Raw genomic sequence first — 57,671 nt, 5'->3', positions numbered from 1 at the left:
AGAAGACGCCGGGCACGAGCGAGAGACCCTGCTGCGCAGCCTGGACCTGCTCGGCGTGGAGTACCTGGATCTCTGGCTCGTCCATGCGCCGCTCGACGCCGACGGGTCCCTGGCCATATGGGAGCGGTTCGCCGAGGCCCGGGAGGAGGGTCTTGTCCGGGCCATCGGCGTGAGCAACTTTCTGCCGGACCAGGTGGACGACCTCGTCGCGCGCTCCGGCATCGTTCCCGCGGTGAACCAGATCGCCTTCGGACCACGCCTCTTCGCCCCGGCCCTCGCCGCACACCACGCCGGTCTCGGGATCGTGACGCAGGGCCACAGCCCGTTCAGTGAGAACGACCTGGAGCACCCCGTTCTGCGAGCCACGGCCGAACGTCACGGTCGCAGCGTTCACCAGATCCTGCTGCGCTGGCACCTCGAACACGGCATTCCCGTAGTGGCCAAGTCGGCCTCACCCGCACATCTCACAGCGAACCTGGCGGCGACCGACTTCTCTCTCGCCCCCGACGCGGTCGCGGCGATCGACCGTATCGGCTCCGCGACGTGGGGAAGGACCGCCCCGTGAAAGTCCAGATGGAATCCGTACACCGCTCCTACCGTGTGCGGCGGCCACCGGCCGAGGGCGGACGCCTCGCCCGGCTCGTGCGCAGAGTCAGCAGCGAGGTGCCGGCACTGCACGGGATCGACCTCCGGATCGACGCCGGCGAGACGGTCGGCTACATCGGGCTCAACGGGGCAGGCAAGTCCACCACCATGAAGCTCATCGCCGGAATCCTCACACCGACCGCCGGCCGGGTCACGGTCGACGGCCGGGATCCGCACCGCGACCGACGGCGCCTCGCCACCGAACTCGGCTATCTCGCGGCGCAGCGCGCCAGCCTCTGGTGGGACCTTCCGGTCAAGGACTCCTACGAACTGATCGGGCGGGTCTACGACATCGAGCCCGCTGTCTTCCGCCGCCGGCAGGACCACCTCGTCTCACGCCTCGACATCGGACGACACCTCGACACCCCCGTACGTGAACTCTCGCTCGGCAACCGCACCCGCGCGGAGCTCGTGGGCACCCTGCTGCACGCACCGCGCCTGCTCCTGCTCGACGAACCGACCATCGGTCTCGACATCTTCGCCCGGGAGGCCATCTGCGACGTCCTGCGCGACACCCGGCAGGAACTCGCGCCGACCATCGTCATGGCCAGTCACGACCTGCGCGACGTGGAGGCCATCTGCGACCGGATCGTCCTGATCGACAACGGTCGGCTGATACACGACGGCAAGATCGACGAACTGCGCGCGCTCGGCGCGGGCCGGCGCAGGCTCGTGATCCAGCACGCGCCGGGCCATCAGTTGCCCACCGTTCCCGGTCTGACACGGACCGAGGCCCGGACCCTGACGGCCACCACCTACGAGTTCACACACGGAGATCTGCCGGGGGAACTGCTCGGGACACTCTTTTCCGACCCGCAGATCGACGACGTGCAGATCGAGGCTCCGAGCCTGGAAGACCTCATCAAGGACCTCTATCGGAGAGACGCTTGAGGCCGACCCTGCGCCGAGTTCGGCAAACCCACCTGGCCATCGTCACCATGCAGATCAAGCTCGCCTTCCACTACCGGACCAGAGCATTCGCACAGGGCGTCGGCGCACTCCTCCTGATCGGCCTCCAGGCGGCCCTGTGGACCGCCGTCTACGCCAACGGCAACACTTCCGCCCGGGCTGGCTGGCTGACTCTCCAGCAGACCTTGGTGTACGCGGCAGCCGGAACCATCTGGGTGCTCTGTCTTCCGGGCCTCACGCTGGCGCGCCAACTGGAGAGGAAAATCAGGGACGGACGCATCGTCACCGAACTGCTGCTGCCGACCGGGTTCCTGCCCCAGTGGTTCTCCACCGCTCTCGGACGATCGCTCGGCATCACCGTTCTCGTCGGAATGCCCGCTGTTCTCGCCGGCGGAGTGCTGCTGTACCCCTTCTCCCTCGACCTCGCCTACGCCGGACGGCTGGCGCTGACCACCGCCGTGGCCTTCGTCGTCCTCTTCAATTTCAGCTACCTGATCGGTTTGTCCGCGTTCTTCATCCGCCGCGTCGACGGCCTGAACGAAGTACAGGAGGCACTCCTGCTCCTGATCGGCGGCTCGATGATGCCCATCTCCCTCTACCCGGAGGCGCTGCGCGACGCCGTGCTATGGGCGCCGTTCGTGCACGGCTTCTACACCCCACTCGGCACACTCGTACGCGACCCCTTCGTGGACGGCCGTCTCCTGGTCGCCGGGGTCGTCTGGGCCGCCCTACTGACCCTGGCGAGTGTGCTCGCCACACGCACCGCGCTGCGGAAGCTGGTGATCGCCGGTGGCTAATCCCCTGAGGGAGATGAGGAAGTCCGCGGGAATCGCGCTACTCGCCACCCGGATGAATTTCCGCAGCCATCTGGTACACCCCGGTGAAGTCCTGCTCGCGAACTTCGGAGCACTGGTCCAGGCCGTCTCCGGCACTGCGGTGTTCATGCTCGCCCTCTCCGCGTCGGGAGGCATCCACGGCTGGACCCTCAGCCAGTGGGCGGTCCTGACCGGATTCACGGTGATGGCCCGCGCTCTGTGGAACACCGTTTTCTACGGCACGCTCGACATCCCAGACATGGTGCGCAGCGGCGAACTCGATCACTATCTGGTGCGTCCGGTCAGCCCGCTGGTACTGATCCTGTTCTCGAAGGTCGACACGGACGTATGGATCGAAATCGTCATCGGCGCCGGCATGCTGGGTACTGCCCTGCACGTCAGTGGAACAGACGTCTCCGGGCCGGTCCTGGTCTTCATTCCGCTTGCTCTGATGAGCGCGGCCCTCGTCTTCGCAGCCATGCACCTGGCCGTGACGGCGCTGTCCTTCTGGCTGCGGCAGGACGCGATGCTGAGCATGCTCATCTGGCGCCTGGACAGCTTCGCTCAGCTGCCGATGAGTTTTTATCCGAAGTGGCTGATGACGCTGTTCTCGAGCGTCATCCCGTTCGCTTTCGTCGGCTACTACCCCTGCCTCTACATCCTCGGCAAGACCGACTCACCCTTCGTCTGGGGACTTCCCCTGGCAGGGCCCCTGGTGTTCCTCCTGGCAGTTTTCCTGTGGCGCCAGGGAGTCAACCGCTACGCCAGCACCGGTTCTTGAGGAGCCTCGCAGTGAACAGACTCACCGCCTTCGAACGCGACGGATATCTCATCGAGGACATCTTCTCCGAGGAAGAAGTGGCGGAGATGAAGAAGATGCTCTCCGGCCTCATCGACCCCCCGGTCGCCGAGCATCCCCGCCTGCACATCCACGCCGCCTTCGACAAACCACTATCGCGCCTCGACCCCTACAACCCGTACGCGGTCTGGAAAATCGTGAACACTCCGCTCGCCGGAGACAACTGGTACGCGCTGATCCACGACGAGCGGATCCTCGACGTCGTCGGTGAGCTGCTGGGCCCCGACATCAACTTTCACATGGGTTTCGCCCGTCTGCGCCCTACCGGACTGAAGGCCGAAGAGGGCTGGCACCGCGACCTTGACACCGACCAGCACACCCGCCCCGAGCTGGTCACAGCACTGATCTACCTCGACGACATGGACGCCAAGTCCGGGGCGACGCTCGTCTGGCCGGGCAGCCACCTCCACCGCGAGCACGATCCCGGGGAGCACGAGGTCGTACCGGTCCAGGCGCGTCCCGGGACAGTTCTCTTCCTGCACTCCCTCACCGCTCATCGCGCCAGCACCAATATGACGGGGCGCCACCGCTCCATCCTCATCCACGAGTACAAGAGCGCGGGAACGACTGAGCTCACTCCCAACGACGCCGCCTTCGGCGATCTTCCGCTGCGCAGAGGAGGACGCACCCTGTCCACCTTCTGACGGCTTTCCGATCCTCGCAGTGCACCACCATCCCGGCGATCGCCCTGCGCTACGGATCGGCCCGTCCGTCCGGTGCCCCGGGCCCCGTCGGCGTCTACCGCCCGTGGGCGACGGCGGCTTCGCCGTAGGCGCCCCTCCTCGCCGGAATCCTCGCCGCCGCATACGGCCTCACCACCGCCATCTGGGCCGTAGCCGCCCTCACGGCTGCCTCCGGGCTGATCGTCACCGTCCGCATATACGAAACCCACCCACGTCCCGCTCCGTCAGGCGATTGATCCCGGTGGTCCGGTTCACGCCCATCGCCGATCAACATCACGGACGTCCACCGCGGTCCCAGCACGGCAACCAGACCACGCATGCTTCCCAAGCGCGCTTCACCGCTGCGCAGTCCCGCCGCTCTCCCAGGAGAGTGCCGACTTATGCAGCAGTGCCTCGCCCTCCGAACCGGACATGGCCAGCGCCAGGAACCGCTCGATCCGCGCGAGGTCGAGTTCGACCGCGAGCGACACACAGATGACGACGTGATCGATGTTAGTGGCCAGCACCTGGCCCTCGGAACGCTTGGACGACGTCGAGCGCACAAAGGCGGTACGGCGGGGCAACAGCGTCCGCACATACCGCGGATCGCTGCCGTCGGGGTCGACGGCGACCCAGTCTCCCGTGCACACGACCTTCATCGGGTCACGGGGAACGACGAACTCGGTGTCGGCGCGGACGGTACCGACCGGGGTGACGAGGTCGCACTGGCCGCGATCGACCCGGACGACACGACCGGGCAGAAGACCCTGCTCGGCGTACGGAGAGAACTCCAACTCCCAGCCCTCGTCCCAGCCGTACACGGCGAGAGGGTGTGACGAAGACGAAGAAGTCGAACGAGAAGAGAGATTCAAGGGGAACCCTTCACAAGGGCGGCCCCGGCCCCGCGCAAGTGTGCGCTGTGAGAAAGGTCAGCCGGAGGCCACGGAGGTGGAGTGGATGATCTTCTGGTTACGGGCAACACCCGTCACAGAGACAGCCATCGGTCACACCTCCCGTTCCTCACTCAGCCGATAGCGACAGCCAACGGCCGCCGCGAGTAGCGGTCCTCACTCCAGAGGGGCACGCACTCGGGTGCCACCGAATTGCCTGCTCCCTTGCCCGGGTCCCGTCATGCACGGGCCGAAAGGTCCAAGGCAGTGATCGTGTGCCCGTTGCGGCTCGCGGGGGCGACCCACGAGCCGTACGGGCATCGGAACTCAGGGGCGGGTTCTGGCGCTGATTCATGGTCAGAGGGGCATGGGGCTGAGCTGGTCTTTTTCTGAGCAGAGGTCACCGGATGCGCAGAACCTCGAGCGCGTGGGCCTGCCACAGTGGTTGCTCGCGATCGACGGTGCCTACGCGAAGCTGTGGGCACACCAGTCGGGCGGCTTCCTCGACGACACCCCTGGGCGGGCCGAGGTGCTCTGAACGCCGGCTTCGGCGCGGACCGGGGCCGTCTCCTCACCCCTGAGGAGACGGCCTTCGCCCTGTCCCTGGCGCCGTTCCTACGTGAGGTCCAGCCTGGTGTGCACCAGCTGCGCGAAGTGGGTCAGGGTGCGGTCGCTGCTCATCAGCTCGGCGGCCGCCAGGCGGACGTCGAAGTGTTCACCGGCGCGCACCATGAACTCGGTGCTCAGCAGCGAGTCGAGGCCGAAGTCGGTCACGGGCCGCGCCGGGTCCAGCTCCTCGGGATCGCTGTGCAGAACGTCGGCGAGCAGCCGGGTCAGGGTCTGGGTGATCGCGGCCCGGGCGTCGTCGGGTGTCATGGCGGCCAGTTCGCGCCGCAGCTCCGCGCGGCCTTCCGGGCTGGGGGCGGAGTCGGCCGGCACAAGGCCGGTGAAACGAGCGGTGGCCAGGGCGGGCAGCAGTCGGCGGGCGCGGCTCCAGCGGTAGCGGCCGATGCCCGCCACGTCGGTGCCCGGCTGGAGGAGGCCGCCTGCGGTGGCGAGGGCCTCGGCAACGGTGAGGGGCTGGAAGCCCCGCTCGGCCATGGCATCGCCGATGGCGTGGCGGGCGACGTAGCCGGTCTCGCCGATCGGGCCGAAGGCGAGCACTGTGGCCGGGCGTCCCTGGGCGTGGCGGGCGCGCGCCTGCGCCTCCAGATAGGCGTTGCCGGCCGCGTAGGGGGCCTGGCCGACGTTGCCGACGGCGGTGGCGATCGAGGAGTAGGTGAGGAACAGGTCCAGGTCGTGGTCCGCGGTGAGGCGGTGCAGCTGGACCGCGCCGTCGGCCTTGGGGGCGAGGACGGCGGTGAACCGGTCGTCGGTGAGTTCCGCCAGGGGTGCGTCGTCGAGGTGCATCGCGGCGTGTACAACGCCGCGCAGCCGGTGCCCGGTGGCGTCGACCGCGTCGATGACCCGGCGCAGCGCCGCCTCGTCTGTGACGTCGGCGGCGTAGGCGGTGGCGCGCACGCCGCGCCGGGCCAGGTCCTCCAGGAGGGCCGGCGCCTCGGGAGTGGCCTGGCCGCGGCGGGAGACCAGCGCCAGGTGCCGGGCCCCGTGGTCGGCCAGCCACCGTGCGGTGGCGGCACCGAAGCCGCTCAGCCCGCCGGTCACCAGGTAGGTGCCGTCGGCGTCCAGTGCGCGGACGTGGGGTGCGGGCTGGACGGTGACGGGTTCGTCCAGCGGGTTCTCGTCAACCTCGCTTCGGCCGCGGGCATCGATCCGGTCGTGGGCGTCGGCTTCGCCGAGCGAGACGACGACCTTGCCGATGTGCCGGGAGTGCTGGAGAACCTTGAAGGCCTCCTCCACCCGGGCGGCCGGGTAGACGGTGTGCGGCAGCGGCCGGTACACGCCGCGCTCGATGAGAGACACGACATCGGCGAAAAGGCGGGGGCCGCGGCCCCGGTCCAGCACCACATGGTCGAGGTTGAAGCCGATGAACGTCAGGCTGCGGTCGAAGGGACGCAACGACAGCGGGTTGTTGAGGAAGATGTCGCGTTTGCCCAGTTCGATGAAGCGGCCGTTGGGGCGCAGCAGGTCCAGTCCGTGGGCGATCGCCTCGCCGCTGAGGGAGTTGACGACGACGTCGACGCCCCGGCCTTCGGTGAGTTCTCGGACCCGCGGTACGAAGTCCAGGCTGCGTGAGTCGAGTACATGCCAGGCGCCGAGACTGCGCAGCAGGTTCCGTTTGGTCTCGGTTCCGGCGGTGGCGATGACGCGGGCGCCCCGTGCGTGGGCACACTGCAGGGCGGCCAGGCCCACCGCGCCGGCGCCGCCGTGCACGAGCACCGTCTCGCCGGAAGCCACGCGCGCCTGGTCGACCAAGGCGTGGTGGACTGTCAGAAAGGCGACGGGGAAAGTCGCCGCCGCGGCGTAGCTCATGCCGTCGGGGATCCTGATCAGGCCGTTGTCGTGGGCGACACCGTGGGAGGCGAGGGCCGCGGGAATGAGGCCGCAGACCCGGTCACCGACCGTGAAGTCACGCACTCCGGGTCCGACGGCACGGACGATGCCGGCACCGTCCGTGCCCAGTCCGCGGCTGAGGGGGCTGTCCTCCACGGCTTCGGGCGGCAACAGGCCGTTGGCGCGCATGGGGTCGCGGTAGTTCAGCGCCACCGCGCGCATCTCGACGGCGACTTCACCGGGTCCGGGCTGCGGGAGAGGTGTCTCCCGCCAGACCAGGCGCCGGGCGGGGCCGGGGTCGCGGGCGTCGAGGATGAAGGGCACGCCGGTGGGGACGGCGGGTGGCTCGTCGGCCGGGTGCTCGACGTGCAGGGGGGTGAAGCGGCCGGCCGGTGTGAGGACGACCTCATCCTCGACGGCGCCCGCGTTCTCGTCCGGAGTACGGCCCGCGGTGAGCAGCTCGGCGGCCAGCCGGCGGGCGTCGGCGGCCGGGTCCGCTGTGCGGTCGAGGGAGATGCGCCGCAGTCCCAGGTCGGGCTGTTCGTTGGCCAGGGTGCGAGCGGCGCCCCAGACGGCCGCGTCCTCGGGGTGCATGGGGCGTTCCGGGGCGGGGAACAGGCCGGTGGGGCGTGTCACCAGCCACACCTGTGGGCCCCGGTCCTTAGGCAGAGTCCGGCAGGCGGCGGCGAGAGTGCGCAGGACGGTCGCGCGGTACGTGGTCCGGGCGACGAGCTGCTCCGGGTCGGGCTCGGCCAGGAGCAGGACGATGCGCGGCGCGGCCTCGGCGGTCAGTGCTGCCGTCCATGCCTCAGCGTCGGTGGCGGCGGGCAGGACCGTCGCCGGGCCCAGCAGTTCGGCCAGCTCCCGGGCGGTCGGGGTCTCGGCGTCGGTCTCCGTGGCGACGAGCCAGACCGCGTCCGGCGGTGGCGGGGGAAGGGCGGGCGTGTCCGCCGCATCCCCGGGCGCGGCGGCGACCAGAACCGAGTGGTCGTCGGACCCCGTCTGCCAAGGACTGGTGAAGCCGCACCGCTCCAGCAGTGGCGTCCACTCGTCGCGGGGCAACAGCCGTGTGGTCGGACGCAGGGCCCGGTCACTGCGTTTCCACAGAGACTCCAGGCCGCCCAGCAGCAGGGCGTCGAGCCGATCGTCGTGCCGCTCGGTGGCCAGCAGGTGGCCGCCCGGGGCGAGGAGCGATCGTACGTGTCCCAGCGCGGCGGCCAGGTCGGCCGTGGCGTGCAGGGCGTCGCCGGCGAGGACCAGATCGAAGCCGCCCGGCCAGAAGCCCTGGACGGCAGGGTCGGCGTCCAGGTCGAGGGTGCGGTAGTCGATGAAGTGGCAGGCGGCGAAGCGGTGCCGGGCGTAGGCGAAGGAGGCGTCGGAAGGGGCCGTGCAGGTGTAGTGGGTGCGGTCGGGCGGGAGCAACGGGAGCGCGGCGGCGGTCAGGACCGTGGTGGTCGCGCCCACTTCGAGGACGCGCAGCGGGCGGTCGCCGGGCCAGTCGCGGACGATCCGGTCGAGCAGCGCCTGCACCACCCGGTGGGTGAAGCGGTGAGCGGGCGCGGTCTCCTGCCACTGTTCGAGGAAGCTCTCGCCGACGGGCAGCAGGTCGCGCGGGTCGACGGTGCCGCGCAGCACCTCGGGCAGCTGCCGTAGCTGACTGTTCATCAGCACCGCTGCCGGGCCGAAGCGGGGATGGTCCTCCAGCAAGGTCCGCAGAGCCGTCTTTGGGCTTGCGGTGACGTCGAGCAGCCGCCAGACCTCCCCGTCGGCCTCGGCCAGTTGCTGCTCGGCCAGCAGGGGCAGCATCAGACGCACCAGCCTGCGGTGCCGCGGTACGAGGCCCCGACCGACCAGGTCGGGCATGGTGAAGGGCTCGCCCGGGTGGGGCAGCAGGCCGCGCAGGGCGGCGGCCCAGCAGTGCGCGCCGGCTCGTTCGGCGACGGCCGTGAACCGTGCGTGACCGCTGTAGTCCAGTTCGGAGCGGGCGGCGGTGATGCGCGCCCGGGCGGCGTCCGCCACCTCGGCCGGTGCGGGCAGCGGGGACGGCGGGGCAGGCATCGCGGGGTGCGGGGCCGCGCGCAGGACGGTGCGCTGGACGGTCAGCGGGGCGTGGTCGGTGAGGCGGACGCGCCGGGTGCGGCACTTCTCGATCTCGACGGTGACGGTGCCGTCGAGGTCCGCGTACGTGATGTCCCAGCAGATCTCGTTGGCGCTGCGACTGCGGCGCCGCAGGTGGACGACACCCTCCGACGCCGGGGTGCGCCACGCGCGTACCGTTCCGAAGGCCGAGGGCAGGTAGCCGGCGGCTTCTCGGGTCGACTGGTCGGCCAGGGCGACGGTGGCCTGCAAGGGGGCGTCCAGCAGCAGGGGGTGGACCGTGTGGGCGTCGGACGGGTGCTCGAGCCGATACCACGCGAGCAGTTCGCCCTCGCCAACGTCCAGGCTCCGCAAGACCTGGAACGCCGGACCGAGCTGCAACCCGAGGCGGTGGCATTGCTCGTAGAAGTCCGGGCCGGTGAGGGTGCGGGAGCAGCGGGCCTTGACCGCGGCGATGTCCAGCGGACCGGGGGCCGTGCTCAGCCGGGTGCGCACCTGGGCGCGGACGATCGGCTGGATCTCGGCCCCACGCGTGTCCCGTGTGCTGATGGTCAGTGTGCCGTCCGACGGGACCACGGCGGTCTGCAGCGCGGCTCCGGCCGGGTCCGGCCACTCCATCGAGAACGGGCGGGACAGGTCCAGGTGCCGCACCTCCACCGGGCGGCCCAGCGCCCGCTGCCCGGCCGTCAGGGCCATGTCCGCGTACGCGGCGGCGGGCATCAGGACGCTGCCGCCGATCCGGTGGTCGCCCAGCCAGGGCACGAGCTGTGGCTCGACGATGCCGTGCCACAGAGGGTGGGGTGCGGGCAGGCGTTCGCCGAGCAGGGGGTGGTCCAGCACTCCGGAACCGCTGGTGTGCACGACGAGATCCTGCGGGGTGCCGTGCCAGTGCCGGTCGCGCTGCCAGGGGTAGGCGGGCAGGTCCGCGACCCGGCCGGGGTGCGGGAAGTGCGCCTTCCAGTCCACCTCGGCACCGGCCGCGAGCAGGGCGGCGACAGCGGCCGTGGCCTCGCGCGGCCCGTCCCCGTCCCGGTGCAGCGTCGGCACGTACGCCAGGCCGGTGCGGCGCAGGTAGGGGCGCAGGACCGGGTGCGGGCCGATCTCCACGACGATGCCGATGCCCTCTTCCGCGAGGTGGCCCATGGCCTCGGCGAATCGGACCGGCTCGCGCACGTTGCGCCACCAGTACGCCGCGTCGAGTTCCCGTCCGGTCAGCGGGGTTGCGGTGACGGTGGAGACGAACGGCACCCGTGCCTCGACGGGGGCCAGAGCGGCGAGGGCGGCGCACAGGGGCTCCTCGATGGGGTCCATGGCGCGGCTGTGGAAGGCGTAGTCGAGATCCAGCTCGCGGAAGAAGACGTCGCGGGCGGTCAGTTCGGCACCGAGTGAGGCCAGCGCGGCGGGGTCGCCGGCCACCGTGACGTCCCGGTCGCTGTTGATGCCTGCGATCTCCAGCGCCCCGCCGAAGCGGGCCAGTTCCTCGCGGGCGGCGTCCTCGGCCAGGCCGACGGCGGCCATGCGTCCACGCCCCGCCGTGGCGGCCTGGGTGCGGCTCCGGTGGGCGAGCACCAGCGCCGCCTGCTCCAGGGTCAGCGCTCCGGCCGTGTACGCGGCGGCCACCTCTCCGACGCTGTGCCCGGCGACCGCACGCGGGCTCAGCCCCTGGGCGGCCAGCAGGGTGGTGAGGCCCACCTGGACGGCGAACAGCACCGGCTGGGCGATCTCCGTACGCGCCCAGCGTGCCGCGGTGGGACGCTCCAGCTCCTTGGCCACGGACCAGCCCAGATGCGGGGCCAGCGCGGCGTCCGCCTCCTCGACGGCGGCGCGGAAGACGGCCTCACTCGCCATCAGGCCGGCGGCCATCCCGGGCCACTGGGAGGCGTTGCCGGAGTAGACGAACGCCACGGCGCCCCGCCCGGCCTTGCGGGTCACGGCCCCGTGCGACGGCGCGTCGGTGAACAGGCCCTCCAACCGGTCCGCTGCCTGCTGCGGATCGGCGGCCAGCACGGCGGCGCGGTGCGGGTGGGCGCTGCGTCGCAGCGTGCAGGTGCGGGCCAGGTCGTAGAACTCCTCCGGTGCCGCTTCGCGCAGCCGCTCGGCCATCCGCGCGCTCAACTGCTGGAGCGCCTTGGGCGACCGCGCGGAGACCACCACCGGCACCGGCCTGTCCGTGGGCGTCGATTCAGCCGGCATCGGAGGTGGTGGTACGACGATGGCGTGGGCGTTGGCGCCTCCGAAGCCGAAGGAGTTCACCCCGACCGCGGCCCGTTCCGAGCGAGGCAACTCCACAGGCGTCACGGTGGGTGCCAGACCGAGCGCGTCGAAGTCGATGGCCGGGTTGAGCGGCAGGGCGTGCAGGGACGCCGGCGCGGTCCGGTGGCGGAGCACCAGCATCGCCTTCAGCAGGCCGGCCATGCCCGCCGCGGGCTCCAGATGGCCCAGGTTGGACTTCACGGAGCCGACGGGCAGTGGGCCCGCGTCGCGCCGCGCGCCGATGGCCTGGCCGACGGCCCGGGCCTCGGCGGGGTCGCCGACGGGCGTGCCGGTGCCGTGCGCCTCGAAGTAGACAAGGTCGTCTGGCCCGATCCCGGCCTCCTGGCACACCGCGTGCAGCAGGGCCTCCTGGGCCTGTGAACTGGGCAGTGTCATGCCGGTGGTGCGGCCGTCGGAGTTGCTGCCGGTGCCGGCGAGGACGGCGTGGATCCGGTCGCCGTCGGCCACCGCGTCCACCAGCCGCTTCAGCACCAGCACCGCGCCGCCCTCGGCCCGCACGAAGCCGTCGGCGTCGGCGGAGAAGGTCGCGCACCGCCCGCGCCGCGACAGCATGCCCGCGTAGGAGAAACCGGCGTACGAGTACGGGTTCGCGAGCACGTTGACCCCGCCCGCCAGCGCCACGCGGCTGGTGCCCTCCCGCAGGGTGCGGCAGGCGCGGTCCAGTGCCACCAGGGACGAGGAACAGGCCGTGTCGATGGCCATGCTGGGGCCCCGCAGGTCGAAGGCGTACGACAGGCGGTTCGCCGCGATGGACAGGGTGGCGCCGGGCATGGTGTGCGGGCTGGTGTGGTCATCCATCATTGCCAGGACGGTGCCGTAGGCCGGGTCGGAGATTCCCACGTACACGGAGGTGTCGGACCCGGCGAGCGCCTCGGCCGGGACGGCGGCGTCGTCCAGCGCCTCGGCCGCCATCTCCAGCAGCAGCCGCTGCTGCGGATCGAGGTGGGCCGCTTCCTTGGGCGAGATGCTGAAGTACGCGGCGTCGAAGGACGCGATGTCGTCGAGGAAACCCCCGGCGGCGGTGTAGCTGCGGCCCGGGCGGACCGCCCCCGGGTCGACGAACCGGTCCTTGGGGAACCGGTCCGGCGGCATCTCCCCGACGAGGTCACGCCCCTCCCGCAGGGCTGCCCACAACCCGTCCAGGTCGGTGATGCCGCCCGGCAGTCGGCAGCCCACACCCACCACCGCCACCGACTGGTCGTCCTGTCCCACAGCCATGACCTGCCCCCCTGCTTGTCCGGTCCGAGCGGAAGGACACTGCCCTGACGGCCCGGCGGCCAAGGCCCCTTTCACCCGTTGGCGTGGTCTTTGTCCGACAAACGAGTGAACTAGGGGTCACGATGCGTGACCGGCCGCTACGGTGGCGCGGTGCTCGAATCCCCGCGTGCCCGCTTGACAGCAACCGCCGTCCACCTGCCGTCCCGCTACCGGACCATGGAGGAGATCCGGGCCGGGATCGCCGCCGCCGGAAGTCCCTACGTACCGCCGCCCGGCCTGCTCGAGGACATCACCGGCGTGCGCGGCGTGCACACCCGCGAGGAGGGTGTGTGCGCCTCGGATCTCGCGGCGTCGGCCGCCCGCAAGGCTCTCGCGGACGCCGGCGTGACCATCGGTGAGGTGGACCTACTGCTGTTCGCCGCCACCAGCCAGGACATGATCGAACCGTCGACCTCGCACCTCGTGGCCGTGAAACTCGGCGCCACCTGCCCAGTGTTCGACGTGACGAACGCCTGCAACAGCGTCCTCAACGCGATGGAGGTGGCCAGCGCGTTCATCGCGACCCGCCGGTACCGCACCGTACTCATCGCCTGTGGCGAGGTGGGATCCATGGTCACGCGCTGGCACGTCCCCGACCACGAGGCCCTGCTGCGGGCCATGCCCGGCTACACCGTCTCCGACGCCGGCGCCGCCATGCTGCTCACCGCCGGGCCCGCCGGGGACAGCGACCCCGGAGTGCTCACGCTGCGGTTCGCCGCGGACTCCACCGCCTGGAACGCCTGCACCGTGAGTGGTGGCGGCTCCATGCACCCGCGGGCGTTCGACGACGAGCATCTGACCATCCGGTTGAACGGTGACCTGCTGCGTACGACCGCGGTCGAGGGCCTGCCGTTCCTCCAGCAGGCAGCAGAACGGGAGTTGGACGCGGTCCGCTCCAGCGCCTTCATCGCCTTCCATCAGATCGGCATGCCTCACTACCAGGAGATGGTCGACAAGCTCCCCCTGCCCGCCGACCGGTGCATGCCCGCCGTGGCCGAGCACGGCAACTGCGCCGCGGCCTCCCTGCCCCTGCAACTGGTCAAGGCGCAGGAGGCCGACCGCATCGAGCCGGGCGACACCGTGGCGATGCTCGGCCTGGCCAGCGGCATGAGCTTCGGCCTGGCGCTGGTCCGCTGGTGACCGCCGAGAACCGGCGCACACCCGCCGCCACCCGCGCTTCCGTCCTCCAACAGCTCCTGCCCGGCTACCCCGCTCGCAAGCACTGGCGGCTCGTGCCGGCGACCGGCCAGCACTATCTCGACGTCGGCTCGGGCGAACCGCTGCTGTTCCTGCACGGCAATCCGACCTGGAGTTACGCCTGGCGTAAGCTGCTTCCCACACTGGCCCCGCACGCACGATGCCTGGCCCCGGACCTGCCCGGCCTCGGCCTCTCCCAGCCCATGGAGCTGTCGTCCGACCCGACGGCCCGTTACATGCTCCAACTGGACCATCTGGACGCCCTCTACCGCCACCTGGTCCGCGACGAGGGCGTCCCGCCGAGGGGCTGGACGTTCGTCGTGCACGACTGGGGCGGCCCGCTCGGCGTCTCCTGGCTCCTGCGCAACCCGGGCGTCGTCTCCCGCCTGGTGGTCCTCAACACCATCGCCTTCCACTGGCCCGAGGGTTACCGACTGCCGTTCTATCTGCGCTGGATCCGGGACCACCGGCCGGTGGCCGCCGCGGTCCACGCCACCAACGCCTTCGCCCGGGCCGCGGTCCGCCTCGGCGTCACACACCGGCTCAGTCCCGCCGAGCGGCGCGCCTACCTGCTGCCTCATTCCCGCCGGGACAACCGCCGGGCGATCGTAGAATTCGTGCGCGCCATCCCCCGGGGCCCCGGGGACGCGGCCTGGCGACTGCTCACCCCCTCCGACGGGGCCGACGGCCTCGGACAGCTGCCGATGTTCATCGGCTGGGGCATGCGCGATCCGGTCTTCACACCGCTGATCCTCGCCGAGTGGACACGGCGTCACCCGCACGCCGTCGTCCACCGCTTCCCACGCGCCGGCCACCTGGTGATGGACGACGCCGGAGACGAACTCGGTGTCCACATCCGTGACTTCCTGCGAGGACAGCGATGACCGCCGCACCCGACAGCATCTTCACCCGCCTGACCCGGCTGACCGGGCACGCGCGGGCCACCGTACTCGTCCGCTGCGTCGGCGCCCTGTCCGCACAGGAGGTGACGGCGGCACAGCTGCTGGACGGCTGCCGCCGCACCGCCGACGACCTCCATGCCGCCGGAGTACAGCGCGGCGACAAGGCCGTGGTGATGACGCGGGACGCCTACCAACTCGTCGCGGCCGTATACGCCTTGACCTCGCTCGGTGCCGTCCCCGTGCTGATCGAGCCGCGCGCCGAGGTGCGGCGCTGCCTGGACGAGATCGCCCCCGGCGTCTTCATCGGCGAGCCGATGGCACACGTGGCGCGCCGGGCCCTCGGCTGGGGCCGCGGCCACGTCCGCACGGCCCTGGTCACCGGCCGCGCCTTCCCCGGCCAGGCTCAACTCCTCGGGCAGAGCCTGCCCTTGGCGGTACCAGACGGCAGCGGCGCGGCGCCGAGCGTCCCGGAACCCCGGGCCGAGGACCTGGCGATGATCGCCTTCACCTCCGGCTCCACCGGGCAGCCCAAGGGCGTGGAGTACCGCTACACCACCCTGGCCGGACAGCTCACGACCCTGGACGCCGTGCTCCGCCCCCGGGCCGGCGACGTCCTGCTCTCCTGCTTCCTGCCGTTCGCCGCACTGGGCCCGCTGCTCGGCCTCACGACCGTCGCCCCGCAGGTCGACCACCTGGCCCCGGCCCGCACGCCCCCGGGCCACCTCGTCGGCCCCCTCCTGCGCCACCGGGCGAACATCGTCCTCGGCTCACCGGCGGTCCTCGGCCTGATCGCGGGCCACTGCGCCCGCCACGACCTGACGCTGCCCTCGGTCCGCCGCGTGCTGTCCTTCGGCGCGCCGTTGCGCCCGCGGCTCGCCGAGGTCCTGGCGAAGGCGCTGCCGGCCGAGGCGGAGATCCTCAGCGTCTACGGCGCCACCGAGTGCCTGCCCGCCGCAGCCACCGACGCCGACGATCTGCGCTCGCTGCGCATCCAGCCGCCCCCAGGCCACTTGGGCACCTGCCTGGGCCGGACCCTGCCCGGCGTCGGGGCACGCATCCTGGACGCGGACGACACCGGCCTGGGGGAGATCGCCGTCGCGGGGCCGGTGGTCAGCCCGGCCTATCACGCACGCCCCGACGCCACTGCCCCGGCCAAGACGGTCACCGACGGCACACTGTGGCACCGCACCGGCGACCTGGGACGCCTCGACGACAAAGGCCGCCTCTGGTACCTCGGCCGCAAGGCCCACCTCGTCACCGGCGAAGGCTTCACCCTCACCACCGAGGACGTCGAGGCCGCGGCCGACACCGCCTGGGGTGTCCGTCGCACGGCCCTGGTCGGCGTCGGCCCCGCCGGACGGCAGCGGGCGGTGCTCTGTGTCGAGCCCGAGCGCGGCGTACGCAGGGACGCGGTCCTGGACGCGTTGCGCGCCGTGCTCGGCGACCACCGGCACGCCCGCCGCATCGGCACCGTGCTGTTCCACCCGCGCTTCCCGACCGACATCCGCCACAACTCCAAGATCGACCGTGCCCGGCTCGCCGCCCACGCCGCCAAGAACGTGACAGGAGGCCTGCGTTGAGGGTCCTGGTCACGGGCGGGAGCGGCTTCCTGGGGCAGGAGATCTGCCGCCGGCTCGTCGCCCGCGGCACCACGGTCGCCTCCCTCGGCCGCAGGCCGAGCCTCGCCCTGGAGAGCCTCGGCGTCCGGCAACACCTGGGAGACCTCGCCGATCCGGCCGCCGTCTCCCGTGCGCTCGGCGGCTGCGACGCCGTCATCCACAACGCCGCCCTCGCCGGCGTCAGCGGCCCGCTCACGCCGTACTGGAGAACCAACGTCCTCGGCACCCGCAACGTCATCGACCAGTGCCGTGCACACGGGGTCGGCACCCTCGTCCACACCTCGACCGCAAGTGTCGTCTTCCGGCCCGGCGGCCTGGAGAACGCCGACGAGCGCTGCCCCTACCCCCGCCGGTACCTGGCCGCCTACCCCCGCACCAAGGCCCACGCGGAAGCCCTCGTCCTGGCCGCCGACAGCCCCGGCCTGGCCACCGTCTCCCTGCGCCCCCACATCATCTGGGGCCCCGGCGACCCGCACTTCGCGCCGGCCCTGGTACGCGCCGTGCGCGCGGGCCGGATGGTGATGCCCGGCGACGGCACGAATCTCGTCGACACCACCCACCTGCACACCGCCGCCCACGCCCACCTGCTGGCCCTGGACCGACTCCGGGAGGGCCGGCCCATCGGGGGCCGCGCCTACTTCATCGCCCAGGACGATCCCCGCCCCCTGCGCGAGATCACCGCCCGCTTCCTGCACGCGGCCGGCCTGCGGGCCACGTGGTGCGCCATCCCGCGCCCGCTGGCCCACGCCGCCGCGACGACCTGCGAGACGGTCCTACGACTGACCGGCCTCACCCACACCCACACGCTCAGCCGCTTCCTCGTCGCCGAGCTGGTGCGTCCCCACTGGTTCAGCATCGAAGCCGCCCGCCGTGACCTGCTCTTCAAGCCACCGATCACCTTCGATGAAGGCATCACCGCACTGTCGGACGCGCGTTGACGAGGGGCCTCAGCGGTCGGACCGCCACCGTGCAGGGGCTCGGGCCGCCAAAGCTTCCAGCAGCAGCTCCACCGCCTGTTCGAAAGAGCTGTCCGCCATTCCAGCCACCGGCTGCTGCACGTCGTCGCCCGCTTCACCCGCGGCAGCCGCAGCCTGCACTTGCGGATATCGGCGACCTGGCCCTGGAGAGACGAACTCGCCACGGCGTTCCATGGCCTCGCCGCACTGCCCCGCCCGGTCGGCTGACCAGCAAACCCCCTGGCCACCACGACCCGAAGGACCTCGGAGAACCCGACCACCACGCCGGGACTCCGCCCTGCCCGAGCACCGAAATCCCGTCGGCCCCCCAACAGTTGTCCCTCAGCGACGCCTCATCACACCAACCGAAACGGCGAGGTTAGAGGTCGCGCAGATAGGCGGCGTTGAGGGCGCGCGCTCCAGCCAGGCTTAAGGACCCCTAAGCGTGCTCCCCCGCTGCGCAGTCCCGCCGCTCTCCCAGGCAAGCGCCAGAAACCGCTCGATCCGCCCGAGATCAAGCTCCACCGCCAGCGACACCGCGACCACCGCGAAGTCGACGTTGGCGGCCAGGATCTGCCCTTCCGACCGCTTCGAGGAGGTCGAGCGCACGAAGGCCGTACGGCGCGGCAGATACGCCTGTACGTAGCGGGGATCGCCGCCGGCGTCGACGGCGGCCCAGTCGCCGGTGCAGATGACCCGCAGCGGATCGTTCGGCGTGACGAACTCGGTGTCGACCCGCACCAGCCCGTCGGCAGTGACCACATCGCACTGCCCACGATCGACCCGGACGACCCGCCCGGGCACCAGTCCCCGCTCGAGATACGGGGCGAATTCCGCAGCCCACGCGTCGTCCCAGCCATAGGGCGCGAGCGGGTGCGGAGAAAGAGAACGAGAAGAGAAAGACAAGGGGGTGACCCTTCGAAGGGTGGCCCCGGGAGGATGTCAGCCGGTGGCCACGGAGGTGGAATTGATGAACTTCCGGATGCGGGCAGCGCCCATCACGAAGACAGCCATCGTTCACACCTCCCCAACCAAGCCAAACCAGGTCATCACCAGCGGCAACCTCCGGTCACCGCTCGTACGGCACCGACACTAGGGATCCCCAGACCACGACGCCACCGAATTACGTGCATGTCCTCGAGGCAAGGGTCATGCCATGCCGTAGAGAGCCTCCAGGTCGACCAGTTGGACACCAGGGTCAGCATGTGCGGCCGCGTATGCCTTGTCGTTGAAGCCTGCTCCGCTGAGACACATGAGTCGGGTGCTGGTGGTGTCGTAGCGTCCGGCCTGGGCGATGAGGTCGCGGATGTGTTGGAGTCGCTCGATGTGGGCGATGCCCATGGTGTCGTTCCACTTGGCCTCGCCGATGGCCAGCAGCGGTGGCCTGGAGCCGTCGGCGATGCCGATGACCGCGACATCCACTTCGTGTCCGACACGGGCCTTGGGGTCGTGCACCACGCCGTGTCCGACCCGCGCGGGCAGACCGCCGAACAGCTCTGGGTCGGCGTGGTGCAGTGCCCAGTCGCGGCAGACCTGTTCGAAATGAGGACCGAGGACGTTGCTGGTGAAGCGGCGACGGCTGGCCTGCCAGACCCGGGCCGCGCTGCCGGGACGTTCCAGTTGATCCCAGACCGGCCGCATGATGGCGTGATAGAAGCCGATCAGCGGTTCAGCGATGCGGTAGGTAGGGCGGTTTGCGCGGAAGGCGTCGGCATCCCGGTGCAGCAGGCCGGCGTCTTCGAGGACGTTGATGGGGTGCGCGATGTCGGTGGCCTTGCGCTCCAGGTAACCGGCCATACCCCCGCGGGTGGCGTTGCCGTCGGCGACCGCGGCCAGCACGGACAGGTACAGGGCGGTGTCCCGCAGGTCGGGCTCTTCCGCGAGCAGATAGCGGGCCTCGCGGAACAGCGGGGTCTCTGGGTTGAGGACGGTGCGGACGACCCAGTCGTCGAAGTCGTCGGCTCCCTTCGGGGTGTCGCCGCGGGCGAATTCGCGTCGATACGCGGGTGTACCGCCCACGATGGCGTTGACCTGCAGGGCCAGGCGCGGGTCAGTGATGTTCCAGAACTCGGCGGCCAGGCGGTGGTCAAGAGGGCGGACGACCAACTCCAGCCCTGCCCGGCCTCGTAGGGGGGCATTGCCGGACAGCAGCCTGCCCATGAACGACAGCGCCGAGCCACACAGCAGCAGCCGGGTACGGGATCCGCTGCGCTGATCGCGCAGGGTCCGCAGCGCCTCCTGGATGATCGAGGGGAGCTCCGGATTCGCCTTGGCGAGGTACGGGAACTCGTCGATCACGACAGGCACGGGCCGCTCCGTGCCCAGCGCGAGGAGCGCGTCGACGGCCTCGGCCCAGTCAGAGAAGTGGTACGGACTGGCAGGGCGCACATGCGCGGTCAGCGCGGCGCTGATCCGCCGCAGGGACTCGGCATCGGTGGCCTCGGTCGCCCCGAAGTAGAACCCGCCTGCGGCACGGCAGGCCGCGTCGAGCAGAAAGGTCTTGCCCTGTCGGCGCCGTCCGGAGACCACCCCGAGCGTCGCGCCAGGCTGTTCATCTTCGATGAACCGCGTCAGCGCCGACCATTCGTAGTCACGGTCGAACATCTCGACGGGCTTGTCCATGCCTCTCCGACCCACACCTCTCCGACGTGCAGAACATAGAACTACACCTCTATAAACTGTACCCCTATATCAGGCCCAGCCGCGCAGCGTGACCGTGAAGCTCCGTCCGTACGCGTGGTGGGTGTCGAAGTCCAGCCGGGTTCCGCCGTGGGTCGCGCGCACGCGTACCTCGTCGTCCGATGTGACCTCTCGCAGCGGCCGGCCGAGGAGCAGGACACTGACCGTGTCCCGGTGCATGGTCGGGTCGGACACGGCGACGGTGGTCAGGCCGCGGCGTTCGCGCCGCACGATCACCGAGGCGGGCCCGTCGATGCGGATGCCCATCCCGACGGCCTCGTGGCGGCCGGGCGTGAAGCTGTTGGCGGCCGTCAGGCCGAGACCGGTGTGGGTGACGGCCTGCAGGCGCGGGCTGTTCGCCAGGACTTTCAGCGGCCCGTCCCGGTACGACCTCAGCCGCGCCTCGCTCGCGTTCGGCACCAACACGTAGGCCAGGCGGGCCAGTTCGGCACCGGGAGCCTGGTCGACCGTCACGCCGAGGACAGTGCGAGTCACGGCGATGTCCGGGTTCGCGGTACGGACCACCCGGCGGCTGCGAGTGACCCTGTCCAGGGCCACCCTCACCGGCGGGGTCTCGAGGAAGACATAGCCGATGGCGGTCCGCTGCGTGGCATTGGCGTAGCGCAGCCAGTGCAGGTCACCGATGCCCGGGCCGGGCCAGGGACGGCCGTCGCGAAGCATCCCGGTGGCGGAGACCTGATCGTCCAGTGCGGCGATACGGGCGTCGACCGTCGTGGTCACGGCCCGTCCGGCGCTGTCGCCGACCCCGGCCGCGAGCACCACGATCTCCTCGTCGAGGAGGAACCACGACTTGGTCGCCCTCGCATTGCGGTAGACGACGAAGTCGTCCGGCAGCAGGCCCGCGCCCTTGTCGCGGAAGGCGACGTCGTCGGACTGCACCATCCCGGCCGCGCCGTACGCCCCGAGGACGGCGCCGCCGGAGTGCCGGTTGATGGAGCGCGGGAAGTAGACGTACGTGTTCTGCGATTCGGACGACGAGGTGAAGTTGAGCGGGTGGCCGGGGTTGTCGTAGTACGGCTTTCCGTACAGCTCGGGGATCGTGTGCCGCCGCTCGACCGGCGCGGTGACACCGGCGAGGCCGTACGGCGAGACCGTGGTGAAGTAGTCGACGCCGTACGCCTGGGTCTGGTCCTGTCCGGAGAGGTAGAGGTAGTACGCGCCGTCGCCCTGGAACCAGGGCATGAGGTTCTCGCCGTTCATGTACTCGTACCTGCTGATCCGGTCGGAGCTGCGGGCGAGCGCGAAGGCGTACTCCGGTCTGCGGTGCACGGTCCTGTCCATGGCGTTGAAGGCGACGCTGCGGGAGGCGGGGTTGAGGTCCGCGGGCGGGACGGTGGTGTCGCCGATGATGTCGGCGTAGCGCACGATGCTGACCGGGGAGACGAAGCCGGCCGGATCGAGGGCGGTGCGCGAGGTCGACCGGATGTGCTTGACGTAGCTCTTCAGGGCGGTGGCATCGGCGCCGGTCGCGAGCGAGGAGAGGTCGACGACGGCCTCGACGACCACCGCGACATCGGTGTAGCCGGTGTCCGTCCGCGAAACCGCCCGCCCCTTGACGATCTCCATCATCCAGCCCTCGAAGATCAGCGGCGCGAAGCCGTTCTTCACCCAGCCCCGCACGGTCGGCACCAGTTCCTCGCCGTGCGCGAAGCCCGTACCGTCGAGGATCTTGAGGGTCTGGACGACACGGGTCAGCAGGGCTTTGCCGTAAGAGCCGGTGTAGGCGACGGAGGCGTGCTGGATGAAGGATCCGTCGGCGTAATGGCCGTCCGTGACACCGTGGTTGAGGTGGTACGGATCGATGGTGACGAAGACCGTCAGCTGGTCGGTGAGGGCCTTGCGGATGCGCATGTCGTCGCCGAGGAGAGCGCCCTGCAGGATCCGGTTGGTCGTGATGTCGGCGAGATTGGCGCCGGTGTGGAAGCGCGAGTCGAGGTTCACGTCCCCGTCGGTGCCGTTGCGGAGGTAGGCGTCCATCGAGGTGACGTAGGTGCGCACGAGGTCCGGGCGGTACGCCTCCACCTCGTCGGAGAGTAACGCCAGGGTCTTGCTGATGTGCTGGGAGAAACCGATCTCCCAGTGGAACCAGTTGCCGTAGTAGCCCTTGGACTGGTCACCGTAATAGCGCTCGTGCAGCCGGCCGAGGCCGTCGATCACCCGGCGCTGCACGGCGGTGTTCCCGTACAGGTCGGAGGCTGGGCCGCCCGGTGTACGGGTGGCGAGGGCGATCTCGTACAGCCGCCGGAAGGCGATGTTGAGGTTGGCCTCGTCGGTGCCGAGCACCAGACCGGCGAACAGCTCGCCCGCACCCGCGGCGTCCATCAACGTCAGATTCGTCCGCGCGACCTGGTCGATGGCGGCGAGCTTGGCGGCCGTCTCCGGCCGGGCGTTGGACTCGGCGGTCCCGGCGAACACCGCCACGGTGTTGGCCAGGAGACGCGCGCTGCCCGCAGCGATCTCGGCGGCGCTCGCCGGCCGCGAGGGGATCACGGTCAGCAGACCGGCGGCCGACAGGGCGGACAACAGGCGTCTGCGGGTGATCTCCATGGTCTCCTCCGCCGCTGGATTGGCGTCCTGGCGGGCCGGAGTCAAGCAGACGCCCTGCTCAGCGACAAGGGCGCTCGGCCGCCAGCCGTGGGGAGCAGGGGCGGACACCGGCTCTGAGCTGCGAGCGCGGCTACCGGCCGACGCCGGCCCCGGTGGCCGAGGGCAAGTGGGCCGGCGTCCGGCGGGCGGCCCGTCCGTACAGCACGAGAGCCCGGGCAAGGCAACCCAGCGCGATCGTCGACAGCACCGCTCGTACGATGTTCCAGGCCACCCACGGGTCCTCGAACTCCTCGCGCACGGCAGCCGGATCGGCGATCCTGGCCGGAGCGCCGGCGTCGACGAGGTCGGTGTTGAGCGGGATGTTCACCATGACGGTGAACAGGAACGCGAGAGCGTACGCGACGAGGGCGGCCCACACCCACCAGCGCAGCCTCTCGGAAGAGCGCAGCTGCCAGGCGGAGATTCCCGCGAGGATCAGCGCGCCGATGAAGCTCAGGAAGAACACCGGGTTCTGGATGACCTCGTCGATGTTCTGCATGACCTCGACATAGACGCGGTCGTCGCTGCGGGCCAGCGCCGGCATCACGGCGCAGGCGAAAATGTAGAACGTCCCGGCGATCAGACCCATGGCGACCGTGGCCGCGACCAGCACACCTCCGGCGGTCGTACGCCGCCCGTCGTTGTTGTTCTGTGTCATGGCTTCGAGTCAACCGGCGGCCCGTCGCGGACGACATGGCCAGGACGCGCAGCCGCATAAGCGGCCGTCCATGGCGGCGGCTGCGCGCGGCACAGCGGGCCCGGGGTCGGTCCGGAGCGAGCCCTTCAGCTCGCAGCCGTACAGCTGTGCCCGTTCAACGTGTAGTCGTACGGCGCCGAGTTTTCGCCCTGCCACGAGGCGAGGAAGCCGACCGCGAGCCTGCCGCCGGCGGGTACGGACTTGTTGTAGTCGGCGGCGGTGGCGGTCACCCGGGAGCCGTCCTGGTCGACGCTGCCGTCCCACATCTGGGTGACCCGCTGGCCGTCGCGGAACTTCCAGCCGACGCGCCAGCCGTCGAGGGCCTTGGTGGAGGTGACGGTGACGGTGGCCTGGAAGCCGTCCGGCCACTGGTTGACCAGGTCGTAACTGGCCTTGCAGTAGGCGGACTTCGTGGGCTCGGGGTCGGGTTCGTCGGAGGCCGTCGCCTCGCCCTGGGGCTTCTTGCCCGGCTGCTTGTCCCCATCCTCGTCGCCGTCCGAGCCCGGCCCCGACCCGGGGCCGGAGGGGTCGGATTCCGAGGGCTCCGGAGCGGGAGACATCGTGGCGGACGGCAGGACGTCCGCCGGGGGCACCTGGTCCCCCACCGGCTCCCGGCCCGACGCCGACTCGTCCCGTGCGACGGAGGCGCTGTCGGAGTCGAAGGCACCCAGCGAGACCACGAGCGCGAGCAGGGACACGATGACGGCGGCGACCAGCAGCCCGGCGCGGCCGATCCGGGCCCTGTTCTCCTCGGGTTCCGGCGCCGGCACCTCGTCCAGGTCCGTGCTCGAGCGGCTGAGCCCCGACTCCACGGTCCTGCGCCGCCGTTCCAGATACGCGCGTCCGCCCCAGCCGAGCACGCCGGCCGCGAGGGCCGCGGGCAGCCCGGCGCCGCCGCCGAGCCGCAGACAGGCGGCGGCCTCCGCGCACTGGACGCAGCGTGCGAGGTGGCGGGAGAGGTCGGCGGGGGCGTCGGCGGCGGGCGAGCGGGTGACCGCGTCGAGGAGCCGGGCATAGCTGCGGCACTCCGCGTCGAGCGGGGTGTCGAGGTGGTTGCGATGGCAGCGGTCGCGGAACACGCCACGCACCTGGGCGAGTTCCTCGGCGGCGCCCTCCGGATCGAGGCCGAGTTTTCTGGCCACGGCGGGCAGCGGTATCGCCTCGACCTCGGCCAGCCAGAGCAGCGCCGCGTCCGGCTCCTGCATGTCCCTGAGCGCGCGCAGCGCGAGCGGCCGTTGCAGTGGCGGTCCCGAATAGCGCTCCGCCTTCTCGGAGTTGAGCCACAGCCGCAGATCAGGGTCGAGACGGTCTCCCTGGCCCTTCGATTCCCAGCCGGCGGCGGTCTGGCGTACGGCGGTCAGTAACAGCGGTATTCGGGGCAGCCGGGGCGTCCGTAACCGGCGCCCGAAGCTCTTGCCGCCACTGTCCTCGGTGGCGCGCACCTCACGTATCCCATGGGAGAACGCCTCGGAGGCCAACTGTCGGGCACCGGCGGAACCGGCGGTGCACAGATCGGCGTACGACAGCACCGCGTCCCAGCACTCCGAGAACAGCGTGGCCTCGGCGGCGTCTTGAGGGGTCGGCAGGTCAGGCATGAGCGGGACTTCACCTGCATCCGAAAAAGGGGAGTCAACTCACCAGGGCAATACGTCAGTTGAGCGGGGACAACTCAACGGGGACCAGAGTTTTCCACGCTTCCCGCACAACTGACAAGCGTCACATGCATATGCGCTTACCTCTGGTACCCCAGAAACCCCGTCCCCACCAGCCCGAACCCGCCTCTCAGAGCGTTCCTCAGACCGCGTGCGCCTCCTCGTTCGCCGGCAGGCTGTCCATGAACGAGCTCACCGAGAAGACCGCGTTCCCCGGTCCGGGCGGGCCGTATCCGGGCGGCGAGGACAGCCCGAAGTCCTCCATGGTCGAGCGATACGCCTCCAGGAGCCGGATGTGGTACTCCAGCGGAGCGCCCTGCGGATTGGCCTTGCCCAGCGGTGTCGTCGGCTCCGGGCACCACGTGGTGAACCGGGGTGTGATGCCGTGCGACATGAAGAAGCGCAGCCCCTCCGTGGTCGAGGCGATGGCCTCGTCGACCGTCGTGAAGCCGAAGGGCTCCGCCATCTCCACGCCGGCGACGAAGTTGGGGATGACGTTGCGCGCGCCGAAGATCTCCGCGGAGTCGAGGATGCGCTTGTGCCACTCGTCGCGGCCGACGTAACGCTCCTTGCCGGGGCAGTACAGCTCGAAGAGACGGCGGTCCCACACCTCGTAGTTGGGGTGGTAGATCTGCACGCCGTAGTCCTTGAAGCGCTGTACGTCGTCACGCGGCAGCGCCTGCGCGACGACCTTGCCGATCCACCGCCCCGGGAAGCGCTCCTCGATGGCCTTGGCGTAGTGCCCGTAGAAGTCGGCCTCGTCGCGCCCGGCGACCTTCGAGGTGATGGCGCCGCCGGTGAGGGTGTACGCGGTGGACACCTTCGCCGTGTCGTACCGGTCGATGATCTCCAGCGCTTCGAGGACCTCCTCGACGTCCTTCACACCGGTGTACGGGCGGCCCGCCGCCTTGTGCTGGCGCCAGTTGTGGTTGATGTCGCAGTACTGGCACTCCTCCTTGGCACCGAAGTACTGGCAGACCCGGAAGACCGTGAGGTAGATCAGGTAGCCCCACTGGATCGTCGGGGCCACCTCCATCACGGACTTCCCGCTGGCAAGCGTGTGCCGGTAGTACTCCGGCATCGGCGGCACCCCGACGTCCGAGATTCGCTTCCCGTCGAGATAGAGCCCGAGCATGCCGTGCTCGTCGGAGGCCACCCGGTAGGGCGAGGACGGATTGACGCGTACGGAGACGACGGTCCGCCGCAGGTCGTAGGGGCCCCCGGTGAGGATGATCTCCTCGGGCGGGCGCCGGAGAGCCGCCTCTCCAAGCTCGGGCAGCGTCCCGTGGTCGAAGGAGAAGATGAAGTACGACTTCGGCTTGACGTCGCCGTCCTCGTTGTCCGAGAGCGCCGAGTCGTCGAAGGCCACTCCCCCACGCAGCAGGTCCTCCTTGAAGACGGCCTCCCGCGGCACATGCGGGAACCGCTCCATCAGATCCTCGACCAGTCCGGTACGGCTGCCCATCCCGACCTCCTCGCTCCCGTGCACTTCTGGCTCCCGTGCTCGCCCCCTCACGGTATGCCTCTGCCTGCGGAGCTGCGGTGCCGGGGCCCCTCGCGGGGCCCGCGGCTCTCACTCCTCATCCGGCAGCTGGTACCAGAACTCCACCTCCGCCAGGTTGCAGCGGCCATTGTGACCGTCGTACACGCGAATCCGCTGGTACGAGGCACGCTCAGGCAGCTTGAACTCGTACCACTGGGCAGCGTTGACCCCGCTGACCGTGTGGAAGTCCGTCCAGGTGACCCCGCCATCATCCGAGCCCCGGAAAACCGTCCCATTGGCGCGGCTCAGCTGCCCGACACGGGGATACAGCCGGACCCGGTCCACAGTGATCGGCCCGGAGGCCCCCGCGTCGACGTCGATCCAGCTCTCCGCGGCCAACGTGTCGGTATACGTAGCCGTGTCACCGTCGAAGGCCCGCCACCCGTTCGACGCCGTCGTCCCCCTGCCCGGCCACTCAACGGTCGACGCCGCCACCATCGACGGCGTGACCTCGAACTTCCGCAGCAACGTCTCGACGGACACGAGGAGTTCATAGGCCGCGTACACCAGGTCGATCCGGGTGTCCTCGTCCTCCCCCGTCGCCTTCTCGATGCGGTCGAGTTCGGCGACAAAGGCCGCGTACGACTTCTTCGTCCACTCGGAGGCGTCCACCTTCCGTGCGCGGGCGAGGACTTGGGCGAAGGTCTCGGCGGAGACGACCACGGGGTCGGTCGTCTCACGCGTACCACCGCCGACGAGCTGGGCAGCCACCTTGTAGTAGCGCCTGCCATGACGCAGTCCCTCGTCCTTGTACGTGTACGAACGGGTGCCCCTCTCCAGCACCTCCCACTCCGTACCGTCCGCCGAGCGCGACAACGTGAACGCCACCGCATCCTCAGGCTTGTTCCACCGCACGGTGACCGTGTCGGCGTCCCGCTCCACCGAGACAACCACCGCACCGGACGCAAGCGCATCGACCGCGACCTTCGAGAACGTGGCGTCCCCGGTGGCAGCCACGCCCGCATGGACGGCGTACGGGAACGGCGTGAACAGCGAGCCGACGGTCAGCCACACCGAACCATCGGCCGAAACCTGCGCGAGCACGCGATGGGTGGCGAAGTCCCGGACCAGCCGGAGCCAGGGGATGGCGGCGAGGCTCTGGCCCTCGGGCTTCCGGGTGATGGGCGAGCGCACGTCGTCCTGCCAGTCGTGGCGGCTGTCGCGCGTGCGGTTGTGGAATACGAGATTGCCGTCGGCGTCGGCGCCGAAGTAGACGTGGCGGGTGTCGGGGTCGAGCTTGTCGCGGAGCATCAGCCCGGTCAGCGGACCGCGGGCGGCGTCGAGGCGAGCGGTCAGCGTGAAGCTGCCGGGCAACGGGCGGCTGACGAAGTGGAGTTCGTCCTCGATGGTGCGCTTCAGGAGCTGGTAGTCGTCGCCCTCGCCGAGCCCGTCGCCCTTGGCGCCCAGCACGCGCACGGTCGATCCGCGTACGGCCGCGCTGCCCGAGCGGGCGGTGCCCAGGGCGTCGTCGCGCCAGCCGGACCTGGCGAGACCCTGCGAGACGGAGGCGGGGAGCTTGGTGCGGATCGTGTGCGAAGTCGCCCCGGAACCAAGCCCGTTGACCGCCGTGACCGTGTAGTAGTACGTCTCACCGCTGCGTGCCGTCGTGTCCGTGAAGTGCCGTCCCGTCGCCTTCGGGGCGATCAGGGCGTACGGTCCGGGCCGGCGTGTGGCACGCCTGACCTCGTAATGAGTAGCACCGGCCGTGGTCTGCCAGGTGACGGTGACCGCACCGTCGCCGGGCAGCGTGTGCACGAAGTCGACGTGGGCAGGCGGCAGTTGAGGAATGTCGGCCGACGACAGCTTCAGCACCACACCACTCTTCGCCGGTACGGTCACCCTGCCACCCCGTATCGCCAGCTCCTTGCCGCTGACCAGGTCGAGGACCGTGGACCCCGAGTGGCCCGCCGGGATCTGCACGTCGTACGCGCGCTCGTTGCCGTACACCTTCCGCGTCGTGTTGAAGACGAAGAAGTAGCGGCCGTAACGGGCGGTCAGCAGGTCCGGGTAGCCCGAATAGGCGTGGTCGGCCTCGAAGTTCTCGCGACGGACCGTGCCGACGCCGGGCTGGTAGGTGATGGGGGCGATCTCGCCGGCCAGCGCCTGCGGCGCCCCGCCGTCCCCCGTCTGCTGGTCCTCCATGAAGTCGACGTCGATGTTGTCCATACGGGCCCAGTAGTCCTCGTACTGGAAGAGCCCGTCGGAGTTGAGCTGCACGAGGTGGTCGCGGTTGGCGTACCGGGCGTGCAGTCGGCCGTTGCGGGCGAACCCCCGCTGCCGCTCGTTGAGTTGGCCCCACAGGTGCAGATCGCCGTCGCGCAGCGACACGAACATGCAGTCCACGTCGACCCAGGCGAAGCGCTCGTACTCGCTCTTCTTGACGGCGAGCGCGTCGAGTTCGGCGGCGGTGTAGCAGTCGAAGTCGGTGTGGGGGTGGACGATGCCGGTCGGCTCGTGGGCCTTGAGGTAGGCGTAGGTCTCGCCGAGTTTCAGGTCGTACTTGCTCTTGGCCTTCACCGAGGCGAAGGTGTTGAAGTACTGGTGGTCGGCGAGCTGTTGCTGGGCGAAGCCGACGGTCTCGCGGGCGTGGGCGCGGACCTGCTTCCACTCTTCGCCGGCGTAGCGGTCGGGGTGCTGGGCGATGTGGTGGGCCAGGGAGACGTAGTTGAGGATCTTGCCCTCGGAGATACGGAGCACATAGCCGGGAAATCCCGGGTAGTTGGTGTTGCGCTCGTCGATCACCATCTCCATACGCATGGAACGCTTCAGGTTGTCGTCGAGGTCCGTCATCCGGGCCTGGGAACGGGCGTGCAGATTGCGCAGCGCGATCTCCAGGATGCGATCGTTCAGCTCCTCATCGTCCTTGTGGCCCCAGGTCCGGTGGAACCACTCGGGGAGGTAGTTGGTGGACTCCCCGTAGTTTGCGACGTAGCCGTTCTCGCGGGTATGGCCGGCCTCGGTGATACCGGTGAAATGCCTGCCGAGCGGAAGCCGGCGCACCACGTTTCCGTCCTTGTCGAGCTTCGACTTTGCGAGGCCCTTGATGACGTACTTGATGTAGTCGTCGGTCCAGCGGGCCGTGGTGTCGTGGTAGAAGAGCGAATGGAAGAGGTCCAGCTCCTGGCCGTCCGGACCGACGAGCACCTCTTCACCGAGAAAGGGCAGCCAGCCGAGCGCCTCGCCCGCGATGCGATGGCTGCGCTCCTTGCCCTCGTAGAACTTGGAGCCGATGACGCGCAGCCCTTCGTGGGCTTCCCAGGCGCCCTCGTACGTGTACATCACCTGGTTGTAGATGTACGAGAGCCGGGAGCGCGCGTAGTCGAAGTTGGCTTTCAACACCCGGCCCCAGGCGGCGCGGCGGGTCAACGGTGAGCCGTCGAAGTCGACGTCCTTGAGGGAGGCCTCGCCCTCGCTCGTGCCGGTGGCGAAGGGCTCGTCAAGGAAGGCCTCGAAGGCCTCACGTCCATAGACATCGTTGTCGGCAATCAGATTCTCCACGACGTACAGGGCCTCGCCGAGCGCCCCGTAGTAGCCGCCCCAGTCGCCCTGGTGGCCGCCACGGGCGAGCAGCCTGGTGTTGCCGTAGTAGTCCTTGGTGTGGTTGTCGACGCACTTGAAGACGCGCAGCAGGGCAGCCTTCTTGCCGGCGGCGGACTGGGCCGGGCACCAGGCGGCCTGGGTCAACGCGGTGGCGTAGAAGCGGAGTTCGTCCTGGTAGCGGACGATGGAGAGGCGGCCCGTGGCCGAGGCGTCGATCCTCGCCGAGTAGTCGGTGAAGAGCTTCACCTGGCTCGCCACATAGTCGTCGACCAGGGCCTGCTTCTGCTCCTCCGAGAGGTCCGTGACGGTGTCCGTGGGCGGGGTGTAGTCGGCCTGCGGTTCGTCGCTCACGTCGAGGTACGCGCCGGTGTGGGTGTAAGCCCGGTAGTAGCCGCGGGAATTGGCGGTGACCTTGGCGTTGAAGGCGTTGTCATACGTCCGCAGAGTGATCTCGACTGCCTCCTGCCCCCGTGTGTGCTCCAGGGGCAGCATCGTCGTGGCGTAGAAGAAGCGGCCGGGCAGGGGGCGGTTGGTGCCGGTGTTCAGGGCCTCGTAGTCGCCGGAGCGGCGATAGCCGATCTGCTCGCCGTTGATGTACGCGATCGTCTTGTACGTCGAGGGGTCGCCGCCCCAGAACTTGACGGTGAGGTAGTTCTGGTGGACCGGGTCGACCTTCATGGTGAAGCGGAGGTCGCCGCCCTTGATGTCGACGGGATCAAGAGGCTTGGCAACGCGGGCCTTGTCACCCGCGTTGCCGTCGACGACCGCGGTGTTGTCGGTGGTGAGGTCGTGGACGGACTCGGAGTCCGGGTCGCCGAAGTCGAGAAGGTCGAGGCGGCGGGCGCCCTCGGCTGCCGCCGCCTCGACGGCTGGGGCCTGACCGACGGCCGCCGTGGACCAGCCGCTCAGGGCAAGCACACTGGTCCCGGCGGCGGCACCGGCCAGGACGGATCTTCTGGTGACGGGCATGCGGGTTCCTTACGGGTGCGGTGGGCAGGGCAGAGCCACCGCTCGGGGCGCATCCGAGGGCCGCTATAGAAATCGGTCTCTATGGAAGCTAAGAGGCTCCACAGCAAGTGGCAAGGCGTAGTGCACGGAAAAGTGCCTCACGGCTCAACTTTGGGAGCTGAGCACGGGATTACGAACCAGTAGCGGCCGGAACGGCAACCGTGATCTTAGAGACCGGTTGCCCTGGAGAGCCGAAGCCGGGGGCTTGGCCGAGCCGAACTCAACGGCCGGGCCGACGGGTCGAGTCCCGCAGCACCACATGCGTGCCGAGCACCAGGTGCTGGCTGTCGGGGAGTTCGTCGCGGTGCAGGGCCAGCCGAACGGCGGCGCGGCCCAGCTCCTCCTGCGGAACGTTGACGGTAGTGAGCGCGGGATAGACGTCCCTGGCCACAGGAATGTCGTCGTATCCCGCGACGGCGACGTCGTCCGGGATACGCCGCCCGCCCTCGCGCAGGGCCTGGATCACGCCGGCCGCGACCATGTCCGTAGCCGCGAACACCGCCGTGAACTCCCGCCCAGCCGCGAGGAGTTGCCGCGTCAGCTGATACCCGACCGACCGCGAGAAGGCCCCGTCCAGAATCAGCTCGGGCTCCGGGGCGAGACCGAGCAGTTCATGGGCCCGGGTGAAGCCGCTGATCCGCTGGCCACTGGTGGACAGGCCGGGCATACGGCCCACGTACGCGATGCGCCGGTGCCCCGACGACAGCAGGTGGGTGGTCATGGCGAAGGCGCCGCCCTCGTTGTCGTACTCGACGACCGTGGCCGGTGTGCCCGGCCCGAGCGGCGGCCTGCCGACCAGCACAAGCCGCGAACCCACCCGGTCCAGGGCGTGCGCGAAGTGCGTCATCCGGTCCTGGTACGCCTTGTCCTGCCAGGCTCCGCCGACCACGATCACGGCGTCGGCCCGCTGCTCACGCATGGTCTCGACAACGGCGAGCACTCGCTTCGGGTCGCCGTGCGTGGTGCACAGCATGCACAGCCGGCCCTCCTCGGAGGCCTGTTCCTCCACGCCGCGTGCGATATGGGCGTAGAAGGGCCCGGTCACATCGTCGACCACGAACGCGACGGTCTTGTTCGTCGAACCGCCGAGCGCCCGGGCGTGCGCGTTGACCACGTAGTCCAGCTCGCGTATGGCCTTGAGCACCCGCGCGCGCGTGCTCGCGGCGACCGGGTAGGTGCCGCCGAGGACACGGGAGACCGTCGAGGCGGAGACCCCCGCCCGCGCGGCGACGTCCCGGACCGTGGACGCGTCCCTGCTTGCCTCGGGCTCCGTCTTCTTGGCCACCGCTCGGCCCCCTCCCCGCATTGGTGCACGTCACCCTACGAGACGCGGCGCGGACGTCGACCACCACTCCTTGCGCCGATGGTCATGCGGCGCGTCCCAGCTCCGTATGGTCGATGCGGTGGGCGAGTTCGCGACCGGAGAGCAGCCGCTCCACCTCCTCGACGACGGTGAGACCAAGGCGCGCCACCTCGTTGCCCTGCGAGCCGGCGAGATGCGGGGTGATGAACGCGTTCGGCAGGTCGAAGAGCGGCGAGTCGACGGGCAGCGGCTCCGGGTCCGTGACGTCGAGGATCGCGCTGATCCGCTCGGCGCGCAGCTCGTCGACCAGCGCGTCGTGGTCGAGGAGCGCGCCGCGCGCGGTGTTGATGAGGACCGATCCGGCGGGCATCAGGGCGAGTTCGCGACGGCTGATCAGATGCCGGGTCTCGGGGGTCTCCGGGGCGTGGATGCTCACGATGTCGCTGGTGCGCATCAGCTCGTCGAGCGGCAGCAGGGGTACGCCGAGCTGGGCGGCCCCGGCCTCGTCGACGTACGGGTCGGCCAGGCTCACCAACAGGTCGAAGGGGCGCAGCAGTTCGATGAGGCGGCGGCCGATGCGGGAGGCGCCGACGATGCCGATCCGGCGGCCGAAGTTGCCGATGCCCGGCACGATGTCCCCGTAGGGGAAGGCGCGTTCGGTGCGGAGGCGGTCCCGTTGGGCGAAGAGGTCCTTGCCCGCGAGCAGGATCATGGCGAGCGTGTACTCGGCCACGGGCAGCGCGTTGGCACCGGCCGCCGAGGAGACGACGAGACCGCGCTCCCAGACCGCCGGTGTGGTGAAGCTCTTGACCGAGCCCGCCGCGTGCAGCACGGCCCGCAGCTTCGGTGCCGCGTCCAGCACGCTCACGTCGAGAGGGGGACAGCCCCAGCCGGTGATCAGGATCTCGGCCCGGGAGAGGGTCTCGCGTACGCCGGGGTCGGTGAAGTCCTCGACCACCAGAGTGGGATCGATTTCTACAGCCTCACGCAGACGGGCCAGCACTTCCGCCGGGAAGACCTGCGACACGTTCTCGGCGCTCATGGCGAACAGCGCGACGGGGCGCTCACGTTGGGGTGAGGAGCTCCCCGGGGAGTGGTCGGGCAACGAACTGGCCTCCGGCTCGGTGAGGTGGGTATAGCGACCGGTCTATGACAACCGGTCTCTACGGTATGGGTCGTTGAGCGAGAGGGTCAATGGATATGAAAGCGCTTTCTGCTGCCCCGGGTACGGCTTCTCAAGTGCCGCGCCGGAAGCCAGACCTGTCGGCTGATCACCCGTTCGACTTCGTATGAGTCGCGCAGACGCTTCTGGACGGCCCCTTCCCTGATCACGGGTCCGGCGCTCACCGGCTGGTGGCCGGCCGCGAATTGCCGCCGCCCTCGTGAGGGCGGGCCGCGCACGATCACGGCCGTGGCTCGGTCCGGTTACCGTCTCGGGCCCGCGACGGCGTAGGCCGCGGTGCCGGCGACCGCGAGGACCAGGGCCGTCCAGGTGCCCGCTGCCGTGCCGGGTGGCAGCAGCATCCAGGTCGTCACCTGCATCGGCGCACTCGTCGGGGGCGGGGCGAAGAACGTGAACGAGAGCCAGGCGAACGGCAGCGTCCATGCGTACTGGCCGCCCGAGAGCGCCGCGCCCAGGGCGACCAGTCCCATCAGGCCCGCGCTGTTGCGGACGACGAACGCGGTGGTGGCGATGTCCTCACCCGTTGTCTGCACTGTCAGCAGCACGGCAGCGACGACCGCGCCGGCGAGCAGCACGTGTGCCACTCTGCGAGGCACCCAGCGGATCGCGGCCGTCCGGTCCAGCGCGAGGTCCTGCCCGCTGAGCCCGATCGAGGCTGCCATCGCCCCCGTAGCGAGGACGAGCGCGGCCGGCCGCGGATCACCGGGCCCTGCGCTGCCGTCCCGGGCAAGTGCCCACACCGCCACCCCGCTGATCACCACCACGGCGAGTGACGCGGGCACCTGCCGCGAGCGCGCATACAGCGTCAGCCATCTCACCGGGACGCACCGCCCTTCAGCGCGTCGAACGCGTCGCCCTTGCAGGAGAGCGCGGCGGCGCGCATCGCGTTGATCCGCGAGAGCTGCTCGGCCCGCGGCAGCGCCTTGAGTTCCGTCCACACCGGGCGGGCCTCGGCGTCGACCTCGCGGCGCAAACTCGCTGACGCTGTGCCGGGCAGCGACCTGAAGTCCCCGAGGACCCAGCCCACCGCGACGGTCTGCGCGAAGTCATCATTCCCGAAGCCGCTCCAGCCCACGGGGGTGCACCCTGGCACCATGCCTTTGGCGATCAGGGCCCAGGTCAGCTCCTCGCCCTTCGCGGCGGCGATGATGTCGTCGTCGAAGTCGAAGAGCACGGTCTCGCGGGACCACTGCGGCGTGGATCCTTCCGGCAGTATGGCGGTGTTCTCCCGGACCGAGACCGGCGCCTGACCGCCCAGGGCGCCGTGCAGCAGGCGCAGCGCCTTTTTGCCGGGACCCGCGAGGTCGGCGAGTCGTGCCTGGTGCGTCTTCGTCACGCACACCGGGCCGTCGCACACCAACTCCGCGGCGGCCTCGTCGACGACGTACATCCGGCGCGGGTCGGAGGGGAGGACGAGCAGGGCGATCACCGCGCCCGCCAGGACGGGCGTCAGGGCGATCAGCCGGGCGCGCCGGGTCACGGCGGCCAGCAGCGCGAAGCCGGTCGCGGTCATGCCGAGCAGCCAGATCGTCTGCCCGGCGTGCACGGAGGCGGAGAGCGTGACGAACGCCTCGCGCACCTCTTCCGCCGTCGGTGACAGCAGCGAGATGCGGTTCGGCTCCGTGCTCGGAAGCCCCGCCGCGGTGACCGTCTCCGTCCGGCCCAGCGACATGTGCATGAGGGCCGTGAACACGAAGGCGGCCATGGCCAGCGCGGGCGGGGTGAGCACGGACGGCAGGGCCCGCCCGGCCCCCATGCCCAGCACGGCGCCCGCGACGAGAGAGAGTGCCCCCACCAGCGAGATCGGCAGCCACCCGAGGTGCGTGTACTCGGTGTTGGCGAGCACCTGGACCACGCCCACGAGGACGAGGAGCGTAAAGGCCGAGGCCAGCGTGATCGCCGTCGTACCCGCCAGCGTGGCCGCGCGGTGCCAGGCGGGCCGCGGCGTGCTCGTCAGCAGCTCGGACATCTTCGAGCGGTGGTCGCGCAGGCCCTGTAGTGCCCCGAGCCCCACGGCGAGCGGCCACAGGTAGAACAGCAGGGAGCGGGTCCACAGGGCCATGGACGTCCACTGGGCCGTCCACGCCGTGGTGCCCTTCCACCATCCAGCGTTGATCAGGTACAGGAACGCCAGCGCGGTCGTCAGGACCACGGCGCCGGCCCACGGGGCGACGGAGCGCTTCAGCTCGATGCGCAGGACACTCGTGTTCACCAGGCGCCCCGTCCCTGGCCGGGGCCCTGCAGCAGCGCCGAGTAGCCGCGCTCCAGCGGGCTGTCCCCCACGTGCTCCGGGCCGCCCACCGAGGCCAGCTCGTCCGGAGGGCCCTGGAAGACCAGTCGGCCCTCGGCGAAGAGCACCACGTCGGTACAGGCGGCGGCCACGTCCTCCACCAGATGGGTCGAGACGACCACGCAGGTGTCCGTACCCAACTCCTGCAGCAGCTCGCGGAAGCGCAGCCGCTGCGCCGGGTCCAGGCCGACCGTCGGTTCGTCCAGCAGGAGGATCGTCGGGTCGTTGACGATGGCCTGGGCGATGCCGGCCCTGCGCACCATGCCGCCCGACAGTGCCTTCATCTTGTCGTCGGCGCGATCCGCCAGACCCACTCGCTCCACGGCGCGCTGCACCGCCGCGGGGATCTCCGCCTTCGGCACCTCCTTCAGCCACGCCATGTACTCGACGAACTCGCGCACCGTGAAGCGCTTGTAGTAGCCGAACTCCTGCGGCAGGTAACCGATCCGGCGGCGCAGCGCGCGGAGCCCGCCCATGCCGCCCGCGGACTCGCCGAGTATCTCCAGGGTGCCCTCGGCGGGGCGCAGCACGGTGGCCAGCGCCCGGATGAGGGTGGTCTTGCCCGCCCCGTTGGGGCCGAGCAGGCCGTGTACGCCGGTGCCCAGTGACAGGTCGAGGCCGTCGACGGCCATCCGTTTCCTGCCGACCCTGACCTTCAGCCCGGTGGCCTGGATCTCCCAGGCGTAGGCCGTCGGTGCGATGTCGGCCGCGCTCACCGCGGACCTCATGTGGTGTTCCTTTCCAATGGTCATCGATGGGTTCCCAGCACGGAGTACGCGCCCCTGCGAGCAATCACGACACCGATGCCGAGCGCGAGGATCAGCCCCCACACGGGCAGACCGCCCGTCTGCAGGGCGAAGGTCGTACGGCTGGTGGCCAGGGTCGGCGCCACGACCACGGCGGCCCACACGGCCGCCAGCACGACGGCGGCGCGGGTCACACCGACGACACCGCCGAGCGCCAGCGTCGTCGCCGTGAAGGCCAGACAGGGCAGCAGCCACTGAGCCACCATCACCCCCGTCACCCATCCCCCCACCAGCAGCGCGGGGACGACCACGCCGAGCACGGACGCGGTGCGCCGCAGCACCAGATAGAGCCCGGCCCTGGGCACCGAGGCCGTCAGTTCGTACGCCGGGTCCAGACCACGCGACCACGATGCCGCGACGCCGAGTACGGGCAGGACCGGCGCGAACAGCAGCACCAACGACACCTCGCCGGAACCGGAGCCGGTGCCGGTGCCGACCAGGTCGAGCAGCAGGGCCAGCAGCGTCAGGCCCACGACCATGGCCAGCCACGGCACCATCGTGGGCGTCAGCCACCTCGACAGCCGGGCCGACCAGCGCCGTACGCGCGGCATCGTGGCGGTGACCGCCAGCTGGGGTTCGAGGCCGGACCACACGGTGTCGACGAGCGACGCCACGGCGGGCACCTCGGCACCGACGGCGGCGGAGAGCCGGTCACGGCACACCCGGCACGCCTCCAGATGGGCCTCCACGGCCCACACCTCGTCGGCGGAGAGTTCCGTACCGCCACGCGCGTATCCCTCGATGATCCGCGTCGACGCGTGTTCCACACTCATGTCAGCGCCCTCCGCATCGCGATCCGGGCCCGGCGGGCACGGGTCTTGACCGTGCCCTCGGGCAGCCCGAGCAGGACCGCGGTCTCCCGGACGGACAGCCCGTCGAGCACCATGGCCTGCAGTACCTGTCTCAGCTCCGGCGCGAGGCACCGCAGCGCGTCCCCGACATCACCGCCGACGGTCGCCGCGAGCGCCTCCTCCTCGGCGGCGGGCGCCGCGTCCGGCACGGCGGCGGCCGGCGGCGGCTCCGCGTGGTGAGCCCTGCGCCGGAACGCGTCGACCAGGCGGCGCGCCGCAATCGTCCACAGCCAACCAGTGGCCGTCCCTCCGGCCGCGGCCCCGGCGAACGCACCCGCCGCGCGCCACACCGCCAAGTAGGTCTCCTGCATGACCTCCGCGACGATCTGCTCGTCCACACACCGGCGGCGCAGCCGCACCGCCATCCACGGCGACGTACGCCGGTACAACTCCTCGAACGCGGCACGGTCGCCTTTTGCCACCAGCCGGACGAGACGCTCCTCGTCCAACTCGTGCAGCGCTGCCCTGGTTGATCTCACACCCGCTAGACGTCCGAGCCGCGCCGCGGGTTTTCTCCCCAACGTGATCCCCGCCACATGTGCGAGCGCGGAAGGGAGGCATCGAGGTCTGGCCCGCCCCGATCGCGCACTGGCACTCACAGAGCGGCGGACGGCATGATGTCCACCCAGAACCCGAGGGGGTAGTCATGAGATCGCGCATGCAGTGGATCCACGGCCGCGGGGAGCATGTCGTCGTCGAACGCAAACAGACGTCCATGGCCGAGATCTTCGTCAAGTTCTTTGTCCTGGCCGGCCTGCTGTATATGCCGGTTCTCATCTTCGACTGGCGTGAGTGGATCCCGTTCGCCGGGGCCAGCGTCTACCTGCTGTGGGAACTCGGCCGCCTCAACAGCGCACTCGGCGAGCTCGCCGACCTCTGGAACGAGCAGCACCAGCAGCGGCAGGAGCCGGCTCGAAGCGACTCCCTCAAGTGACACAGCCGGCCGGCGACCGGATGACGATTCCGCCGTCGCCCCGGGCACTCGCCTCCCAGGAAGCCCATCCGCCCGTCAAGGTAGCTTCCACCTACAGCAGAGGGCTTCCTGGGGAGGGACCACATGGCAGGGATGACAGAGCCCGTGACCAACTGGGCGGGCAACATCACCTACTCCGCCAAGGAGTTGCACCGCCCGCACTCGCTCGACGCGCTGCGCACGCTCATCGCGCAGAGTGCCCGGGTGCGGGTGCTGGGCAGCGGGCACTCGTTCAACGAGGTCGCCGACCCGGGCAGCGAGGGCGCGCTGGTCTCGCTGACCGCGCTGCCGCCGTCGGTGGAGGTGGACACGGCGGCTCGTACGGTGCGGGTGGCCGGCGGGGTGCGGTACGCGGAGCTGGCGCGGCGCGTCCATGAGTACGGGCTCGCGTTGCCCAACATGGCCTCGCTGCCACACATTTCGGTCGCGGGCTCGGTGGCGACCGGCACGCACGGCTCGGGGAACACCAACGGTTCGCTGGCCGCGCCCGTACGCGAGGTCGAACTGGTCACCGCTGACGGCTCGTTGCTGACGATCGGCCGCGGCGACGCCCGCTTCGACAGTGCCGTGACCTCCCTGGGCGCGCTCGGCGTGGTCACCGCGCTCACCCTCGACCTGGAGCCGGACTTCGAGGTCGCCCAGCAGGTGTACGGCCAATTCCCCCTCTCCGGCCTGGACTTCGAGACGGTGTCGGCGACGGCGTACAGCGTGAGCCTGTTCACCGACTGGCGGCAGTCGGGCTTCGTGCAGGCGTGGGTGAAGCGCCGCACCGACCAGCCGCTGCACGACTTCCCGTGGGCCGAGCCCGCCACCGAGGCCATGCACCCCGTGCCGGGCATGCCCGCCGGGAACTGCACGCAGCAGTTCGGCGTGCCGGGCCCCTGGCATGAGCGACTTCCGCATTTCCGCGCCGAGTTCACCCCGAGCAGCGGCGCCGAGCTCCAGTCGGAGTACCTGCTCCCACGCCCGTACGCGCTCGACGCCCTGCACGCTCTCGACGCGATCCGCGCGACGATCGCCCCGGTCCTGCAGATCTGCGAGGTCCGCACGGTCGCCGCCGACAGCCAGTGGCTGAGCCCCGCGTACGGGCGGGACACCGTGGCGTTCCATTTCACCTGGGTCCCGGACACGGCAGCCGTGCTGCCCGTGGTGCGGCGCATCGAGGAGGCACTCGCGCCTTTCGATCCGCGCCCGCACTGGGGCAAGGTGTTCACCACGCCACCGGCCGCGCTGCGCGAAAGCTATCCGCGGATCGACGCGTTCACGGCGCTGGCCGAGGAGCTGGACCCGGCGGGCACGTTCCGGAACACCTTCGTCCGCGAGGTGCTCGGCGCCTAAGCGCTCCGCTGGAAGGACGGTGATGAACCTGCGGGCCGGTGGGGGCTGGTCGCGCAGTTCCCCGCGCCCCTATCGGGGCCTGCGGCCCCTCAAGCGGGCGCGGTACCGCACCGGACTTCACCAAGGCCGCCAAGTCGACCCCATAGACTTTCTACAGCCCCTTTCCTAACCCCTTGTCGAAAGTCCGGTGCAGGCCATAGCCTTGCGCCGCGCCGGGGCCGACGTGGCTCGGCTTGGGTCTGAAAGGATCGAGGGGGCCGCCGGTGAAGCGCACATCACGCGACATACGCACCGCGAACCGCTATGAGGTGCTGCGCCAGATCATCGCCGAGTCGCCCACGTCCCGGCAGGAGTTGGCGGCCGCCACCGGGCTGAGTCTGGCCACGGTGGCCACGCTGGTCGGTGAGTTGCTGGACCTCAAGATGCTCACGGAGGTCGGGTTCGAGGACTCGGCGGGTGGCCGCCCGAGGGGCCTCGTGGCCGTCAACGCGTCGGGGGGCGCGTTGATCGGTGTGGACATCGCGGAGACGTACATACGTGTCGAGCTGTTCGACCTCGCGCTGAACGTGCTGGCCCGCGCGGACGAGGACATGCGCCCAGGTGAGAGCCGTCCGGCGCAGGTCGTCGGGCATGTCGCCACGGCCGTCGGCTCGGTGGTCGCGCAGGCCGGGGTCGAGGGCGCGCGTGTTCTCGGGGTCGGTGTCAGCGTGCCGGGGCAGGTGGACCGCGCCACCGGCATCGCGGAGTACGCGCCGAACTGGGACTGGCACGACGTGCCCCTGCTCGATCTGCTCTCCGAGCACATCTCGTATCCCCTGTACCTCGACAATCCGCTGCGCGCCTGTGCGGTCGCCGAGCTGTGGTTCGGCGCGGCCCGCGGCCGGGGCAACGCCGTGGTGGTGAACCTCGGCACCGGGGTGGGCGCCGGACTCGCCTTCGGCGGCGGGCTCCATCGCGGGGTCAGCAACAGCGCGGGCGAATGGGGCCACACCACGCTCGTACTGGACGGGCGGCTCTGCCACTGCGGCAACCACGGATGCGTGGAAACGTATGTGGGAGCGCCCGGAATCATGCAGAACCTGCGGGAGTTGAGCCCCCGCAGTCCGCTGCACCACCCCGAGGACCAGACGGCGACCATCGACGCCCTGGCCCGTGGAGTCGCCGCCCAGGATCCGGTGGCGGTCAAGGTGGTCCGGGACACGGCCCGTTACCTCGGGGCCGGCATCGCGGACCTGGTGAACCTGCTCAACCCCGAGGTGGTCGTGCTCAGCAGCTGGGTCGCGGCCGCCCTCGGCGAACCCCTGCTCGACGAGGTCCGCGAGGCGGTGGCCCGGCACGCACTGAAGCGGCCACTGGCCGCCACCGAGATCGTCCTGTCCCCCATTCCCACCGATCCGGTGTGCCTCGGCGCGGCGACGTTCGCGCTCGAGGGCGCCCTGTCCTCGGTCACCCAGAAGGCCAACCAGAGAACGACCCACCGACGCACCTGGTCCAAGCAGTAACCAGCCCCAGTAACCAGCCGACCCGAGGTCCCCGGGGCCCCCACGTTCGGAATTCCGAACCGGACACAACGCTTCGAACAGGCTTCGTCCAACCCCTTGCCGAAGCCTTAGCCGAAGGTTAACGTCCCGCACCGCACCTGGATTTGAGCCACTGGCTCATCGAGCGCTCGAGCCGTAGCCGCACTTAGAAGACAAGGACGTCAGCATGTCGGCACTGAACAGCAACAACTGGGACCGTCGATCCGTACTGCGGGCCGCCGCAGGCCTCGCCGCCCTCGGCCCGCTGGCCGCGTGCGGCGGCAACACCGGCCGTTCCGAGGGAGGCGCCTCGGGCAAGGCCCTGACGCAGTACTTCCACGCTTACGGTGAGGCCGGCACGCAGGAGGCCATCAAGCGTTACGCGAAGGACTTCGACGGGGCCAACGTGGCCACGCAGTGGATCACCGGCTCCAACTTCGAGAGCAAGCTGTTCTCGGCCCTGCTCACCGAGAACGCGCCCGACGTCTTCGAGTTCCACCCGCAGCTCCAGCTCATCGAGAGCGGCCAGGTCGCGGACCTGAGCGACCTCGTCAACCCGGTCAAGGACGACTTCAACCCCGCCGACATCAAGTCGCACACCATCGACGGGAAGATATGGGGCGTCCGCATGATCGACGACCCGCAGTTCTTCTACTACCGCAAGTCGATGCTGGAAAAGGCGGGCGTCGATGTGCCGCAGACGCTCGACGAGCTCGTCGAGGCCGCCGCCAAGCTCACCACCGACAAGGTCAAGGGCCTGTTCATCGGCAACGACATGGTCCAGACAAACTACTGCCTGATGTGGTCCTCGGGCGCGGACCAGCTCACCGCCGACAACCAGATCGCGTACCACACGGACGCGGTGGCCGAGAACCTGGCGAAGTACCGCACGATGTTCAAGGCCGGCCATCTGCTGACCGGAGCGCCCGCCGACTCCTGGGACCCCTCCGCTCTGATCCAGGGCCTGTGTGCGATCCAGTGGAGCGGCATGTGGGCCATGCCCGCGCTGCAGAAGGCGCTCGGCGACGACCTCGGCATCTTCCCCTACCCCGTCGCCGCGGACGGGGCCAAGCCGTCCGTCTTCAACGGCGGTTGGTCGATGTTCGTGAACGCCAAGGGCAAGAACGTCGACCTGGCCAAGGAATACGTGAAGTGGCTCTGGATCGACCAGAAGGAGCACCAGGAGGACTGGGCGCTCAGCTACGGTTTCCACGTCCCTCCGCGCAAGTCGATCGCCGAGTCCGCCGAAAAGCTCAAGTCGGGTCTGCCGGCTGAGGGTGTCAAGTTCTTCAACGAGTACGGACGGTTCGAGAACCCGCACTGGACGCAGGCGATGATCACCTCGTTCGAAGAGGTGATCGCCGACGTCGTACGCAAGGGCGTGGAGCCGGAGAAGGCCCTCGACACCGCGGATGCGAAGGTCAACCGCGAACTCAAGAAGCTCTTCGGATAGGCCGCCGGACAGGTAACGACATGTCGACCACGACTACGCGTGACGCCACGCGCCCCGCCCCGGCCAAGGTCTCCAAGACCAAGCCGCGGCGGGGCGTGCGGGGCACCACGTTCAACTTCTGGCTCTTCACCGGACCGTTCCTCATCGGTCTGCTGATCTTCGTCTACATCCCCATCCTCTGGAGCGCCTGGCTCAGCTTCTACGAAGCGCGCTACACGGTCACCCCGGACAAGTTCGTCGGCTTCGACAACTACGAGTACATGCTGACGAACGGCGACTTCGTCGGGTCGCTGGGGACCTTCACCGTCTTCGCCGCGATCGTCGTGCCGATCACCTGGGCGCTGTCGCTGGGCCTGGCGCTGATGGTGCACCGGCTGCGCTTCATGAAGGCGTTCTTCCGGTCGGTCTTCTTCCTGCCGACGGCGGTCAGCTTCGTCGCCGCCTCGCTGATCTGGAAGATGTCCATCTTCAGCGGCGTGCGCTTCGGGCTGATGAACACCGTCCTTGGCTGGTTCGGCATCGAGAACGTCGCCTGGCTGGCCGACCCCAATCCGCCCTGGTACTGGCTGGTCATCGTCACTCTGCGACTGTGGCTGCAAGCCGGCTTCTACATGATTCTGTTCCTGGCAGCATTGCAGAACATCCCGCCGTCGCTGTACGAGGCCGCCGCCATCGACGGCGCCAGGCCGGGCTGGCAGACCTTCTGGTACATCACGCTGCCCCAACTGCGGGCGACGTCAACCGCCGTGATCCTGCTGCTGCTTGTGGCCGCGTATCAAGCCTTCGACGAGTTCTTCAACCTGATCACGAAGACGACATGGGGCCGACCACCACTCGTGGAGCTGTACTACACGGCCCTGGGTGAGAGCCAGGACTACGGCGCCGGCAGCGCGGGCGCGATGATCCTCACCGTGCTGATCTGCACGGTGACGCTGCTGCAAGGGAAGATCATGGGCTTCGGAAGGGGGGACGAGGGCAAGTGACCACCACCACGCCTCCGATCAAGGAAACCGCGCCCCGGGTGAGCAAGAGCAAGCCGCAACGCATCAGGCGCGGCAGCGTCATCAGCTCCACCGGCCTCTACATCGCCACCGGCGTCGCGGCCTTCCTCTTCCTGGTCCCCTTCTATCTGATCGTCCGCAACGCCCTCTCCACGGACGCCGAGATCACCGGCGAGGAGTGGAAGTTCTTCCCCACCGACATCCAGTGGGGCAACATCAGCGAGCTGTTCAGCGACAACACCGTGCCGTACGCGACGTCCCTGTGGAACTCCACGATCGTCGGCGTCGCGCACACCGTGGGCGTTCTGCTGGTGTGCTCGCTGGCGGGGTACGGCCTTGCGCGCATCCCGTACAAGCACGCCAACAAGATCTTCTACCTGGTCCTGGTGACCCTGATGGTGCCGGCCGCCGTCACCTTCGTACCGAGCTTCGTGCTGGTCTCGTCGCTCGGCTGGGTGTCGAGTTTTCGCGGTCTCATCATTCCGGGGCTTTTCAGTGGTTTCACCTGCTTTCTGTTCCGGCAGTACTTCTTGGGGTTCCCCAAGGAGTTGGAGGAGGCGGCGCGCGTGGACGGACTCGGGTACTGGGGCGCGTACTGGCGCGTCGTCGTGCCCAACTCGCTGAACTTCTTCGCGGCCATCGCCACCATCACCTTCATCCAGGGCTGGAACGCCTTCCTGTGGCCGCTGGTCATCGGCCAGGACCAGGAGGCGTGGACGGTCCAGGTGGCGCTCTCCTCGTACATGACCAACCAGACCGTCAACTTCCATCTGATCTTCATGGCGACCGCCATCTCGATCCTGCCCCTGGTGCTCGTGTTCCTCTTCCTCCAGCGCTGGCTGGTGCAGGGGGTCGCGCAGACAGGCATCAAGGGCTGACACCTTCTTCTCAGGACGCAGGAGACCGATTTCATTGCGCACCACCACTTCCGTCGACTACGTCGAAGACGTCTCGCCCGGGAGCGGGGCCCTACCGCCCCGCGCCTGGTACGCGTCCTCCGACGCCGCCTCCCTTTCCCTGAACGGAAGTTGGCGCTTCCGACTGTCGGCGACCGCCGACGCCGAGGACGACTCGTTCGCGGCGGACGGGTACGACGCCGGGGACTGGGCCGAAGTGTCGGTCCCCGGCCACTGGGTCCTTCAGGGCCACGGCTCGCCCATCTACACCAACCACCTCTACCCGTTCCCGGTCGACCCGCCGCGCGTGCCGACCGAGAACCCGACCGGTGATCATCTGCGGGTCTTCGACCTGCCGGACGACTGGCCGGCTCTGACGGACGGCGGCTCGGTACTGCGCTTCGATGGTGTGGAGTCCTGCGCCCGCGTCTGGCTGAACGGCACCGACATCGGCGAGTTCAAGGGCTCCCGGCTGCCGCACGAGTTCGCGGTGGGCCATCTGCTGAAGCCGGCGGGGAACGTCCTTGCCGTCCGTGTTCACCAGTGGTCGGCGGGCTCGTACCTGGAGGACCAGGACCAGTGGTGGCTGCCGGGCATCTTCCGGGACGTCACGCTGCTGCACCGCCCGGCCGACAGCGCGCTCGACTTCTTCGTGCACGCTTCGTACGACCACGTCAGCGGAGACGGCACCCTGCGTGTCGACTCCGACGTTGACGGCCGGGTCACCGTGCCCGCCCTGGACATCGATGTCGCGACCGGCGAGTCCGTGACGGTTCCGGTCGAGCCGTGGACGGCCGAGACGCCCCGCCTGTACGACGGCGTGCTGGCCACCGAGGGCGAGCGGATTCCGCTCCGGATCGGCTTCCGTACGGTCGTACTCGAGGACGGCCTGATCAAGGTCAACGGAAAGCCGCTCCTCTTCAAGGGCGTCAACCGGCACGAGTGGCACCCCGAGCGCGGCCGTGCCCTGGACCTGGAGACCATGCGCGAGGACGTGCTGCTGATGAAGCGGCACAACATCAACGCCGTCCGCACCTCGCACTACCCGCCGCACCCGGCCTTCCTCGACCTGTGCGACGAGTACGGACTGTGGGTCATCGACGAGTGCGACCTGGAGACCCACGGCTTCGTCGAGCAGGCCTGGCGCGACAACCCGGTGGACGACGACCGCTGGACTCCGGCGCTGATCGACCGTACGGCCCGGATGGTCGAGCGCGACAAGAACCACCCGTCCGTCGTGATCTGGTCCCTCGGCAACGAGGCCGGCACCGGGCGCGGCCTCACCGCCATGGCCGAGTGGATCCGCGGCCGGGACGGCTCGCGTCTCATCCACTACGAGGGCGACATCAACTGCCGTGACACGGACATGTATTCACGGATGTACGCGGCTCATGACGAGGTCGAGAGCATCGGCCGGGACCTCGACGGGGGCACGCACAGGCGGCGCCAGCTCCCCTTCATCCTCTGCGAGTACGGGCACGCCATGGGCAACGGCCCCGGTGGTATCGCCGACTACCAGCGGATCTTCGAGGCGTACGACCGGCTCCAGGGCGGCTTCATCTGGGAGTGGATCGACCACGGCATCAAGGACGCGCGGTTCGGCTTCGCGTACGGCGGTGACTTCGGGGAGGAGCTGCACGACGGGAACTTCGTCTGCGACGGGCTGATCTTCCCGGACCGGAAGCCGTCGCCGGGGCTCGTCGAGTTCAAGAAGGTGATCGAGCCGGTCCGTATCGAGGGAGACGGCGCGGACGGGACCGTACGGGTCACGAACGCGTACGACTTCGCCGACCTCTCGGCGCTGGCCTTCGAGTGGTCGTACCAGGTGGACGGCAAGACGGTCGAGGCGGGCACGCTGTCCGTGCCGGCGCTGGCGCCGGGCGAGTCGGCGGAGGTGAAGCTGCCGACGCCGCCACCGGGCGACGGGCGCGGGGCCGAGACGCAGTGGACGGTACGGGCGCTGCTGGCGGAGGACACCGCGTGGGGCAGGAAAGACCACGAGGTGGCGTGGGCTCAACTGCCGGTCAGCCCACGGTCGTTGCCGTCTGTCGTGGCAAGTGACAGGCCCAACGCGAGCGAGCGGCTGATCTACGTCGGCCCGGCGTCCTTCGACGTACGCACCGGTGCGCTGAAGACGATCGGCAGGCTGAACGTGACGGACCTCCGTCTCGACGTGTGGCGGGCGCCGACCGACAACGACGAGGGCGCCTCCTGGCAGGACGACATCCGCTGGGCTTCGCTGTGGCGCAAGTACGGCCTGCACCGCATGCAACACCGCTTGGACGGCGTCGAGTTGAGCGACGACGTGTTGACTGTACGAACCCGAGTGGCGCCCGCCGCCTGGGAGGTGGGTCTGCGCACGGTGTACCGGTGGACGTCCGACGGCAAGCGGCTGAAGCTGACCGTGTCCGTGGCGCCCGAGGGCGACTGGACGGTGCCGCTGCCGCGGCTGGGCATTCGCTTCGGGCTCGCGCAGGCGGACCAGGTGAAGTGGTTCGGTGGCGGCCCCGGCGAGGCGTACCCGGACACCAAGTCGGCCTCGATGCTGGGCCTTTGGCACTCCTCGGTGGACGAGCTGCAGACTCCGTATGTGCGTCCGCAGGAGAACGGCGCGCGGGCCGACGTCCGTTGGGCGGAGCTCGGCGGGCTGCGGATCGAGGGCGACCCGGAGTTCTGGTTCTCGGCCAGGCGCTGGACCAACGAGCAGTTGGACGCGGCCCAGCACCTGACGGACCTGACCGCCGACGACACCGTGTGGGTCAACCTCGACCACGGCCAGCAGGGCATCGGCTCGCAGTCCTGCGGCCCGGGCGCACTGCCGCAGTACCAACTGCGCGCAGCGCCCGCCGAGTTCTCGTTCGTGTTCTCGGACCTTCGTGACTGACACGGTCACCCCGACTGCGGCCGGGCGGCTCTTCAGCCGTCCGGCCGCAGTCGCGTCATGTGTCGGTTTCGTCCTCATCGGCATACTCCAGGCGCTCTACGGACCGGCGGTCCCGGGATTGCGCGAGGAGTACGGCCTCTCCCCTTCCGGGGCCGGACTCGGACTCAGCCTGCACTTCACGGGCGGCGTCGCGGGCGTACTGGCCTTCAACGCGATCCACTCCCGGATCAGCAACAAGATGCTGCTCGGGGCGAGTTACGCCCTGATGGCGGCGGGCGGCGCGGGCTTCGCGCTCGCCCCGAACTGGCCGCTCGCGCTCGCCGCGGCCTTCCTCGGCGGCCTCGGCTTCGGCGGTATCGACTACGGCCTCAACCAGCTCTTCGCCGTCGGCTTCGGCGACCGCTCGACAGCGATGCTCAATATTCTCCACGCCCACTTCGGCATCGGCGCCGTGCTCGGCCCGGCGCTCATCGCATGGACGGGCCCGGACGGGTACGCGTACGCCTTCGGGGCGTGTGCGGTGCTGGCGGGCGCGCTGATCCTGTGCACGGGCGGCGTGGGCAGGGAGGCACCGAAGCCCTCCGTTGAGAAACCTGCCGCCACTGGGAGCCTCCTCTCCCGCGTACTCATCGGCTTCCTCATCCTCTACATCCTCAACGTGGCCGTTGAAACGGGCGTCGGCGGCTGGGAGCCCACGCATCTGGAGACCGTCGGCTACAGCGCCACCGTCGCGGCCTCCGCGACCTCCGTGTACTGGCTCATGATGACCGTCGGCCGCTTCCTGGTCGTCCCCATCACGCTGCGGTACTCGCCCGAGCGCATCCTCACCGTGTGCGCCGCCGGGATGACGGCGTGCCTGCTGCTCGCGCTGATTCCGGGGGCGGCCCCATGGGCGTACGCGGGTGTGGGCCTGTTCATCGCGCCGGTCTTCCCGACCGGGCTGCCCTGGCTGAGCAGGGCCCTCCCGCAGGCAAAAAGGGCTGGCGCCTGGGTGATCGCAGCGTCGATGATCGGTGGGGTCGCGGCTCCGCCGCTGCTCGGGATGGGCATCGAGGTCTCCGGCATCCGCGCGGTGCCTTGGCTGCTGACAGCGTTGTCGGGAGCCGGTCTCGTCGCAACCGTATGGCTGATCAGGCTGACCAGGAGGTCCGCTGCATGAGCGGCAGTATCGAGGTCCGGGGACTGTCCCGGACCTTCCACACGACCGTGCGCCGACCCGGTTTCCTGGGAGCCGTCAGATCGCTGGTCAACCCGGAGCGGGTGGCCAAGGACGCCGTCTCCGACATCAGCTTCGAGGTGCAGCCCGGCGAACTGCTCGCCCTGCTCGGGCCGAACGGCGCGGGCAAGTCGACCACCATCAAGATGCTCACCGGCATTCTCACGCCCACGGCCGGTGAGGCACGGGTCGTGGGCGTCGTCCCGTACGAGGAGCGCGAGCGCAACGCGCGCAACATCGGGGCGGTGTTCGGGCAGCGCACCCAGCTGTGGTGGGACCTGCCCGTGCGGGAGTCCTTCGCGATCCTGCGGGACATCTACGACGTACCGGCGGACGAACACCGTGCGCGACTGCGGGAGTTCGACGAGCTGCTCGACCTGTCCTCCTTCTGGGACACCCGCGTACGGCATCTCTCGCTCGGCCAGCGCGTACGCTCCGACCTGGCCGCCGCGCTGCTGCACGACCCGCCCGTGGTCTTCCTCGACGAGCCGACCATCGGCATGGACGTGGTGGTCAAGGAGCAGGTACGGGAGTTCCTCCGGTACCAGGTGGAGGAGCGCGGGCGGACGGTGCTGCTCACCACGCACGACATGACGGAGGTCGAGCGGCTCGCGGAGCGCGTCGTGCTGATCAACCACGGGCGGCTGGTCCTGGACGGCACGCTGGACGAGATCCGCCGGAAGTTCGGCTCGACCTGGCAGGTACGGGCCACGCTCGCCGATGGGCACGCCCTCGTCGAGCCATGGCCCGGAGTCGTACTCGTACGGCGGGATGGCTCTCAGGTGGTCTTCGGCCCGGACGGGCCGACCGCCCCGACGGTGCACCAGGCGCTGAAGCAGGTCATCGAGCGGTACGAGGTGACCGACATCGCCCTGGACGAGGCCGAGTTGGAGGACGTGATGCGGGCGGCGTACGTCCAGGCGGGCGAAACGGCGGCTGACATGGCCGCTGACGTGGCGGCGGCTCAGGCGCAGGGAGGCTGATCCCGTGGCCATGCCCTCCGCCCTGCGCGCCTGGCGGGCCGCCCGGGTCACCCCGCTCGGCGAGCTGCACACCCCGCCCCGTATGACCGCCGCCCTGCTGCGACTGACCGTCCAGGTGGTGCTGGTCGCCTCGCTGTGGCGGGGCCTGTACGCGGCGACGGGCACGACGGCGGGACTCAACCGCGACCAGGCCGTCACGTACGCCGTACTCGCCGTACTGGCCACGCGCGTACGGGAGTTGGACCAGTACTCGGGCCGCGACACGGTGCTTCAGCACATGCACTTCGGCACCATCGTGTACTGGTATCTGCGCCCGCTGCCGCCTCAGCGCTACTACGCCCTGCGAGCCCTGGGCGAGCAGATCTACGGCTTCGTGTGGGCCATCGTCGGCTACGCGGTCTGTGTGGCCGCAGGAGTCGTACAGCCGCCCAAGTCGGCTGCCGTGGCAGGGGTGTTCATCGTGAGCCTGCTACTGGGCCAGTGGGTCCTGTACTACATCATGCTCGCCATCGACCAGCTGTGCTTCTTCACACTCCGCAACGGCGCCGCGATGCTGATCCTGATCTTCGCGCAGAACCTGCTGTCCGGGGTGTACGCGCCGCTGTGGTTCTTCCCGGACTGGTTCATCACGCTCAGCGGCTTCCTGCCCTTCCAGGCGACCCTGAGCGTGCCGCTGTCACTGCACGTGGGCCGGATCCAACTGTCGGACGCCGGGGCGCAGTTGGCGATTCAGGCCGCCTGGGTGGTGGCCCTCGCCCTGCTCACCCGGCTGGTGTGGCGGCGGGCCGCCCGGCGCGTGATCTCCCAGGGAGGCTGACTGTGTCCTCACAGAAGACCGCGCCCTCGCAGAAGGTCATGTCCTCGCAGAAGACCATGTTCTCGTTGAAACCCTGGCTGACCGTCTGGCGGATCACGAAGCTCAACTTCCGTTCGCAGCTGGAGTACCGGTCCGAGTTCCTGATGATGATCGCGATCGGTGCGATCTGGCAGGTGTCGGTGATCGTGTTCGCGACGGTGCTGCTGACCCGGTTCACCGGGATGGGCGGCTGGGAGAGCGCGGACGTGCTGCTGATCGCGGCGATCCGGATGCTGGCCCACGGCCTGTTCGTGCTCTTCCTCGGCCGGGTACACGGTCTGAGCCGCCACATCCAGGAGGGGGTGATCGACACGTACCTCGTCCGCCCGATGCCGGTCTACCGCCAGCTCCAGCTCCAGTACTTCCCCACGAACGCGATCGGCGACCTGACGGTGGCGGTCGGCCTGATGGTGGGTGCGCTGTCCCGCAGCGAACTGGACTGGACGGCGGGCCGGATCACGTACCTCATCATCTGCGTACTCGGCGGAATGCTCCTGGAGGCGGCCCTGTTCACGGTGGTGGCCTGCGCCTCCCTCCGCTTCCCGGCCGCCGACTACTGGGGCCGCTGGCTGGAGGAACTGCTGGGCACCTTCGGCAGCTATCCCCTGAACGTGCTGCCGAAGGCGGTGGGCGGCTTCCTCACGTTCGCCCTGCCGCTCGCGTTCGTGGCGTACTTCCCGGCGGCCGTACTGACCGGGCACGGGCACGACACCGGCGTGCCGTACTGGCTGGCGGCGGCTTCGCCGCTGCTGGGGGCGGTGGCGTATCTGGGCACGAGGTTGCTGTGGAGGTGGAGTCTGCGGCACTACACGGGGGTGAACGGGTGAGGACGGCAACCTCCTTTCGGTGGGTGGCGACAGAAGGGTGACGTACCACCACCTGAGGGCCGCCTCCATACGCCAGGAGCATCCATGCCGTACTCCCCCAGACGTCGCCGCCGTATCCTGCGCCCCATCCCCCTCTTGGCCATCGGCGCGCTCGTCGCGACGGCAGCCGTCACGGTTCCGCAGTTCACGCCCGACGCGAGTGCCGCCACGACGCTCCGGGGCCACGCCGACGCCCGCGGAGTGAAGATCGGCGCGGCGGTCGCCGACGGCCCGTTGCAGAACGAGTCGGCGTACACGGCCGTCCTGGACCGGGAGTTCAACTCGGTGACGGCCGAGAACGCGATGAAGTGGGATGCGCTGGAGCCGAGCCGGGGCAGCTACAACTGGGCCGCCGCGGACCGCCTCGTCGCGCACGCGAGCGCCCACAAGCAGGGCGTACGCGGCCACACCCTGGCCTGGTACAGCCAGCTCCCGTCCTGGCTCAAGAACGGGAACTTCTCCGCCTCCGAGCTGAACACGATCCTGAAGAAGCACATCGACACGACCGTCGGCCGCTACAAGGGCAAGATCTACTCATGGGACGTCGTCAACGAGACGTTCAACGAGGACGGTTCGATGCGCAGTTCGCTGTGGCAGGACAAGCTCGGCACCGGCTACATCGCGAACGCGCTGCGCTGGGCCCACGCCGCCGACCCCGCCGCCAAGCTGTACATCAACGACTACAACATCGAGGCGGACAACGCGAAGAGCGACGCCCTCTACGCCCTGGCCAAGCAACTCCTCGCCGACGGCGTCCCGTTGCACGGCATCGGCTTCCAGTCCCACTTCATGGTGGGCCAGGTCCCGTCATCGATGAAGGCGAACCTGAAGCGCTTCTCGGACCTGGGCCTGGAGGTCTCCATCACCGAACTGGACATCCGCATCCCCATGCCCGCCTCCTCCACCGAACTCGCCCAGCAGTCCACCGACTACAAGACGGCCAGCGAAAACTGCCTGGGCGTCCCCCGCTGCGCGGGCATCACGGTCTGGGGCATCACGGACAAGTACTCGTGGGTGCCGGGCACATTCAACGGGTACGGGGCGGCTCTGCCGTACAACGAGAGCTATGGGGCGAAGCCCGCGTACACCGGCCTGTCGAAGGGCTTGGATCCCGCCGCCTGAACGCTTCAGACGATGGTGTCAGCGTCCTGGGACTCCGAGTTGCCTCGCGGCGGTTGTTTCTGCTTACCTGCCGTGTCTCTTAGCGCGGTTGGATGCATCACTCGAACACGTTTGCCTGGTGTGCGTAGCGGTGTCTCTCCGTACCGTCAGTGCGTATGGAGGTCGCGTTTTACTCCAGTGAGGGCTGAGAGTCCTGGGGACTGCTGGCGAAGCCCGTGATCCCCGAGGGGATGGCGGTGCTGATCGACGACGACCTGCTCCTTGAGGACGGGCGTGGGCCGCGGGCTGCGGCGGTGGCCAATGAGTGGTTGCGGCTGCGACCGTCGGATGGGTGTCCGGCGCCGTTGTCGTGGGGGACGTACGCGCGGATCCTGCGGGACTGGATCGTGGCCGCCCAGGTGCATGGAGTGGAGGTCTTTGACACCCGGGACCGGTTGAAGGCCCTGTTGAGTACCTACGCGGTGGATCGGTCGAGTGGTGATCCGAAGCAGTATCTGGGGGCGGTGACTAAGGGGCCACGCTCAGCGGACAGGAGCCGGTGGCGTGTGGTGGACGCCGCACTGGTGTAACACGGCGTCAGCCGTACACGTCCGCGATCGAGGCGGCGGTCTGGCGCAGCTCGGCGCGCGCCTCGGGCGGGTCGAGGGCTTCGACGTCCGTGCCGAACTGGAGCAGCTGGCGGACCTCGCCCAGCGCCGGGTACGTCAGCTCGACCGTGGCCCACTCCCCCTCCGGCGCATCCGGGCCCTCCGGCCGAGGCAGCTCGGCGAGCATGGGGCCGACCATCCGTACGAACTGGTCCAGCCGCGAACGCCGCACCCGCGCCGTCACCCGGACCCGGGCCGGGAGCTCCTCCACCCAGCGGCGCAACCCCTCCCAGGCGTCCGCCAGCTCGACGCCCGCCCGGCGCCGTACGGGTGCGTCGCTGACGGTCGCCGCCGCGATCCGGTCCGCCCGGAACAGCCGTGGTCCGCCCCGGTGGTCCGCGACCAGGTACCAGACCCCGGCTTTGGCCACCAGCCCGTACGGATCGACGGTGTACGTACGCAGCCGAGTCTGGCCGCTGTGCCGGTAGCGGATACGCAGGCGGCGGTCGGCGAAGACCGCCGTGTGCAGGACGTTCAGGTCGGCCTCGGGGCGTGGTCCGGCCAGCCAGCGGTCGGGGTCGATCAGGATGCGGCGGCTGGTCAGCTCGGCGCCCTGCCGGTGCGGGGCGGGGAGCGCGGCCATCACCTTGCGCAGCGCGGAGCCCAGCGCCCCGTCCAGGCCGAGGTCGGTGTGCGCCCCCTGGGTGGCCAGGACGAACAGCGCCCGCGCCTCGTCGGAGGTAAGCCCGGTGACGTCGGTACGGAAGCCGGGGAGCAGCGCGATGCCGCCGTGCCTGCCGCGCTCGGCGTAGACCGGCACTCCCGACGCGGACAGCGCGTCGATGTCCCGGTAGATGGTGCGGGGCGAGACCTCCAGCCGCTCGGCCAGCTCGGCGGCCGGGACTCGGCCGCGGGTCTGGAGGAGCAGCAGGATCGACAGCAGACGGTCGGATTTCACCTTCCCAGGGTGCCGGAAAAATATGACGGCGGATGTCAAGTTATGGCGGGAGACTGCCCGGCATGAACACCGTGAACACCAAGAACGCCCAAAACGCCACGACCGAAGGCCCCCGCCCGCGTTAGGCCCACGCCGCCGGCCCGATCGCGGCGCTGATCGACTCCGTACGCCCCGAACAGCTCGGCGACCCGACCGGCGACGCCCCCGCCATCGTCGCGGCAGCGACCGACGCCAAACCGAAGCTGCGCTACACCGCCGGCCCCATGGCCGGACGCGCGAGCACCGCGCCGCGTCGCTCCCGCCCGGGCCTTCGACAAGCAGATCCGCAAGATGAACCGGCTGGCCGGCTGACGCCCGCCCGCACCCAAACACACCCACAAGACAGACGCACGAGGTGAGTGCATTGATCCCTGCCGAGGAAACCTTCGACGGCACCTGGCCCTACACGGCGCGCTACGGCGAAGCCGCGGGCTTCCGCCAGCACTACGTCGACGAGGGCCCACAGCAACCAGAACACACGCTTGTCCTGCTGCACGGCGAGCCGACCTGGGGGTATGAGTGGCGGCACCTGATCGGACCGTTGTCCCAGCGGAACCGGGTCATCGTGCCCGACCATATGGGATTCGGAAAAAGCGCCACCCCGTCCGACCGCACCTATCTGGTCGGCGAACACATCGACAACCTCGAAAAGCTCCTCGTCGACACCCTCGACCTGACCGACATCACGCTGGTACTGCGCGATTGGGGCGGAGCGATCGGCACCGGGTTCGCGCTGCGCCACCCCGATCGGGTGGCCCGGATCTTTGCCACCAACACCGTGCTCCCTCTCGGCCTGGACGGCTTCGATCAGCTCATGGCCGCCAATGTGAACGACAGCCCCTGGTTCCAGTGGGTCCGCGCCGCCATCACCGACGGCAGCTTCGAACAGATACTCGGCAATGCCGGCCACACCATCACACACCTGATGATGGCCCTGCAGACCATCGCCCGCCCGCAGATCGCGACACCGACCTGGATCCGCGCCTACTCCAGCCCCTTCCCCACGCCCGCCGAATGCCGGGGCGTGATCAGATTTCCCCAGCAATTCGTCGTTCCCGAACCGGATCCGGCGCTCAAGCCGCCGGATCCGGACGCCGTAGCAGCTCTGCGAGCCAAACCCGCAATGCTGGTCGAGGGCATGCGCGACACCGCCCTGATCCCTCGCCACATGATTCCCGCCTTCCGGCTCGCCTACCCCGACGCGCCGGTCATCGAGCTCCCCGAGGCGGGCCACTTCACTCCCGAGGACGCACCCGAGACTCTTCTTGCCCTCCTCCAGCTCTTTCTCCAGACACCCGTGCATGCCTGATCAGGATTTCCGCTGACGGGTGCGGTGCCGGCAATTGACTGCTCCGAGGCATCGGTAACGGCAATGAACCATTCTCGGTAACCGCTACTCACGCTATGTGACGAGCATCGGAGCGTCCGGCTGTACTGCCAGCTGGGCGATCCGGGTGCCATCGATGAACCAGCACAGCACCAGGACCGCGTGCTTGAAACAGCCCAGCGCCCGCCAGCTGCGGCGGGCGCTGGGCACGGTGGTGACCCTGCACCGCCACTCGGTCACACAGAACTTCGTGGCGCACCCATGCAGCGCTTGAGGACATCGCGCTCCATCCCCAGCTCGTTGTTCTCCTTCTGCAGCGCCGCGCTCTCCGCCGTCAGCCGGGCGATCAACACGTCCTGGCCCTCCGGCGCGGCCCTCTCGGCCCGCGTCGCCCGCGAGGCCCAGCTCGCCAGGGTCGTCTCGTTGATCCCCAGGTCCTCCGCGACCTCGGGGACCGGCTTCCCGGTCTCCGTCACGATCCGTACCGCCCCCTCACGGAACTCCGCCGTGAACTTCCGACGCTTCTCCGCCATGACAACCAACATCCTCTGCTGTCAGGGACACCACGCTGCGAGGGGAACCTCAGTTGTCAGGCTGCTGCTGGCTCGTCGTGGCTGGTCGCGCCCACGATGGGGGTCCCCCGCTCGAGCGAGGTCGAGAGTGGGGGGAGCCGAATATTGATACAGCCCCGCGTCCCTGGCGGCGTTGTCGCGTGGCGGCGTGAAAATGTGAAGCGTCAGCGGGGCTTCAGGCCGTGGAGCAGGTGGTGGACCAGGGTGTCCACGCCTGCCAGGGCCGCCTCTGGGGGCAGCATGCAGCCGGCGATGAAGGCGGCCATGCCGTGGAGGGCGGCGCCCATGACGAGGTTCAGGTCCCCGGGGTCGCCCGCGATGATCTCGCCACGTTTCTGGGCATCCGCGAAGACCTGGGTGAGGCCGCCCAGCGTCCGTTCGACCGCGGCCGCCATCTGCTCCGAGGCGTCGGGGTCGTGCTTGCGGGCGTACATCAGCTCCAGCAGCTCGGCGTTGTCGATGGCGAAGCCGAGGTAGGCCCGACCGAGGGCGGTGAGCCGGAGTTCGAGGGGAAGTGCGGGGGCGTAGGCGGCGTCCAGGGCCTGGCCCAGTCGCTCGTACCCGGCCAGCGCCAAGGCGTTGAGCAGGGCCTGCTTGTCCTTGAAGTGCCGGCCGGGCGCGGCATGGCTCACGCCGACCTCGCGGGCGAGCTCGCGCAGCGACAGGGAACCGGCCCCCTTCTCACGCAGGGTGCGTTCTGCGGCTGCGAGCAGGGCGGCTCGCAGGTCTCCGTGGTGGTAGGGGCGGCTTTCAGGCATGCGGGACATCGTAACTCCATGTGGGCAGCGCCAGCATAGTTGTCGTTGCCATCATTGTTGCCATTGACAGCATTGTTGTCGACGCCTACATTCGACTCATGGCTGAGAAGACGAAGAACAACGCATGGGACGCGACCCGCCTCCCCGACCTCACCGGCCGCACGGCGGTCGTCACCGGCGCCAACAGCGGCATCGGCCTCACCGCGGCGGACGCGCTGGCGCGTGCGGGCGCACACGTGGTCTTCGCGGTACGGGACCTGGAGCGCGGGCAGACAGCGGCGGCGACGGTGAACGGCAGCACCGAGGTACGGCGTCTGGACCTGGCGGACCTGACCTCCGTACGGGAGTTCGCGGACGCCTGGGAGGCCCGGCCGCTGGACCTGCTGATCAACAACGCCGGCGTGATGATGCTGCCGATGCGGCGGACCGCGGACGGCTTCGAGATGCAGTTCGGCACGAACCATCTGGGCCACTTCGCGCTGACGAACCTGCTCCTGCCGCACATCACCGACCGGGTGGTGACGGTGGCCTCCGGCGCCCACCGCTGGGCCGACGGACGGATCCGCTTCGAGGACCTGAACTGGAGGTCCGACTACGACCCGCGGCGCGCGTACGCCCAGTCGAAGC

At 69.7% G+C, this 57,671-nt stretch carries 41 protein-coding genes and 4 pseudogenes (2 of these 45 cut by a window edge); 25 read left to right on the top strand and 20 right to left on the bottom strand.

Annotated features, from left to right (window positions below):
* The 5 genes in view from ACYVO6_RS16970 to ACYVO6_RS16950 are tightly spaced (at most 47 nt apart) and all read left to right on the top strand, a layout consistent with a single transcriptional unit that may run on beyond the window.
* Nucleotides 1-565 carry the 3' portion of an aldo/keto reductase gene (locus ACYVO6_RS16970; RefSeq protein WP_461062077.1) on the top strand. Its footprint begins 185 nt before the window's first position, so 565 of the gene's 750 nt are visible here — the last part of the coding sequence; its start codon lies beyond the left edge, outside the window; its stop codon occupies nucleotides 563-565.
* The gene (locus ACYVO6_RS16965; RefSeq protein ID WP_461062075.1) at nucleotides 562-1,536 is read left to right on the top strand and encodes an ATP-binding cassette domain-containing protein; all 975 of its coding nucleotides are present in this window, start codon (nucleotides 562-564) and stop codon (nucleotides 1,534-1,536) included. The genes ACYVO6_RS16970 and ACYVO6_RS16965 overlap by 4 nt, the downstream gene beginning before the upstream one ends.
* A 47-nt stretch (nucleotides 1,537-1,583) precedes the next feature.
* The gene (locus ACYVO6_RS16960; RefSeq protein WP_461062073.1) at nucleotides 1,584-2,351 is read left to right on the top strand and encodes a hypothetical protein; all 768 of its coding nucleotides are present in this window, start codon (nucleotides 1,584-1,586) and stop codon (nucleotides 2,349-2,351) included.
* A 13-nt stretch (nucleotides 2,352-2,364) separates the two neighbouring features.
* Nucleotides 2,365-3,150, top strand: a complete 786-nt coding sequence (locus ACYVO6_RS16955) for an ABC transporter permease (protein ID WP_461062071.1) — start codon at nucleotides 2,365-2,367, stop codon at nucleotides 3,148-3,150.
* Nucleotides 3,151-3,161: 11 nt separating this feature from the next.
* On the top strand, nucleotides 3,162-3,872 hold the full coding sequence (locus ACYVO6_RS16950) for a phytanoyl-CoA dioxygenase family protein (protein ID WP_461062069.1): 711 nt from the start codon (nucleotides 3,162-3,164) through the stop codon (nucleotides 3,870-3,872).
* A gap of 422 nt (nucleotides 3,873-4,294) precedes the next feature.
* Here the strand turns inward: ACYVO6_RS16950 and ACYVO6_RS16945 are convergent.
* Both ACYVO6_RS16945 and ACYVO6_RS16940 read right to left on the bottom strand, forming a co-directional pair.
* Nucleotides 4,295-4,762, bottom strand: a pseudogene (locus ACYVO6_RS16945) (ribosome small subunit-dependent GTPase A); the annotation flags it as partial.
* A gap of 633 nt (nucleotides 4,763-5,395) precedes the next feature.
* Nucleotides 5,396-12,823 (bottom strand): SDR family NAD(P)-dependent oxidoreductase, encoded by a 7,428-nt coding sequence (locus ACYVO6_RS16940; protein ID WP_461062067.1) that lies wholly within the window; start codon nucleotides 12,821-12,823, stop codon nucleotides 5,396-5,398.
* A gap of 150 nt (nucleotides 12,824-12,973) precedes the next feature.
* On the opposite strand from ACYVO6_RS16940, the gene ACYVO6_RS16935 reads away from it, so the two are divergent.
* The 4 genes from ACYVO6_RS16935 to ACYVO6_RS16920 are packed head-to-tail and all read left to right on the top strand — an operon-like array spanning nucleotide 12,974 to nucleotide 17,518.
* The gene (locus ACYVO6_RS16935; protein WP_461062065.1) at nucleotides 12,974-14,002 is read left to right on the top strand and encodes a 3-oxoacyl-ACP synthase III family protein; all 1,029 of its coding nucleotides are present in this window, start codon (nucleotides 12,974-12,976) and stop codon (nucleotides 14,000-14,002) included.
* Nucleotides 13,999-14,943: an alpha/beta fold hydrolase gene (locus ACYVO6_RS16930; protein WP_461062063.1), complete on the top strand. Its 945-nt coding sequence runs from the start codon at nucleotides 13,999-14,001 to the stop codon at nucleotides 14,941-14,943. Before ACYVO6_RS16935 ends, ACYVO6_RS16930 begins: the two co-directional genes overlap by 4 nt.
* A complete protein-coding gene (locus ACYVO6_RS16925) occupies nucleotides 14,940-16,541 on the top strand; it encodes an AMP-binding protein (protein ID WP_461062061.1) in 1,602 nt (533 codons plus the stop codon). The genes ACYVO6_RS16930 and ACYVO6_RS16925 overlap by 4 nt, the downstream gene beginning before the upstream one ends.
* Nucleotides 16,538-17,518: an NAD-dependent epimerase/dehydratase family protein gene (locus tag ACYVO6_RS16920; protein WP_461062059.1), complete on the top strand. Its 981-nt coding sequence runs from the start codon at nucleotides 16,538-16,540 to the stop codon at nucleotides 17,516-17,518. Before ACYVO6_RS16925 ends, ACYVO6_RS16920 begins: the two co-directional genes overlap by 4 nt.
* 486 nt (nucleotides 17,519-18,004) lie before the next feature.
* Here the strand turns inward: ACYVO6_RS16920 and ACYVO6_RS16915 are convergent.
* From ACYVO6_RS16915 to ACYVO6_RS16850, 14 genes and pseudogenes are all read right to left on the bottom strand, one after another.
* Nucleotides 18,005-18,442 (bottom strand): annotated as a pseudogene (locus tag ACYVO6_RS16915) (ribosome small subunit-dependent GTPase A); the annotation flags it as partial.
* Between the two features lie 243 nt (nucleotides 18,443-18,685).
* Nucleotides 18,686-20,158: an AAA family ATPase gene (locus tag ACYVO6_RS16910; RefSeq protein ID WP_461062057.1), complete on the bottom strand. Its 1,473-nt coding sequence runs from the start codon at nucleotides 20,156-20,158 to the stop codon at nucleotides 18,686-18,688.
* A 69-nt stretch (nucleotides 20,159-20,227) separates the two neighbouring features.
* Entirely contained in the window at nucleotides 20,228-22,783 is a 2,556-nt protein-coding gene (locus ACYVO6_RS16905; protein ID WP_461062325.1) for a polysaccharide lyase family 8 super-sandwich domain-containing protein, read from the bottom strand.
* A gap of 130 nt (nucleotides 22,784-22,913) precedes the next feature.
* Nucleotides 22,914-23,480, bottom strand: coding sequence for an anthrone oxygenase family protein (locus tag ACYVO6_RS16900; RefSeq protein ID WP_461062055.1), 567 nt, complete (start codon nucleotides 23,478-23,480; stop codon nucleotides 22,914-22,916).
* A gap of 125 nt (nucleotides 23,481-23,605) precedes the next feature.
* Nucleotides 23,606-25,114: a cellulose binding domain-containing protein gene (locus ACYVO6_RS16895; RefSeq protein ID WP_461062053.1), complete on the bottom strand. Its 1,509-nt coding sequence runs from the start codon at nucleotides 25,112-25,114 to the stop codon at nucleotides 23,606-23,608.
* Nucleotides 25,115-25,313: 199 nt separating this feature from the next.
* Nucleotides 25,314-26,636, bottom strand: coding sequence for a radical SAM protein (locus ACYVO6_RS16890; RefSeq protein WP_461062051.1), 1,323 nt, complete (start codon nucleotides 26,634-26,636; stop codon nucleotides 25,314-25,316).
* A 108-nt stretch (nucleotides 26,637-26,744) separates the two neighbouring features.
* Entirely contained in the window at nucleotides 26,745-31,223 is a 4,479-nt protein-coding gene (locus ACYVO6_RS16885; protein ID WP_461062049.1) for a Tat pathway signal protein, read from the bottom strand.
* A 259-nt stretch (nucleotides 31,224-31,482) separates the two neighbouring features.
* A complete protein-coding gene (locus ACYVO6_RS16880; RefSeq protein ID WP_461062047.1) occupies nucleotides 31,483-32,568 on the bottom strand; it encodes a LacI family DNA-binding transcriptional regulator in 1,086 nt (361 codons plus the stop codon).
* Nucleotides 32,569-32,629: 61 nt separating this feature from the next.
* Nucleotides 32,630-33,607 carry a hydroxyacid dehydrogenase gene (locus ACYVO6_RS16875; RefSeq protein ID WP_461062045.1) on the bottom strand — a complete coding sequence of 326 codons (978 nt, stop codon included), beginning with the start codon at nucleotides 33,605-33,607 and terminating at the stop codon, nucleotides 32,630-32,632.
* A 383-nt stretch (nucleotides 33,608-33,990) separates the two neighbouring features.
* Entirely contained in the window at nucleotides 33,991-34,566 is a 576-nt protein-coding gene (locus ACYVO6_RS16870; RefSeq protein ID WP_461062043.1) for a hypothetical protein, read from the bottom strand.
* Nucleotides 34,563-35,960, bottom strand: a complete 1,398-nt coding sequence (locus ACYVO6_RS16865) for a hypothetical protein (protein ID WP_461062041.1) — start codon at nucleotides 35,958-35,960, stop codon at nucleotides 34,563-34,565. Before ACYVO6_RS16865 ends, ACYVO6_RS16870 begins: the two co-directional genes overlap by 4 nt.
* Nucleotides 35,957-36,790, bottom strand: coding sequence for an ABC transporter ATP-binding protein (locus ACYVO6_RS16860; RefSeq protein WP_461062039.1), 834 nt, complete (start codon nucleotides 36,788-36,790; stop codon nucleotides 35,957-35,959). Before ACYVO6_RS16860 ends, ACYVO6_RS16865 begins: the two co-directional genes overlap by 4 nt.
* Nucleotides 36,787-37,617, bottom strand: coding sequence for a zf-HC2 domain-containing protein (locus ACYVO6_RS16855; protein WP_461062037.1), 831 nt, complete (start codon nucleotides 37,615-37,617; stop codon nucleotides 36,787-36,789). Before ACYVO6_RS16855 ends, ACYVO6_RS16860 begins: the two co-directional genes overlap by 4 nt.
* A complete protein-coding gene (locus tag ACYVO6_RS16850; RefSeq protein WP_461062035.1) occupies nucleotides 37,614-38,174 on the bottom strand; it encodes an RNA polymerase sigma factor in 561 nt (186 codons plus the stop codon). The genes ACYVO6_RS16855 and ACYVO6_RS16850 overlap by 4 nt, the downstream gene beginning before the upstream one ends.
* A 167-nt stretch (nucleotides 38,175-38,341) precedes the next feature.
* Here ACYVO6_RS16850 and ACYVO6_RS16845 point away from each other — a divergent pair, with 167 nt between their 5' ends.
* The 13 genes from ACYVO6_RS16845 to ACYVO6_RS16785 all read left to right on the top strand — a co-directional run bounded on the left by ACYVO6_RS16845 (nucleotide 38,342) and on the right by ACYVO6_RS16785 (nucleotide 53,372).
* Nucleotides 38,342-38,629 carry a hypothetical protein gene (locus tag ACYVO6_RS16845; RefSeq protein ID WP_461062033.1) on the top strand — a complete coding sequence of 96 codons (288 nt, stop codon included), beginning with the start codon at nucleotides 38,342-38,344 and terminating at the stop codon, nucleotides 38,627-38,629.
* Nucleotides 38,630-38,761: 132 nt separating this feature from the next.
* On the top strand, nucleotides 38,762-40,006 hold the full coding sequence (locus tag ACYVO6_RS16840) for an FAD-binding protein (protein ID WP_461062323.1): 1,245 nt from the start codon (nucleotides 38,762-38,764) through the stop codon (nucleotides 40,004-40,006).
* Between the two features lie 263 nt (nucleotides 40,007-40,269).
* Nucleotides 40,270-41,508, top strand: a complete 1,239-nt coding sequence (locus ACYVO6_RS16835; RefSeq protein ID WP_461062031.1) for an ROK family transcriptional regulator — start codon at nucleotides 40,270-40,272, stop codon at nucleotides 41,506-41,508.
* A 205-nt stretch (nucleotides 41,509-41,713) separates the two neighbouring features.
* Nucleotides 41,714-42,979 carry an ABC transporter substrate-binding protein gene (locus tag ACYVO6_RS16830; RefSeq protein ID WP_461062029.1) on the top strand — a complete coding sequence of 422 codons (1,266 nt, stop codon included), beginning with the start codon at nucleotides 41,714-41,716 and terminating at the stop codon, nucleotides 42,977-42,979.
* Nucleotides 42,980-42,999: 20 nt separating this feature from the next.
* Entirely contained in the window at nucleotides 43,000-43,962 is a 963-nt protein-coding gene (locus ACYVO6_RS16825; RefSeq protein WP_461062027.1) for a carbohydrate ABC transporter permease, read from the top strand.
* Nucleotides 43,959-44,858, top strand: coding sequence for a carbohydrate ABC transporter permease (locus ACYVO6_RS16820; protein ID WP_461062025.1), 900 nt, complete (start codon nucleotides 43,959-43,961; stop codon nucleotides 44,856-44,858). Before ACYVO6_RS16825 ends, ACYVO6_RS16820 begins: the two co-directional genes overlap by 4 nt.
* A gap of 28 nt (nucleotides 44,859-44,886) precedes the next feature.
* Nucleotides 44,887-47,760 carry a glycoside hydrolase family 2 TIM barrel-domain containing protein gene (locus tag ACYVO6_RS16815; protein WP_461062321.1) on the top strand — a complete coding sequence of 958 codons (2,874 nt, stop codon included), beginning with the start codon at nucleotides 44,887-44,889 and terminating at the stop codon, nucleotides 47,758-47,760.
* Nucleotides 47,753-48,919, top strand: coding sequence for an MFS transporter (locus ACYVO6_RS16810; protein ID WP_461062023.1), 1,167 nt, complete (start codon nucleotides 47,753-47,755; stop codon nucleotides 48,917-48,919). Before ACYVO6_RS16815 ends, ACYVO6_RS16810 begins: the two co-directional genes overlap by 8 nt.
* On the top strand, nucleotides 48,916-49,959 hold the full coding sequence (locus tag ACYVO6_RS16805) for an ABC transporter ATP-binding protein (RefSeq protein WP_461062021.1): 1,044 nt from the start codon (nucleotides 48,916-48,918) through the stop codon (nucleotides 49,957-49,959). Before ACYVO6_RS16810 ends, ACYVO6_RS16805 begins: the two co-directional genes overlap by 4 nt.
* Nucleotides 49,960-49,969: 10 nt before the next feature.
* On the top strand, nucleotides 49,970-50,776 hold the full coding sequence (locus ACYVO6_RS16800) for an ABC transporter permease (RefSeq protein ID WP_461062319.1): 807 nt from the start codon (nucleotides 49,970-49,972) through the stop codon (nucleotides 50,774-50,776).
* A 56-nt stretch (nucleotides 50,777-50,832) separates the two neighbouring features.
* Nucleotides 50,833-51,642 (top strand): ABC transporter permease, encoded by an 810-nt coding sequence (locus ACYVO6_RS16795; RefSeq protein WP_461062317.1) that lies wholly within the window; start codon nucleotides 50,833-50,835, stop codon nucleotides 51,640-51,642.
* Between the two features lie 84 nt (nucleotides 51,643-51,726).
* Nucleotides 51,727-52,803 carry an endo-1,4-beta-xylanase gene (locus ACYVO6_RS16790; RefSeq protein WP_461062019.1) on the top strand — a complete coding sequence of 359 codons (1,077 nt, stop codon included), beginning with the start codon at nucleotides 51,727-51,729 and terminating at the stop codon, nucleotides 52,801-52,803.
* A 236-nt stretch (nucleotides 52,804-53,039) separates the two neighbouring features.
* The gene (locus ACYVO6_RS16785; RefSeq protein WP_461062017.1) at nucleotides 53,040-53,372 is read left to right on the top strand and encodes a hypothetical protein; all 333 of its coding nucleotides are present in this window, start codon (nucleotides 53,040-53,042) and stop codon (nucleotides 53,370-53,372) included.
* Between the two features lie 7 nt (nucleotides 53,373-53,379).
* Here ACYVO6_RS16785 and ACYVO6_RS16780 read toward each other — a convergent pair whose 3' ends face one another.
* Nucleotides 53,380-54,348, bottom strand: a complete 969-nt coding sequence (locus ACYVO6_RS16780; protein WP_461062015.1) for a helix-turn-helix transcriptional regulator — start codon at nucleotides 54,346-54,348, stop codon at nucleotides 53,380-53,382.
* Nucleotides 54,349-54,533: 185 nt separating this feature from the next.
* On the opposite strand from ACYVO6_RS16780, the pseudogene ACYVO6_RS16775 reads away from it, so the two are divergent.
* Nucleotides 54,534-54,699 (top strand): annotated as a pseudogene (locus ACYVO6_RS16775) (short-chain dehydrogenase/reductase); the annotation flags it as partial.
* Between the two features lie 43 nt (nucleotides 54,700-54,742).
* Nucleotides 54,743-55,696: an alpha/beta fold hydrolase gene (locus tag ACYVO6_RS16770; RefSeq protein WP_461062013.1), complete on the top strand. Its 954-nt coding sequence runs from the start codon at nucleotides 54,743-54,745 to the stop codon at nucleotides 55,694-55,696.
* Nucleotides 55,697-55,819: 123 nt separating this feature from the next.
* Here ACYVO6_RS16770 and ACYVO6_RS16765 read toward each other — a convergent pair.
* The 3 genes and pseudogenes from ACYVO6_RS16765 to ACYVO6_RS16755 form a co-directional block, all read right to left on the bottom strand.
* Nucleotides 55,820-55,900: pseudogene (locus ACYVO6_RS16765) on the bottom strand (IS5/IS1182 family transposase); the annotation flags it as partial.
* Nucleotides 55,901-55,950: 50 nt separating this feature from the next.
* Nucleotides 55,951-56,247 carry a transposase gene (locus tag ACYVO6_RS16760; protein WP_461062011.1) on the bottom strand — a complete coding sequence of 99 codons (297 nt, stop codon included), beginning with the start codon at nucleotides 56,245-56,247 and terminating at the stop codon, nucleotides 55,951-55,953.
* A gap of 203 nt (nucleotides 56,248-56,450) precedes the next feature.
* Nucleotides 56,451-57,053 carry a TetR/AcrR family transcriptional regulator gene (locus tag ACYVO6_RS16755; protein ID WP_461062009.1) on the bottom strand — a complete coding sequence of 201 codons (603 nt, stop codon included), beginning with the start codon at nucleotides 57,051-57,053 and terminating at the stop codon, nucleotides 56,451-56,453.
* 89 nt (nucleotides 57,054-57,142) lie between these two features.
* Between ACYVO6_RS16755 and ACYVO6_RS16750 the strand changes: the two genes are divergently transcribed.
* A protein-coding gene (locus tag ACYVO6_RS16750; protein WP_461062007.1) for an oxidoreductase crosses the window boundary here: on the top strand, nucleotides 57,143-57,671 show its 5' portion. The gene runs 395 nt beyond the window's last position; 529 of the gene's 924 nt are visible here — the first part of the coding sequence; the start codon lies at nucleotides 57,143-57,145; its stop codon lies off the right edge, out of view.

This window comes from Streptomyces pseudoechinosporeus (genome assembly GCF_054783935.1).
Note: the sequence above shows the minus strand (reverse complement) of the source record. Positions and strands in the feature narration are given on the sequence as shown.

Coding starts and splice junctions, on each gene's coding strand:
- ACYVO6_RS16960 (WP_461062073.1), top strand. CDS start 1,584: ATGCAGATCAAGCTCGCCTTCCACTACCGGACCAGAGCATTCGCACAG.
- ACYVO6_RS16955 (WP_461062071.1), top strand. CDS start 2,365: ATGAGGAAGTCCGCGGGAATCGCGCTACTCGCCACCCGGATGAATTTC.
- ACYVO6_RS16940 (WP_461062067.1), bottom strand. CDS start 12,823: ATGGCTGTGGGACAGGACGACCAGTCGGTGGCGGTGGTGGGTGTGGGC.
- ACYVO6_RS16925 (WP_461062061.1), top strand. CDS start 14,940: ATGACCGCCGCACCCGACAGCATCTTCACCCGCCTGACCCGGCTGACC.
- ACYVO6_RS16910 (WP_461062057.1), bottom strand. CDS start 20,158: ATGGACAAGCCCGTCGAGATGTTCGACCGTGACTACGAATGGTCGGCG.
- ACYVO6_RS16905 (WP_461062325.1), bottom strand. CDS start 22,783: ATGGAGATCACCCGCAGACGCCTGTTGTCCGCCCTGTCGGCCGCCGGT.
- ACYVO6_RS16900 (WP_461062055.1), bottom strand. CDS start 23,480: ATGACACAGAACAACAACGACGGGCGGCGTACGACCGCCGGAGGTGTG.
- ACYVO6_RS16895 (WP_461062053.1), bottom strand. CDS start 25,114: ATGCCTGACCTGCCGACCCCTCAAGACGCCGCCGAGGCCACGCTGTTC.
- ACYVO6_RS16890 (WP_461062051.1), bottom strand. CDS start 26,636: ATGGGCAGCCGTACCGGACTGGTCGAGGATCTGATGGAGCGGTTCCCG.
- ACYVO6_RS16885 (WP_461062049.1), bottom strand. CDS start 31,223: ATGCCCGTCACCAGAAGATCCGTCCTGGCCGGTGCCGCCGCCGGGACC.
- ACYVO6_RS16880 (WP_461062047.1), bottom strand. CDS start 32,568: ATGCGGGGAGGGGGCCGAGCGGTGGCCAAGAAGACGGAGCCCGAGGCA.
- ACYVO6_RS16875 (WP_461062045.1), bottom strand. CDS start 33,607: ATGAGCGCCGAGAACGTGTCGCAGGTCTTCCCGGCGGAAGTGCTGGCC.
- ACYVO6_RS16860 (WP_461062039.1), bottom strand. CDS start 36,790: ATGACCATTGGAAAGGAACACCACATGAGGTCCGCGGTGAGCGCGGCC.
- ACYVO6_RS16855 (WP_461062037.1), bottom strand. CDS start 37,617: ATGAGTGTGGAACACGCGTCGACGCGGATCATCGAGGGATACGCGCGT.
- ACYVO6_RS16845 (WP_461062033.1), top strand. CDS start 38,342: ATGAGATCGCGCATGCAGTGGATCCACGGCCGCGGGGAGCATGTCGTC.
- ACYVO6_RS16840 (WP_461062323.1), top strand. CDS start 38,762: ATGACAGAGCCCGTGACCAACTGGGCGGGCAACATCACCTACTCCGCC.
- ACYVO6_RS16830 (WP_461062029.1), top strand. CDS start 41,714: ATGTCGGCACTGAACAGCAACAACTGGGACCGTCGATCCGTACTGCGG.
- ACYVO6_RS16825 (WP_461062027.1), top strand. CDS start 43,000: ATGTCGACCACGACTACGCGTGACGCCACGCGCCCCGCCCCGGCCAAG.
- ACYVO6_RS16805 (WP_461062021.1), top strand. CDS start 48,916: ATGAGCGGCAGTATCGAGGTCCGGGGACTGTCCCGGACCTTCCACACG.
- ACYVO6_RS16800 (WP_461062319.1), top strand. CDS start 49,970: ATGCCCTCCGCCCTGCGCGCCTGGCGGGCCGCCCGGGTCACCCCGCTC.
- ACYVO6_RS16795 (WP_461062317.1), top strand. CDS start 50,833: ATGTTCTCGTTGAAACCCTGGCTGACCGTCTGGCGGATCACGAAGCTC.
- ACYVO6_RS16790 (WP_461062019.1), top strand. CDS start 51,727: ATGCCGTACTCCCCCAGACGTCGCCGCCGTATCCTGCGCCCCATCCCC.
- ACYVO6_RS16760 (WP_461062011.1), bottom strand. CDS start 56,247: ATGGCGGAGAAGCGTCGGAAGTTCACGGCGGAGTTCCGTGAGGGGGCG.
- ACYVO6_RS16755 (WP_461062009.1), bottom strand. CDS start 57,053: ATGTCCCGCATGCCTGAAAGCCGCCCCTACCACCACGGAGACCTGCGA.